Source organism: Pyxidicoccus sp. M15, assembly GCF_056858435.1.
The window spans coordinates 10,528,567-10,584,513 of the sequence record NZ_CM166495.1 but is presented as its reverse complement, the minus strand read 5'-3'; the positions used below and the strand labels follow the sequence as shown (position 1 = coordinate 10,584,513).

General features: G+C 70.8%; 53 protein-coding genes (2 of these 53 cut by a window edge). 15 read left to right on the top strand and 38 right to left on the bottom strand.

All coding sequences use genetic code 11. The features are described from left to right. On the top strand, positions 1-1,328 hold the 3' portion of the coding sequence (locus ACX9TP_RS39150) for a M4 family metallopeptidase (RefSeq protein WP_482975773.1). 904 nt of this gene lie to the left of the window's left edge; only the last 1,328 of its 2,232 coding nucleotides appear in the window; the start codon falls outside the window, past its left edge; its stop codon occupies positions 1,326-1,328. Between the two features lie 107 nt (positions 1,329-1,435). Here ACX9TP_RS39150 and ACX9TP_RS39145 read toward each other — a convergent pair whose 3' ends face one another. Next, a complete protein-coding gene (locus ACX9TP_RS39145; RefSeq protein ID WP_482975772.1) occupies positions 1,436-2,275 on the bottom strand; it encodes a metallophosphoesterase family protein in 840 nt (279 codons plus the stop codon). A 115-nt stretch (positions 2,276-2,390) separates the two neighbouring features. Between ACX9TP_RS39145 and ACX9TP_RS39140 the strand changes: the two genes are divergently transcribed. Then, complete coding sequence (locus ACX9TP_RS39140) at positions 2,391-3,074, top strand: hypothetical protein (protein ID WP_482975771.1); 684 nt, start codon at positions 2,391-2,393, stop codon at positions 3,072-3,074. 152 nt (positions 3,075-3,226) lie between these two features. Here the strand turns inward: ACX9TP_RS39140 and ACX9TP_RS39135 are convergent, their stop codons facing one another. Next, on the bottom strand, positions 3,227-3,589 hold the full coding sequence (locus tag ACX9TP_RS39135) for a response regulator (RefSeq protein WP_482975770.1): 363 nt from the start codon (positions 3,587-3,589) through the stop codon (positions 3,227-3,229). 140 nt (positions 3,590-3,729) lie between these two features. On the opposite strand from ACX9TP_RS39135, the gene ACX9TP_RS39130 reads away from it, so the two are divergent. After that, positions 3,730-4,098: a helix-turn-helix transcriptional regulator gene (locus tag ACX9TP_RS39130; RefSeq protein WP_482975769.1), complete on the top strand. Its 369-nt coding sequence runs from the start codon at positions 3,730-3,732 to the stop codon at positions 4,096-4,098. 5 nt (positions 4,099-4,103) lie between these two features. On the opposite strand, the gene ACX9TP_RS39125 is transcribed toward ACX9TP_RS39130, so the two are convergent. After that, positions 4,104-5,318, bottom strand: a complete 1,215-nt coding sequence (locus ACX9TP_RS39125; RefSeq protein WP_482975768.1) for a DUF790 family protein — start codon at positions 5,316-5,318, stop codon at positions 4,104-4,106. A gap of 114 nt (positions 5,319-5,432) precedes the next feature. Further along, on the bottom strand, positions 5,433-6,812 hold the full coding sequence (locus ACX9TP_RS39120) for a DEAD/DEAH box helicase (RefSeq protein WP_482975767.1): 1,380 nt from the start codon (positions 6,810-6,812) through the stop codon (positions 5,433-5,435). Between the two features lie 149 nt (positions 6,813-6,961). Between ACX9TP_RS39120 and ACX9TP_RS39115 the strand changes: the two genes are divergently transcribed. The 3 genes from ACX9TP_RS39115 (at position 6,962) to ACX9TP_RS39105 (ending at position 9,032) form a co-directional block, all read left to right on the top strand. After that, on the top strand, positions 6,962-7,420 hold the full coding sequence (locus tag ACX9TP_RS39115) for a DMT family transporter (RefSeq protein ID WP_482975766.1): 459 nt from the start codon (positions 6,962-6,964) through the stop codon (positions 7,418-7,420). A gap of 12 nt (positions 7,421-7,432) precedes the next feature. Next, positions 7,433-7,840 (top strand): response regulator, encoded by a 408-nt coding sequence (locus tag ACX9TP_RS39110; RefSeq protein ID WP_482975765.1) that lies wholly within the window; start codon positions 7,433-7,435, stop codon positions 7,838-7,840. Between the two features lie 199 nt (positions 7,841-8,039). Beyond that, on the top strand, positions 8,040-9,032 hold the full coding sequence (locus ACX9TP_RS39105; RefSeq protein WP_482975764.1) for a hypothetical protein: 993 nt from the start codon (positions 8,040-8,042) through the stop codon (positions 9,030-9,032). Positions 9,033-9,048: 16 nt separating this feature from the next. Here the strand turns inward: ACX9TP_RS39105 and ACX9TP_RS39100 are convergent, their stop codons facing one another. After that, on the bottom strand, positions 9,049-9,684 hold the full coding sequence (locus ACX9TP_RS39100) for an outer membrane protein (RefSeq protein WP_482975763.1): 636 nt from the start codon (positions 9,682-9,684) through the stop codon (positions 9,049-9,051). Continuing rightward, entirely contained in the window at positions 9,681-10,844 is a 1,164-nt protein-coding gene (locus ACX9TP_RS39095) for a hypothetical protein (protein WP_482975762.1), read from the bottom strand. The genes ACX9TP_RS39100 and ACX9TP_RS39095 overlap by 4 nt, the downstream gene beginning before the upstream one ends. A gap of 751 nt (positions 10,845-11,595) precedes the next feature. Here ACX9TP_RS39095 and ACX9TP_RS39090 point away from each other — a divergent pair. Next, a complete protein-coding gene (locus tag ACX9TP_RS39090; RefSeq protein ID WP_482975761.1) occupies positions 11,596-12,234 on the top strand; it encodes a hypothetical protein in 639 nt (212 codons plus the stop codon). Here the strand turns inward: ACX9TP_RS39090 and ACX9TP_RS39085 are convergent. The 5 genes from ACX9TP_RS39085 to ACX9TP_RS39065 form a co-directional block, all read right to left on the bottom strand. After that, positions 12,231-13,202, bottom strand: a complete 972-nt coding sequence (locus tag ACX9TP_RS39085; protein ID WP_482975760.1) for a hydrolase — start codon at positions 13,200-13,202, stop codon at positions 12,231-12,233. The two genes, ACX9TP_RS39090 and ACX9TP_RS39085, sit on opposite strands and share 4 nt — an antisense overlap. Before the next feature lie 32 nt (positions 13,203-13,234). Beyond that, complete coding sequence (locus ACX9TP_RS39080) at positions 13,235-13,573, bottom strand: YkgJ family cysteine cluster protein (protein WP_482975759.1); 339 nt, start codon at positions 13,571-13,573, stop codon at positions 13,235-13,237. 20 nt (positions 13,574-13,593) lie between these two features. Continuing rightward, a complete protein-coding gene (locus tag ACX9TP_RS39075) occupies positions 13,594-14,739 on the bottom strand; it encodes a hypothetical protein (protein ID WP_482975758.1) in 1,146 nt (381 codons plus the stop codon). Between the two features lie 22 nt (positions 14,740-14,761). Beyond that, positions 14,762-15,718, bottom strand: coding sequence for a GNAT family N-acetyltransferase (locus ACX9TP_RS39070; RefSeq protein WP_482975757.1), 957 nt, complete (start codon positions 15,716-15,718; stop codon positions 14,762-14,764). Positions 15,719-15,794: 76 nt separating this feature from the next. Then, positions 15,795-16,466 (bottom strand): hypothetical protein, encoded by a 672-nt coding sequence (locus ACX9TP_RS39065; RefSeq protein WP_482975756.1) that lies wholly within the window; start codon positions 16,464-16,466, stop codon positions 15,795-15,797. Positions 16,467-16,566: 100 nt separating this feature from the next. Between ACX9TP_RS39065 and ACX9TP_RS39060 the strand changes: the two genes are divergently transcribed. Continuing rightward, entirely contained in the window at positions 16,567-17,595 is a 1,029-nt protein-coding gene (locus tag ACX9TP_RS39060) for a DUF481 domain-containing protein (protein WP_482975755.1), read from the top strand. Between the two features lie 81 nt (positions 17,596-17,676). Here ACX9TP_RS39060 and ACX9TP_RS39055 read toward each other — a convergent pair whose 3' ends face one another. The 17 genes from ACX9TP_RS39055 to ACX9TP_RS38975 form a co-directional block, all read right to left on the bottom strand. Next, the gene (locus ACX9TP_RS39055) at positions 17,677-18,120 is read right to left on the bottom strand and encodes a cytochrome C oxidase subunit IV family protein (RefSeq protein WP_482975754.1); all 444 of its coding nucleotides are present in this window, start codon (positions 18,118-18,120) and stop codon (positions 17,677-17,679) included. Positions 18,121-18,134: 14 nt separating this feature from the next. Continuing rightward, on the bottom strand, positions 18,135-18,803 hold the full coding sequence (locus ACX9TP_RS39050; RefSeq protein WP_482975753.1) for a cytochrome c oxidase subunit 3 family protein: 669 nt from the start codon (positions 18,801-18,803) through the stop codon (positions 18,135-18,137). Further along, complete coding sequence (ctaD, locus tag ACX9TP_RS39045; RefSeq protein WP_482975752.1) at positions 18,793-20,463, bottom strand: cytochrome c oxidase subunit I; 1,671 nt, start codon at positions 20,461-20,463, stop codon at positions 18,793-18,795. The genes ACX9TP_RS39050 and ctaD overlap by 11 nt, the downstream gene beginning before the upstream one ends. Beyond that, positions 20,447-21,493 carry a cytochrome c oxidase subunit II gene (gene coxB, locus ACX9TP_RS39040; RefSeq protein ID WP_482975751.1) on the bottom strand — a complete coding sequence of 349 codons (1,047 nt, stop codon included), beginning with the start codon at positions 21,491-21,493 and terminating at the stop codon, positions 20,447-20,449. Before coxB ends, ctaD begins: the two co-directional genes overlap by 17 nt. Then, positions 21,490-22,368 carry an SCO family protein gene (locus ACX9TP_RS39035; RefSeq protein ID WP_482975750.1) on the bottom strand — a complete coding sequence of 293 codons (879 nt, stop codon included), beginning with the start codon at positions 22,366-22,368 and terminating at the stop codon, positions 21,490-21,492. The genes coxB and ACX9TP_RS39035 overlap by 4 nt, the downstream gene beginning before the upstream one ends. Positions 22,369-22,404: 36 nt before the next feature. Then, positions 22,405-22,884: a hypothetical protein gene (locus tag ACX9TP_RS39030; RefSeq protein WP_482975749.1), complete on the bottom strand. Its 480-nt coding sequence runs from the start codon at positions 22,882-22,884 to the stop codon at positions 22,405-22,407. Next, positions 22,881-24,113 (bottom strand): hypothetical protein, encoded by a 1,233-nt coding sequence (locus ACX9TP_RS39025; protein ID WP_482975748.1) that lies wholly within the window; start codon positions 24,111-24,113, stop codon positions 22,881-22,883. The genes ACX9TP_RS39030 and ACX9TP_RS39025 overlap by 4 nt, the downstream gene beginning before the upstream one ends. After that, positions 24,110-24,679: a c-type cytochrome gene (locus ACX9TP_RS39020; RefSeq protein WP_482975747.1), complete on the bottom strand. Its 570-nt coding sequence runs from the start codon at positions 24,677-24,679 to the stop codon at positions 24,110-24,112. Before ACX9TP_RS39020 ends, ACX9TP_RS39025 begins: the two co-directional genes overlap by 4 nt. Beyond that, the gene (locus ACX9TP_RS39015; protein ID WP_482975746.1) at positions 24,676-25,221 is read right to left on the bottom strand and encodes a DUF3341 domain-containing protein; all 546 of its coding nucleotides are present in this window, start codon (positions 25,219-25,221) and stop codon (positions 24,676-24,678) included. Before ACX9TP_RS39015 ends, ACX9TP_RS39020 begins: the two co-directional genes overlap by 4 nt. A 4-nt stretch (positions 25,222-25,225) precedes the next feature. Then, positions 25,226-26,638 (bottom strand): NrfD/PsrC family molybdoenzyme membrane anchor subunit, encoded by a 1,413-nt coding sequence (gene nrfD / locus ACX9TP_RS39010; RefSeq protein ID WP_482975745.1) that lies wholly within the window; start codon positions 26,636-26,638, stop codon positions 25,226-25,228. A 2-nt stretch (positions 26,639-26,640) separates the two neighbouring features. Then, a complete protein-coding gene (locus ACX9TP_RS39005; RefSeq protein WP_482982289.1) occupies positions 26,641-29,841 on the bottom strand; it encodes a TAT-variant-translocated molybdopterin oxidoreductase in 3,201 nt (1,066 codons plus the stop codon). Continuing rightward, positions 29,838-30,500, bottom strand: coding sequence for a cytochrome c3 family protein (locus ACX9TP_RS39000; protein ID WP_482975744.1), 663 nt, complete (start codon positions 30,498-30,500; stop codon positions 29,838-29,840). Before ACX9TP_RS39000 ends, ACX9TP_RS39005 begins: the two co-directional genes overlap by 4 nt. Positions 30,501-31,025: 525 nt before the next feature. Continuing rightward, positions 31,026-31,388, bottom strand: a complete 363-nt coding sequence (locus ACX9TP_RS38995; RefSeq protein ID WP_482975743.1) for an HNH endonuclease — start codon at positions 31,386-31,388, stop codon at positions 31,026-31,028. Between the two features lies 1 nt (position 31,389). Continuing rightward, entirely contained in the window at positions 31,390-32,043 is a 654-nt protein-coding gene (gene pdeM, locus ACX9TP_RS38990; RefSeq protein WP_482975742.1) for a ligase-associated DNA damage response endonuclease PdeM, read from the bottom strand. Beyond that, positions 32,013-34,625, bottom strand: a complete 2,613-nt coding sequence (locus tag ACX9TP_RS38985) for a ligase-associated DNA damage response DEXH box helicase (RefSeq protein ID WP_482975741.1) — start codon at positions 34,623-34,625, stop codon at positions 32,013-32,015. Before ACX9TP_RS38985 ends, pdeM begins: the two co-directional genes overlap by 31 nt. Beyond that, the gene (locus tag ACX9TP_RS38980) at positions 34,612-36,207 is read right to left on the bottom strand and encodes an ATP-dependent DNA ligase (protein ID WP_482975740.1); all 1,596 of its coding nucleotides are present in this window, start codon (positions 36,205-36,207) and stop codon (positions 34,612-34,614) included. The genes ACX9TP_RS38985 and ACX9TP_RS38980 overlap by 14 nt, the downstream gene beginning before the upstream one ends. Before the next feature lie 3 nt (positions 36,208-36,210). Beyond that, on the bottom strand, positions 36,211-37,236 hold the full coding sequence (locus ACX9TP_RS38975; protein ID WP_482975739.1) for a ligase-associated DNA damage response exonuclease: 1,026 nt from the start codon (positions 37,234-37,236) through the stop codon (positions 36,211-36,213). 204 nt (positions 37,237-37,440) lie between these two features. On the opposite strand from ACX9TP_RS38975, the gene ACX9TP_RS38970 reads away from it, so the two are divergent. The 3 genes from ACX9TP_RS38970 to ACX9TP_RS38960 are packed head-to-tail and all read left to right on the top strand — an operon-like array spanning position 37,441 to position 40,443. After that, the gene (locus ACX9TP_RS38970; protein WP_482975738.1) at positions 37,441-38,367 is read left to right on the top strand and encodes an SH3 domain-containing protein; all 927 of its coding nucleotides are present in this window, start codon (positions 37,441-37,443) and stop codon (positions 38,365-38,367) included. Positions 38,368-38,389: 22 nt separating this feature from the next. Further along, complete coding sequence (locus tag ACX9TP_RS38965; protein ID WP_482982288.1) at positions 38,390-39,883, top strand: anthranilate synthase component I family protein; 1,494 nt, start codon at positions 38,390-38,392, stop codon at positions 39,881-39,883. Then, positions 39,880-40,443: an anthranilate synthase component II gene (locus ACX9TP_RS38960; protein ID WP_482975737.1), complete on the top strand. Its 564-nt coding sequence runs from the start codon at positions 39,880-39,882 to the stop codon at positions 40,441-40,443. The genes ACX9TP_RS38965 and ACX9TP_RS38960 overlap by 4 nt, the downstream gene beginning before the upstream one ends. Positions 40,444-40,446: 3 nt before the next feature. Here ACX9TP_RS38960 and ACX9TP_RS38955 read toward each other — a convergent pair whose 3' ends face one another. From ACX9TP_RS38955 to aroF, 9 genes are all read right to left on the bottom strand, one after another. Next, positions 40,447-41,082 (bottom strand): histidine phosphatase family protein, encoded by a 636-nt coding sequence (locus tag ACX9TP_RS38955; RefSeq protein WP_482975736.1) that lies wholly within the window; start codon positions 41,080-41,082, stop codon positions 40,447-40,449. Between the two features lie 73 nt (positions 41,083-41,155). Next, complete coding sequence (locus ACX9TP_RS38950) at positions 41,156-41,299, bottom strand: hypothetical protein (protein ID WP_482975735.1); 144 nt, start codon at positions 41,297-41,299, stop codon at positions 41,156-41,158. A 397-nt stretch (positions 41,300-41,696) separates the two neighbouring features. Continuing rightward, positions 41,697-43,115 carry a serine/threonine protein kinase gene (locus ACX9TP_RS38945; RefSeq protein WP_482975734.1) on the bottom strand — a complete coding sequence of 473 codons (1,419 nt, stop codon included), beginning with the start codon at positions 43,113-43,115 and terminating at the stop codon, positions 41,697-41,699. 228 nt (positions 43,116-43,343) lie between these two features. Beyond that, positions 43,344-44,135 (bottom strand): tryptophan synthase subunit alpha, encoded by a 792-nt coding sequence (trpA, locus tag ACX9TP_RS38940; protein ID WP_482975733.1) that lies wholly within the window; start codon positions 44,133-44,135, stop codon positions 43,344-43,346. Beyond that, positions 44,132-45,337, bottom strand: coding sequence for a tryptophan synthase subunit beta (trpB, locus tag ACX9TP_RS38935; RefSeq protein ID WP_482975732.1), 1,206 nt, complete (start codon positions 45,335-45,337; stop codon positions 44,132-44,134). The genes trpA and trpB overlap by 4 nt, the downstream gene beginning before the upstream one ends. 3 nt (positions 45,338-45,340) lie before the next feature. Beyond that, on the bottom strand, positions 45,341-45,979 hold the full coding sequence (locus ACX9TP_RS38930; protein WP_482975731.1) for a phosphoribosylanthranilate isomerase: 639 nt from the start codon (positions 45,977-45,979) through the stop codon (positions 45,341-45,343). A gap of 136 nt (positions 45,980-46,115) precedes the next feature. Continuing rightward, positions 46,116-46,871 carry an indole-3-glycerol phosphate synthase TrpC gene (locus ACX9TP_RS38925; RefSeq protein ID WP_482982287.1) on the bottom strand — a complete coding sequence of 252 codons (756 nt, stop codon included), beginning with the start codon at positions 46,869-46,871 and terminating at the stop codon, positions 46,116-46,118. A gap of 50 nt (positions 46,872-46,921) precedes the next feature. Further along, positions 46,922-47,938 (bottom strand): anthranilate phosphoribosyltransferase, encoded by a 1,017-nt coding sequence (gene trpD / locus ACX9TP_RS38920; protein ID WP_482975730.1) that lies wholly within the window; start codon positions 47,936-47,938, stop codon positions 46,922-46,924. Positions 47,939-47,941: 3 nt separating this feature from the next. Continuing rightward, complete coding sequence (gene aroF, locus ACX9TP_RS38915) at positions 47,942-48,967, bottom strand: 3-deoxy-7-phosphoheptulonate synthase (RefSeq protein WP_267859900.1); 1,026 nt, start codon at positions 48,965-48,967, stop codon at positions 47,942-47,944. Between the two features lie 194 nt (positions 48,968-49,161). Between aroF and ACX9TP_RS38910 the strand changes: the two genes are divergently transcribed. Then, positions 49,162-50,409, top strand: a complete 1,248-nt coding sequence (locus ACX9TP_RS38910) for an NAD(P)/FAD-dependent oxidoreductase (RefSeq protein ID WP_482975729.1) — start codon at positions 49,162-49,164, stop codon at positions 50,407-50,409. 161 nt (positions 50,410-50,570) lie between these two features. Then, complete coding sequence (locus ACX9TP_RS38905) at positions 50,571-52,763, top strand: M4 family metallopeptidase (RefSeq protein ID WP_482975728.1); 2,193 nt, start codon at positions 50,571-50,573, stop codon at positions 52,761-52,763. Positions 52,764-52,820: 57 nt separating this feature from the next. Here the strand turns inward: ACX9TP_RS38905 and ACX9TP_RS38900 are convergent, their stop codons facing one another. Continuing rightward, positions 52,821-54,278, bottom strand: a complete 1,458-nt coding sequence (locus ACX9TP_RS38900) for a hypothetical protein (protein WP_482975727.1) — start codon at positions 54,276-54,278, stop codon at positions 52,821-52,823. Between the two features lie 170 nt (positions 54,279-54,448). Here ACX9TP_RS38900 and ACX9TP_RS38895 point away from each other — a divergent pair, with 170 nt between their 5' ends. Beyond that, a complete protein-coding gene (locus ACX9TP_RS38895) occupies positions 54,449-55,552 on the top strand; it encodes a hypothetical protein (RefSeq protein WP_482975726.1) in 1,104 nt (367 codons plus the stop codon). Positions 55,553-55,676: 124 nt separating this feature from the next. Then, positions 55,677-55,947, top strand: the 5' portion of a protein-coding gene (locus ACX9TP_RS38890) for an RNA polymerase sigma factor (protein WP_482975725.1). It continues 356 nt past the right edge of the window; the window shows 271 of its 627 coding nt (coding positions 1-271); its start codon is at positions 55,677-55,679; the stop codon falls past the right edge of the window.

The window sequence follows — 55,947 nt, the reverse complement described above, 5'->3', positions numbered from 1 at the left end:
GCTCGGTGCACTACAGCAACAACTACGTGAACGCCTTCTGGAACGGCACCCAGATGGTGTACGGCGATGGCGACGGCGTGAACGCGTCCAACCTGGCCAACTCGCTGGACGTGACGGCGCACGAGCTGACGCACGCCGTGACGGAGCACGAGTCGGACCTCACCTACTCGGGTGAGTCCGGTGGTCTGAACGAGTCCATGTCGGACATCTTCGGCGCGGTCTGCGAGTGGTACGGCGACGGCTCCGGTGATGTGTCTCCCCGCCACTGGCTGGTGGGCGACGACGTCTGGACGCCGAGCATCCCGAACGACGCGCTCCGCTACATGAACGACCCCGTGCTGGACGGGGACTCGCTGGACTACTACCCGGACTACTACTCCGGCGTGGACGTGCACTACAGCTCCGGCATCTCCAACCTGGCGTTCTACCTGCTGTCGCAGGGTGGCACGCACCCGCGTGGCAAGACGACGCAGGCCGTTGCCGGCATCGGCATCGAGAAGGCCGGCCAGATCTTCTACAGGGCCAACAGGGACCTGCTCCTGCCCTCCTCCAACTTCGAGGCCGCGAAGACGGCGACGGAGCAGGCGGCGGCGCAGCTGGGCTACGACGCGGCGACCATCGCCTCGGTGAGCAACGCGTGGAAGGCCGTCGGCGTCGGCGTGCCGGTTCCTCCTCCGCCGACCAACCCGCTCGAGAAGGACGTGCCGATCACGGGCATCTCCGGCTCCAGCGGCTCGCTGAAGTACTACTCGGTGACCATCCCCGAGGGTGCGTACGACCTGACCTTCACGCTGTCGGGTGGCACGGGTGACGCGGACCTGTACGTTCGCTACAACAACGCGCCGACGACCACCTCGTACGACTGCCGTCCGTACCGCTCGGGCAACGAGGAGACCTGCGCCTTCGCGGCTCCTGCGCACGGCACCTGGTACGTGATGCTGCGCGGCTTCAGCACCTACGCCAACACCTCGCTGAAGGTGACCTGGAAGGGTGGCTACATCCCCGTCGACAGCGGCGTGCCGTACAAGTACTTCAGCGGCGCGGCGGGCTCGTCCACGGTGTTCACCATCAACGTGCCGGAGCGTCGTCCGGGCAGCGGCAAGAACAGCCTGTACGTGTCGACGGGTGAGGGCTACGGCAACCCCGACGTGTACGTGAAGCTCGGCTCGGCCCCGACGAAGTCCGACTACGACTGCCGCAGCGTGAAGGAGCACATGTCCGAGACGTGCAACCTCCTGAACGTGCCGGCGGGCAAGTACTACATCGAGGTCTTCGGCGCGAAGGGCGGCTACGAGGACATCGCCTTCATCGCCTCGTTCCTCCAGTAGTCAGAAGTCCGAAGTGACGGCGCGGCGAAAGCCGCGCCGTTGAGGCCCCGGGTCGTCCGCTCAGGCGGGCACCCGGGGCTTCGACTTTTTGGCGGGAAGGGGTTGCTTCAGAGCGGCCGGACGGCCGGGCCGGGGAGGATTTCCCGCATGAAGCGCTCCAGGCTGCCGCCGCCCCGGTGCCTCCACTGCATGGGGTAGCCGAGCGAGACCTCCTCGAAGCGCACGCCGTCCCGCCACAGCGTGGCGGGCATGTGGAGGTGCCCGGAAACGACCACCTCTGCGCGGAAGCGCGTGTGCCAGTCCTCCGTGCGCTTGGTGCCGCACCAGATGGAGAAGCGGGGGATGCGTGGCAGCCGCACGTGCTCGTAGCGCAGCGGGTAGTGGTTGATGAGCACCGTGGAGCAGTCCGCGGGCAGCGCCTGCAGGCGCGCCAGGGTGGACTCCACGCGCGCGGCGCACCAGGCGGACCGGCTGAGGTAGGGCTCCGGGTGCAGGAGCACCTCGTCCGTGCACATCAGGTCCTCCTCCCACGCCCACTCCAGCGCCTTCTCCGCCGGCACGTGGTCCGGGCGGAAGGAGTAGTCGTAGCCCAGGAACATGGGCACCAGGACGCGGGGCGGCCCCTCGCCGGGCCAGCGCGGGTAGGGGTCCTCCGGCGTGAGCGCGCCGTAGCTGCGGCACAGCGCCACCAGCCGCTGGTAGCGCGCCTCGCCGCGCAGGGGCGGCTGCTCCGACGGCATCGTCCACAGCTCGTGGTTGCCCGGCACCCAGAGCACCTGCCGGAAGCGCTCGGTGAGGGTGCGCAGCATCAACTCCATCTCCGCCAGCGTCTCCCCCACGTCGCCGGCGACGATGAGCCAGTCCTCCGGATGCGCGGGGATGGACTGGAGGGCCTGCTTGTTGTCGGGGTGGCGCAGGTGCAAATCACTGATGGCGTAGAGCTTCATGGCGCGAGGGAGGGACCTTACCGCGTGCCCCGGGCGTCCGTCGTCCCCGGCGTGTCCTTCGGGTTGCCGCCGGATTGGGTCATCATCCCGCGAGCCCGGAAAGGGGAGCCGTGAAGTGAAGGACTACTACGTTCGTTTTCCCGCCCTGCCGCTGACGCGGTCCGACGTCATGGCGCGTCTGGCGCCCGTCTTCCAGTCGGAGGAAGTCCTGCCGTCCGACGAGGACTGCGAGGAGCTGGCGCTCGCGGCCCGGCTCCAGATGCACGTCTGGACGGGACGCACGGCGCCGTGCCACGGCGTGGAGGAGGCGCTTTCGCAGGCGGAGGACTGGCAGGGGGTGGCCATCCACTTCCGGTATGCCGTCGGGCCGCTCCACTGTTCCATGTCGCTCCTGCTCTGGAACTACCACCGGAGGGACTTGACGACCGTGGCCCTCTACGAGCCCACGGAGCTGTTCGACCTTCAGAAGGAGCACCCCGCGGCCTGGGCCCGCGCGAGACGGCTCTTCCTGTCCATGGGCCGCGCGCTGGAGGCGTCGTTCTGCCAGCTCGAGTGCGACCCGGACCTGGGCACGCCCACGCTCTACGAGGTGTCCGGCGTGCTGGAGCGAATCCTCACGGATGGTGCCGTGCCGTACTTCCTCGCGGCGCGTCCCGAGGTGCTGCCGGAGGCCCTCGATGCGGTGCGGGCCGGCCCCACCTGCCGCGTCCTCCGCGAGCAGGACTACGTGGTCATCGAGGATGCCCGGATGGGCACCCCGGGAGAAGAACAGGGCGGAGGAACCGGACGGACGGGGTGAGGTGGGCCACCTTGGAACCGCGCCGGATGGAGTGCTGCGCGCCTTTCGGCCGGCTCATTGAGTCGGGCTCCAGCGAGAGCTGAGAAGGACGCAGTCCCACTGTCTCGGTAGGCCGCCTGACGTGCAGGGTCCTCCGCGTTCCAGCGGACGTCTCACGCCGGACTGCCGGCCACCCCCGCCCCCAGCGCGCGCAGCAGGGCATGCACCTCTGACGGCGGCGCGGCGCGGTCCATCCAGGTGATGCCGAGCGTGCGCAGCGTCCGGGGCGGCAGCGCCGCGAGCAGCGCGCAGGCCGTGCGCGGGTAGCGCGCGCGCACCTGCTCCAGCAGGCCCAGCCCGTCACCATCCGGCAACAGCTCGCTGCTCACCACCACCGCGGGAGGCTCCTCCCGCACGAGCGCGAGCGCCTCCGCCACGCCGCGCGCGAAGCGCTTGCAGCCCGGCAAGTCCCTCACCAGACGCCGCAGTGCCGCGAGCGAGCGCGGGTCTTCGTCCACGAACAGGAAGGTCAACATGGTCTTCGCGTCCACTGCGCAGGACCCGTGAGGTGGGTGTGATGCACGGGGTCACCAGCCGACAAGACTACCCAGGAAGTTCTTGGATGCCAACCTCTCAAGTCATATCGACATAGGCGGACCCGGTAGGTTAACGACCCATGGAAAAGACCCTCGCATCCCGCCTTGGAGGAGCCGCGCGCCTCGCCAGGACCCGCCTCAACCTGACCCAGGCGGACGTCGCGGAGCGCATCGGCATCGCGAGCGAAGTCTATGGGCGACTGGAGCGCGGCCACATGCTGCCCAGCATCCAGACCTTCCGCCGGCTGTGCGTGGTGCTCTCCATCTCCGCGGACGAGGCGCTGGGCCTCAAGCCGTCGCAGGAGGTGAAGTGGGCCGCGGAGCCCCCGAACGACTACGGCGAATCCGCCGAGCTGCGCCGCCTCATGCGACGCGCCCGCCAGCTGGACCGCACCGCCATCCGCATCCTCAGCGTGCTCGCCGCGCAGTTCAAACCGAAGGGCAGCTGACCCGCTCATCGCCCGGACGCCTCCGCTCCCAACTTCGAGAGCCGCTCGCGCAGCTTCTTCACCGAGGGGAAGCCGTTGAAGAGCACCACCTGCGGGTGGGCCTCCAGCGCCTCGCGCTCCTCCGCCGCCTTCGCCAGCGCCCGGTCCACGCCCAGCAGCAGCCCGCCGTCCGGGCGTGAGCGCAGCTCCGCGAGCCTCCGCGCCAGCGGCCCCGCGTGCCAGGCGTGGAACAGCTCCAGCGCCACCTCGCGCCGGGACTCGCGGTGGCGGAAGGTCAAATCCGGCACGCACAGCCCCGAGGCGCCCATGTGCCGGGGCAGCGGCGTGAGGTCCAGCTCCCAGGCCTCGTCCTGGAAGCCCTCCGCCAGTGACGCCACCTCCGCGGGCACGTGGCCCAGCGCGGCCGGCAGCGGCGACACCAGCGGGTCCTTGTCACTGAGCGCCAGCGTGGCCTGCTTGCGCGCCGTCTCCACCGTGGCCGTCAGCTCCCAGCGCCCCAGCACCGGCACCACCGACAGGAAGGACGCCAGCTGCAGGCCGTACTTCTTCTGCAGGGCCAGCATCGCCCCGGGGCCCTCCACCTCCAGCGACCAGTCCTCGCCGACGTGCCGCACCTCGGCCACCAGCCGGCAGAACTTCAGCCACCGGAGTACCTTGCGCACCCGCAGCAGCTCCGGCGCGAGCGCCCGCAGCGTGAGGCGCCGCGCCGTCAGCAGCGGGCCCTGCGCCAGCGCCAGGTTGTAGCGGTCCACCAGGGCCTGCGCGGTGAGGGGCTCGCCGTCCCAGCCCACCAGCCGCCGGTTTCCCGGCAGGTCCGAATACAGCGCCTCGCGCACCTCGGGCAGTGGCGCGGGCAGCACCTGCGCGAGCCTCGCCTCGTAGGCCTCCACCGTCGCGTCCGGCGGCAGCGTGCGCAGCACCCCGGCCGCCGCCTTCAGCCGCTCCCAGCGCGCCTCGCCCACGCCCGGGGAGGGCTCGTCGAAGCACAGCCGGTCCACCAGCAGCTTCACCAGCCCGCGCGCCACCTTCGGCCGCGTGAAGGCGCCGGCCTTCAGCCCGAAGGACTCCTCCACGTCGTCCAGCCTCACGCCGCGCGAGGCCTCCACCTCGGCCAGCAGCTCCTGGGCGAAGGCCAGCAGCGCCTCGTCGTCGCGCTTCACGTAGGCGGGCCGCAGCACGCCCTGGCGGACGCGGTAGGTGAGCAGGTCGCGGGTCAGCACCTCGCGCCACCCTTCCGGGCAAGGTCGAGCCGCGTCGTGTCGTCGCGCCGCACGCGGGCCGGGCGGGGGGCGAGCTCGATGGCGCGGCGGATGGGCGGGCTCCGGGTCAGCACCTCACGCCTCCTCCTGGTACGCGTCGTGCTGGCGCCGCCGCTCGCTGATGCCGCTCTCCGCCGTCTGCGCCGAGCACACCTCGTACAGCATCGCCCGCTTCCCGGGGCGCTTGCGGAGGATGCGTCCCAGGCGCTGCACGTGCTCGCGCACGCTGCCACTGCCGCTGAGCACCACGCCCACGCGCGCTTCGGGCACGTCCACGCCCTCATTCAGCACGCGCGAGGTGAGCAGCACCGGCAGCTCGCCGCTCGCGAAGGCGGCCAGCAGCGCCTTGCGCTCCGGCACGGGCGTGTGGTGGGTGAGCGCGGGAAGCAGCAGCCGCCGCGCCAGCGTGTAGACAGTCTCGTTGTCGTCGGTGAAGACGATGACGCGGTCCTCGCGGTGCTCCAGGAGGATGCGCCACAGCACCTCCTGCTTGGCGCTGGACGTCAGGGCGATGCGGCGCTGCTCGCGGTAGGCCCGGTACGCGGCGCGGCCCTCGTCGCTGCGCTGGCTCTGCGCCAGGAAGCGCGCCCAGCCTTCCGGCGCGGAGAGCTGCATGCCCAGCCTGCGCACGAAGCCCACGTAGAGCGCCCGCGCCGCGTCGTAGCGCGCCTTCTCGTCCGGCGGCAGTGGCACCTCCACCCGCTTCACCTCGTAGGGGGCCAGGTACTCGCCCTGCAGCTCGCGGATGTCCGTGCGGTGCACGCGCGGGCCCAGCAACTCCTCGCACACGCGCTCGCCGCCGTCCGTGCGCTCCAGCGTCGCGGTGAGCCCCAGCCGGTACGGCGCCAGCGAGCCCTCCGCCACGAAGCGGTAGCTGGGCGCCGGCAGGTGGTGGCACTCGTCGCAGATGAGGAGGCCGAAGCGGTTGCCGTGGAACTCCGTCTGCAACGTGGCCGAGTCGTACGTCGTCACCGTCAGCGGCTGCCTGTCACTCACCCCGCCGCCCAGCAGTCCCACCGGCACGGAGAAGTGGCGGGCCAGCACCCCCTGCCACTGCGTCATCAAGTCCAACGTGGGCACCACCACCAGGGTGGGCCGCTTCACGTGGGCGATGGCCAGCACCGCCATCAGCGTCTTGCCCGCGCCCGTGGGCAGCTCCACCAGGCCCCGGCCTCCCGCCTTCGTCCATGCGTCCAGCGCCGCGCGCTGGTGGGGGAAGGGGGTGATGGGGGTGGTCAGCTCCAGCTCCAGCGGCTCGAAGCGCTTCGCCCGGTCCTCGTACGGCAGTCCCAGCTCGCGCAGCCGCAGCACCGCGTCGCGGTAGTGCCACGCGGGCGCGCGGTACACCCCCGTGCGCGAGTCCCGCTGGAACAGGGCAAGCAGGCGGGCGTCGTCCGGCAGCATCGGGGCCACCAGGGTGCCGCAATCGAAGTGGAGCTCGGTGGGGGTGGCCATGCGCCTGACGGGAAGTAGCTCGGCAACCCGCGTTTCGCCACCATCAAGAAAGACCTGGAGAGTAGGACCACCGCCTGAGCTCCCGGTTCCCCTCCGTCCGTCGTCCTGACTTGCGGAGGTGGGAGGGTTCACGGTACCCAGCGCGCGGCATGCGTCTCATCTCGCTCGTTCCCCTGCTGTGCGGCCTGGCCGTGGTGGCCCAGGCCGGTCTCAACCGTCGCTTCGCGGGCCAGTGGGGGCTGCTGAGCGCCGTCCTCATGAACATGGTGGTGGCGACGGTGGCCACCTTCGCCGTCTACATGGTGGCGCGCTCGGTGCCGGGCTTCTGGCCCGAGGCCGCCACTCCCGGTGGCTCCGGCCGCCTCTTCGACGGCTTCACCGTGTGGCACCTGCTGCCGGGCCTGTGCGGTGTGCTCATCGTCATCGGTATGCCGTGGGCCATTGGCCGGCTGGGCGCGGTGCAGTCCGCGCTGTTACTGATGGCCGCGCAGCTCCTCACCAGCCTCGTGTGGGATGCGATGGTGGAAGGGCGCCCGGCCACGCTCGCCCGGGTGGTGGGCTCGGCGCTCGCCTTCGCGGGGGCCGCCATCGCGGTGTGGAAGGGCTAGATTCAACGGGTGATGCGCCGCGTCCTCATCGTCAGCCCCCACTCGCCCTCGCGGGAGCTGCTGCGGCGCATGCTCGAGGAGCCGGGGCTGTCGGTGTCCGCGACGGGCGACACGGATGATGCGTTCGCCGCCATCGCCTCCGGGCCGCCGGTGCTCGTGGTGGTGGACCTGCGCAGGCCGGACGAGGACCACCCGCTGTTCCTCGGACTGCTGCGCAAGCGTCACCCCGCGCTGCCCGTCATCGCGTTGGTGCCCGGGCGGCTGCGCATCTTCGACGGCCGCCACGAGCGTGTGCGCGAGGCCCACGGAGAGACGACCGAGGCGCTCCAGCACCTGCTCGGTGCGCTGAAGCAGGCCATGCACGACGTGCTCGCGCAGGAATTGCTCCGCGTGCTGCGCACCCCGGTGGGACAGGCCTGACCCGCGCAGACAGGCGCACCCGGGAGGGGCATGGGCGCGGGGCCCTGCTCGCGGCTACGCTGGCGACATGCGTGATGTCCGCCTCGCGCCGCTCCTGCTGCTCCTCGTGCTCGCTCCCGGGGCCGCGAGGGCTCAGGCGACGGAGACTCTTTCGGATGAAGGGGAGTGGCGCGCGTATCCGGAGGGCACTCCGGCTCCCGTGCCTGACGCTTCAGCGCCGTTCGAGCCCGCCGACTTTCCGGGCCAGACGGCCGCGTCCGACACGGCCGGGGAGTTCCCGGCTCCTGGCGTCCAGGGCGCGTCACCCGAGCGGATGCAGGTGCGCGATGGCGCCACCTCTCCTTCCGTAGAGGATGCCGCCTCCTCGCTGGAGCTGCCTTCCGCGGGCCCAGGCGACTCTTCGCGCGTGGAGCCTTCCGCGCCGCTGGGCGACGCCACGTGGGAGGAGCCTTCCGCGCCGCCTGGCGACGCCTTTCGCGTGGAGCCTTCCACGCCGCTGGGCGATTCCACGCGGGAGAAGGATTCCGCGCCGCTGAGCGACTCCTCGCGGGAAGAACGTTCAGCGCCGCTGAGCGACTCCACGCGAGCGGCGCCTTCCGCGCCACGGGAGGACTTCTCGCGGGAGGCCCCCTCGCCGCTGAGCCTCATCCCCTCGCCGTCCGCTTCCGGCCCCTCGCCGCGCCTGACGCCAGAGCCGCTGGCGGTGCCACTGGTGCGCTCGCTCCTCGACCTGGCGGGGGCGAGCGCCCTGACGTTGAGCAGCGCCGTCGCGATGGACGCGCTTGTCGGCACGCGCTGCTTCCGCGACACCGAGCGGATGTGCATCCTCACGTCCTTCCTCGTCACCATGCTGAGCGTCTCGGCCACCGCGCCCGTGGGGGCGTGGGCCGTCGGCAGCCTCCTCGGAGGCGAGGGGCGCCTCTGGGCGGCCTATCTGGGCGCGGCGATGGGGATGGGCCTGGGCGTCATCGGCACCATGCCCACCATCGCCTTCGGGAGCGGCGTCATCCTCGCGGTCGCCGGCCCCATCGGTGCGGCGGTCGGCGCGGTCATCGGCTACGAGGTCTCCCACCGGCGCGTGGTGCGCGGCGCCTCGCGGTTCGCGCAGCGGCCCGCGAGCCTGAGGGTGTCGCCCCTGGTCGCCACCACCCAGGGCGGCGGCCTGCTGGGTGGGATGGCGGGGACCTTCTGAGCGGAAACGCCACGCCTCAGAGGCGCAGGCGGTAGCCCAGGCTCGCGAGGAAGCCGCCCATGTTGACGTCTCCCGTGATGACGAAGTCCACCGGGGCGAAGTGGTAGTGCGCCTCCACGAAGAGCCCGCCCGGACCGAGCGGCAACTCCAGCCCGGCCAGCGCCTGCAGGCCGAGGCCGCCGTCGCTCTCCGAGGACACGGCGCCGAAGATGTCCGCCGTCGCGCGGTGCAGGTAGAGGCCGGGGCCTCCGCCCACGTACGGCGTGAGCGTGCCGAGCGCGTGCTCGAAGCGGTACACGGCCGACAGCAGGAAGGCCACCTCGCGCACGGCGACCGAGTAGGTGCCATCCGGCGGCGGAGCGCCGAAGCCACCCAGCTGCGGGTCCGTCAGCGTGCCCGACAGCTTCGGCCGGTGGTAGTTCACCTCCAGGACCACCGCGAGGCGCCGCTGCAGCAGCGGCGTGATGTAGCCCACCTCCGCGGCCAGGTAGAGGTCGCCGCTCAGCGGCGTGGTGCTCTTGAAGAAGCCCACCTTCGGGGCGAGCAGGACGCTGCCCTCGCGAGGGGCGGTGTCCGCCTCGGCCGCGAGCGGCGTGGAGGGCTCCGCGGCGGCGAGCGTGGTGAGCGCGGCGAGCAGGGCAAGGGCGTTCATGGTGCAGGCGCTCCGCAGGGCTGGGAAGCCAGGGCACACTCCCCGAGGTCCGACGTCAGTCCCGCCCCGTCCGCGGTGACGGTGAAGCCCTGGACGGCCGGCACCTCGCCGATGGCCCCTCCCGGGTCCGCGACCTCGAGGGCGTAGGGCCCGCCGGGCACGATGCCGCTGGGACACCGTGGGTCGGTGATGGGCGGCGCGTCGAGGCCGGAGCAGGTGGGCACCACCGCCCTCACGGTGCCGGGCCCGTCGTAGGTGACGTCGCGCAGCGGGATGCGCACCACCTCCGCCGGATTCGTCTTCAGGGCCGCCACGAGGACGATGTCCGGAGGCCCCGAGAAGGGGCGCTGATCGCCCGCGGGCATGTTGGTGAGGGTGATGGCCTGGTCGCTCAGCTCGCTTCCGGAGCGCGGCGCCACGGTGAGCGTGCCCAGCCGCTCGTAGGTGATGTCCAGCGCACGAGGCACCGTGGTGTCACAGCCCTCCGGGTTGGTGAGCACCAGGTCGTAGACGCCCTCGGGCGTCCCGGGGGGAATCTCCGACTCGATGCGCGTGGGCGACACGACGTTGATGACGAACAGCGACTGGCGAGACCCGTCGGCGGCGACCAGGACGATGTACGGGAAGGTGTCGAGCCGGAAGCCCGTCCCCTCGATGACGATGGGGCTCGAGCCGGAGAACGAATAGCCATCCGGCGGAGGCAGCACCCGGGTGAGGGTCGGCGGCGGCACGACAATCAGGGCGTCCGCCAGCGAGGCGCTGCCGCCCACCGGGTTGCCCACCTCCAGCGTGTAGCTGCCCGCGGGCAGATCCACCGGCGGCGTCGAGTCCCGCGTGGGCACGTCCACCAGCAGCAGCTCCGGGCGGATGTAGAAGACGTGCTCCCGGGGCAGCGTGAGCGTGGTGGGACCGCGCAGCGTCACCTCCGGCAGCGCCGCCATGGGCGCATCCGCGAGCACGTCCCCGGGCACCGGGGCGAAGCCGTCCCCCGCCACCTCGAGCCGCCAGCCCTGCTCCCCTCCCTGGGCATTGCACACGCGCGGGGGCGTGACATTGCGGGTGAGCGGGTTGATGACCCCCTGGATGCGAGGCGTGGGGCCTTCCGTCGTTCGGGAGCAGGCGACGAGTGCGAGCAGGGCTGCGGCGACCGGCAGGCGCAAAGCGGTTCTCCTCCACCTCAACAGGCGCGCGGCACGTTAGGACGGCCACCCCCGAGGGCCGGAGTTTTTTCCGGTTTCCCTCTGGCACCGCGCCCATCCTGACAGGAAGAGCCTTCGTAACGCATTGAAATCACGCGGCTTCTTGGGGCTTCCGGCGGCTGGCACGGCTGATGCTAATGCTTCAGGCAGCTGGGAACGGCGCGGTACGGCGGACGGGGCAGTGGGGGGCGTGGGGGGACGCCGTGCGCGCCAGGTGGTCGGGGGGAAGGGGCGAAGTCGAGGCGGTGCCTGGAGTGGGGAGGCAGGCCTCGCGGGGGTGGGCCGGAGCAGCAGGCCGGCAAGGGGGAGTGGCGGCGGGAGCAGCGGCGCTTCGGAGCTCGGGAAGGACTGCGGGCTCGTGGCACGGGGATGGGTGGGGCGGGGAAGGGGACGGACTCCGTCGAGGTGGGGGCCTTGACGGAGTCCGGCTCACTTTGGATGGGCGGGCGGCGGGTGGGGGGCGGTCGACGTTCGCGGGTGAGGAGACACCTCCTCCCGGCGAGCGGTCCTGTCGGAGTGGGTCGGTGGGGCGGGACGGTCGGGCACTGCGGGGACATGGGGTGGGCGGCTCCGGTGGGGAGGCAACTCCCGCCGGAGCCTGTCCGTCCGGTCCGTGCGGTGGAGGCGGAGGCGGGTGGCAGCGAAGGCGCGAGCCACCAGGGTGCGGCAGGTCGGGACGGTGGCGGCGGCGGTGGGAAGTTGGAGGCGGTTCATGGGGGCGGTATCAGCGCTCACATTGCTGGGGTTGTTGTTGACGGCGCGGGTGGCGCTGGCGACGGGCATGCCGCCCTCGGCGCGGCTGAATCCGCCGGCGGAGGTGCAGGGGCGGGTGCAGGACCCGGAGCGGCTCGCGCCCTTCGGGCTGATGCTGGACGCGGGCGTCCCCGAGGGGGCGGGGCTCTCGGTGTCCTTCCGGCCCAGGCACGAGGTGCGGCTGCACCTGGGCGCCACGCACAACGGCATCCGAGCAGGCGCGCGGGCGGGAATCACACTGCTGCCCCTGCGCGGATGGCTGACGCCGGCGCTGACGCTCGAATTGGGCCATGCGCAGCCCGCGGACGCGCGTGGCCTGGAGCGGCGACTGGCGGATAGGACGCTTTTGCCCAGTCCTTCCTTCGAGCGGGTGGGCTACACGTACGCGAGCGCGCTGCTGGGCTTCGAGGTGCAGGCGCCCGGAGGCCTGACGTTCTTCGTCCGGGGCGGCTTCAGCGTCATGGAGCTGTATGGCCCCGGCATGGAGGACCTGGACGAGCCCTTCCGTGGCGCGCTGGCGCCCGAGGAGGCCCGGCCCTGGGGGGTGCGCAGCACGCGGCCCACGGCGAAGCTGGGACTCCTGCTGTCCTTCGGCTAGCGCACGCGCGCGGCGAAGAACTCCAGCACCTGGGCCTCGGCCCAGAAGCTGGGGCGGTGCGCGCGTCCCGCGACGAAGCCCACGTGGCCGCCGCGCCCGGTGAGCACCACGCTCAGGAGCGGATTGTCGCTGGCACTGGGAGGAATGACGGGCGACTCCAGCATCGGGTCGTCCGCGGCGCTCAGGAGCAGCGTGGGCCGGCGGATGGCGTGGAGCCGGGGACCGGAGGACGCCTCGGCGTAGTAGTGCGCCGCGTCCCGGAAGCCGTGCAGCGGAGCGGTGACGGCGTCGTCGAAGGCGCGGATGGAGCGCGCGGCCTCCATGGCCCGGCCGTCGAAGGCGCCGGGAAAGCGCCGCAGCTTCTGCCGGGCCTTCCCCTTCAGCGTGCGCAGGAAACGCTCCCGGTACAGCCGGTGGAAGGGGCCGGGGCCGTCGAGCTTCCGGCAGCAGGCGTCCAAATCGTACGGCGCGCTGATGGAGGCGGCGGCATCCACGGGCGCAGCCTCGCCCTGCTCCTCCAGCAGCCGGCACAACACGTTGGCGCCCAGCGAGAAGCCCACGGCGAACAGGGGGCCGGTGACGCGCGCGCGCACCTCGTTCAGCACCAGCAGCGCGTCGTGGATGTCGCCCGAGTGGTACGAGCGCGCCAGCCGGTTGGGCTCGCCGCTGCACGAGCGGAAGTTGAGCGCGGTGGCGCCCCAGCCGCGCTCGGCCGCGCCGCGGAGGATGGCGGTGATGTAGCCGGCGCGGGACGAGCCCTCCAGGCCATGCAGCGTCACCACGTGCGGCGCGCCGCGCGGGCCGTCGAAGGTGTCCAGGTCGACGAAGTCCCCGTCGGGCAGCTCGCGGCGCTCGCGGCGCGCCGTGGGCGCATGGGTGGGGCGCACGAGCGAGGCGTAGATGGTCTGCGCATGCTCGTTCGCCAGTCCGGGCGCGGGGACGAAGGGCTGGGTGGGCTGGAATCGCACGGCCGGGGATTAACGAACACCTCGCGGCGTGTCTACCCGTCGCGGCGTCCGGGTGGCGTCCCGCCGGAGGAGCGACCGGCGGCCAGGCGGCGGGCGCTGCGCATGGTGGGGCAGCCCTGCTCGCGCACCTCGCGGGCCTCGTCCGCGAGGCCGAAGAGGTCCAGGTACTTCTTCACGCGCTCATCCAGCGTGGGCGCTTCGATGAGACGGCACACCTCGTCCGCCGCGTAGGCGCGGCACACGGCCGGCCGCTGCTCGTACACGCGACAGAGGTTGTCCTCCGCCAGGTGCGGGCAGCGCATGCCCAGCGGCTTGTCCAGCGCGGCGATGTCCGGCGCCACGCAGCAGGCGCCACAGCAGGTGCACTCCATGGGCGGTTGACCTCGGTGACTCAACGCGGGACGACCTGCTCCACCTTCCCCAGGTTCGTCACCGTGAGGCGGGCGTCCTGGCCCTTCTTCCACGACAGGAACTCCTGCTCGCTCTTCGGCTCGAGCACGTGCTCCTTCGTCCCGTCGTCCTCGTACCGGAGGCGGACGGAGTAGTGCTCCTCACGGCGCAGCCGGTCCACGCCGCTCACGGACAGCTCGGGCCAGCGCGGCCGGTCATCCGTGCCGGACGTCTCGCGGCGGTCCACCTGCTTCCACTCGTAGGTGTCGTAGGTGCACTGCTGCGCGTAGACGGGCTCGGTGCGGTAGCGCGTCTCGTTCTGGCAGTCCTCGTAGCTCTCGTTGCAGTACTTCGTCACGTCCTCGCACACCTCTTCGACGAAGCCGTTGCCCTTGTCGCGGCGGCGGCACTTCTCCTCGGTGCCGCAGGCCACGCGGCGCGACTTCGTCCGGCACACGCGCTCCGTGCCGTCCGCCACCCGGCGCGTGCCACGCTGGCGGGACACGCAGCCGCGGACGTTGGCCACGCCCGCCACCTCGCCCGCGCCGTTGACGGGCATGCGCGGGGAGGTGGTGCGCAATTCGTCGCGCCAGCCCGTCTTCGCCACCGGGGTGAAGCGCTCCTGCACCACCGCGCGCTTCCACTCCGTCCCCGTCACCTCCCCGGGGTACTCGTGCGTGCGGCTGCCCCAGAAGCCGAACACGCCCGAGCCGAAGCAGCAGGAGAACAGCACGCCCAGCACGAGCCAGCCCGTCTTCCCCATGCGCTTCTTCGGCTGCGCCACGGGCTGGGGCGGGGGCTGGGGGGCGTCCAGGTCCCTGCTCGTGGCCGCCTTCGCGTCGTCGGTGCGCTCCGCGCTGCACTGCTTGCAGCGGGGGGCGTCGCCCCGGTTGGCGGCGCCGCAGTACGCGCAGAACCAGTCCTCGCCGGCGGCGGCCACCTCCAGCGTCTCGGCGTCCGTGACGCCCTCGCGCAGGGATTTGCCGCTCTTCGCGTCCACCCCGCCGAAGTCGAACTCCGACTCCTTCCCCGTCAGCTCGCGCGGGTTGTTGCAGGTGGGGCAGAGCTTGTGGCGCGCGGGGATGCCCTTCGTGTCACAGGACGTGCAGTTCCAGGTCCCCTCGATGATGCGGGTGCGCTTGGCCATGGGGCTCCATCCTACCCGGCACTCACACCCAGAGCGCGCGAGGGAAGGGGATGGCCGCCGGGGGCGGCAGGCCCGGCCGCAGGGGGCGCACCATGGGCAGTGAGCCGTTCCTCGCCACGCGGCTGGCCCCGGGGACACGCGCCACGAGCTGCGGCGTGCCGGGCTCCTCCCACAGCACCACCTTCGCCAGCGCCGCGCGGTGCGCCACGGCGCGCGCCATCTCCAGCAGCGCGGCGGCGTCCTCCTCGGAGCGCGCGTCCAGCATCAGCACCACCAGCTCGTCGTAGCGGGCCATCATCGCCCACAGGACGGTGGAGTCGCCCACCACCGCGCCGCACGCCTCGGGCTGGGGGCGGCGCAGCAGCTCCGCGTAGATGCGCTCGCGCTCCAGGTGCCAGTCCACCTGCGCCGGGCTCGGCCACAGGTAGAAGGGCGCGTCCGGCCGCCGCATCCGCTCCAGCGCGGCCGCCACGTCCGCATCCGAGAGCAGCGCGTCCACACGGCGGGAGGCAGGCTCCTCGCGGGCCGGCAGGTTCCAGTCCCAGGCGGGGACCTCCTCGTAGCCGGAGCGGCGGTAGAGGGGGGCGCCCACGTCCGAGAAGAGGACGGCGGCGTGCCCCTGGGAGGAGGCGTGCTCCAGCTCCGCGGCCAGGAGGCTCATCATCCGCGTGGCGTGGCCCTGGCCGCGCAGGTGCTCCTCGGTGAAGACGCTGGCGATGGAGAAGCTGTCGCCGCGCGCGAGCTGTCCGTCCGCGCCGCGCAGCCAGCTGTCGTTGTGGAACGTCTCGCACGAGGCGAGCACCCGGCCATCGTCCCCGCACAGAAGCCACGTGTTCATGCCCTCGGCGCACCAGGGGCGGGCGCGCAGCCGCAGCTCCCGCTGGTGGAACTGCGCCACCGTCAGCGGCGAGCCCCAGGCGGAGTGGGTGACGCGGTCTCTCTCGGCCTTCTGCGCTTCGGTGGCAAGGACCAGGTGCATGGCGGCGCAGGCTAGCCGCGCCCGTCTCCGCGCGCAGCAGGCGGCGCGTGCGCCCGGCGCTCATCCGGCCTCCGGCTCACAGCCGGGTGGTGTACGGGAAGCGGAAGTGGAGCTGCAGGTAGGCCTGGCCGACGTGGAAGATGCCGTCGCGCAGGCGGTCCGGCAGCCCGAGCCCGCCCAGCTCCTGCGGCACGTAGAGGGCGGACTCCCAGCCCACGCTGACGAGGAAGCGCTTGGAGAACTGCAGCTCCAGGTCCACGCCCAGCTCCGCGCCGGGCCGCAGGAAGTGCGTGTCCGCCAGCGTGTCCGAGTGCAGGTACGCGTACGTCAGCAGCAGCCCGGCCCCCACCGACAGGCGCACCGGGCTGCTGGACAGCGGCACCCCCAGCGACAGCGGCTTCCAGGTGGCGCCGTACATGCCGGTGTCGCGCACCTTCGGAGAGATGATGAGGGTGTCCGGGATGAGGATGGACGGGGAGATGCGAATCTCGTCCATGCGCTGCGCCTGCTTGCGGTAGCGCTTGGGGATGAGGCGCTGGTTCTTCTTCAGCCACTCGCGGTCCAGCACCGCGTCCACCGAGATTTTCAGTCCGGTGTGGAGGGGCTGGTCGTCGAAGACGGGGCCGAAGAAGAGGAACGCGGCGGGCCCCACGCCCACGTCCACCGGGACGGTGACGCGCTGGGCGGCGGCCAGCGTGGGCAGCAGGAGGGTGGCCAGCAGCAGGAGTCGGGCGGGGTTCAGGGACACGGGCCTCCTCGGGGCTCCAGGGAGGCCAGAATTAAGCACGTGGGGATTGAACCCCGGCCCTTCTTTGGAGCAGGAAGGGGCCCCAGAACTGGAGACCTCAATGCTTTCCGCCGCGCTGTTGATTGCCACCTCCCTGCAGGCCCAGGCGCCTGTCCCCACCACTCCCGCACCCACCGCTCCCCGCGCCGCCCCGGCTTCCGAGCCCCAGCCCGCCCCGGCGAGCGCGGAGGAGCGCGCGGCCGCCGCCGCCGAGCGCGCCGCCGCCGCCGCCGAGCGCGCCGCCGAGGCCAGCGCCCGCGCCGCGGAGGCCGCCGAGCGCGCGGCCACCGCCGCCGCCGGCCAGCCGCCCGCCGCGCCTGTCGCCGCCGCGCCCGCCGCCGCCGCGCCCGCCGCCGCCGCGCCCGCCCCGAAGCCGGACGTGTGGGACGTCACCCTGGGCGCGGGGCTCATCTCCATCACCGGCAACGCCTCCACCTTCACCTTCAGCGGCCTGGCCAGCGCGCAGCGCAAGACGGAGAACTGGATCTACGCCTTCAGGGCGTACAGCTCCTACGGCCGCAGCCGCCCGCCCGAGCTGGAGGGCGACGAGTCGCTCTCCCAGGTGGTGGCGCTCAACGCGGGCGCGGAGTTGCGCGGCGACCGGCGCTTCACCCAGGTCGTCAGCGGCTACGCGCTGATTGGCGCGGAGACGGACCACGTGAAGAGCGTGGAGTCGCGCAGCTTCGGCGAGGGCGGTCTCGGCATCCTCTGGTGGGACGAGAAGTCGAAGGAGGGCAAGGAGTCCTACCTGCGCACCGACGCCGCCTTCCGGTACGCCTACGAGACGCGCTTCCAGTACTACCCCGAGCGGCTGGACCTGGAGGACGTGGACCTGGGCGGCCCCCGCTTCGGCGCGGCGTTCCGTTACAGCCTCAACGAGCGGGTCCTCTTCAAGGAGGACGTGGAGGTGCTCATCAGCGTCATCGGCGATTCGCGCGTGCTGGCGAGCAGCCAGACGCAGCTGTCGGTGGGCCTGACGGACGCGCTGTCGCTGGGCGCCAGCTTCCTCGTGAAGACGGACAGCGAGCCGCCCGCCGGCAAGGTGTCCACCGACACGGCGCTGGCCCTCAACCTCGAGGTGAAGCTGTAGCCCGCAAAAGCAACGCGGCGCCGGGGAAGTCCTCGGCGCCGCGCGGGGTGGGGCGGTGGGCCCCGAAGTCCTGAAGGCCGCTCAGTGGCCCTCGGACTGCTCCTTCGTGCCGTGGCTCCGCACGCCGCCGCCGAAGCGGCCTTCCTTCACGTTGGCGCCGATGTCCGGCGGCTGCAAGTCGCTGTACTGCGAGCCCGGGGGGTTGGAGCCCCGGAAGCGCGTGCCCAGGTCCAGCAGCGGCACTGCCAGCATCAGCAGCACGAAGAGGATGGACACGCTGAACACCAGGCGGTTGGCGCCTTTGTGGTCGATGAGGTGCATGAAGTACAGCGTCACCAGCGTGCCCTTCACCGTGGCGATGACGAGCGCCAGCAACAGGCCGAAGCTGGGCAGGTGCATGCGGCCGGTGATGACGGTGACGAGCGTCAGCACCAGGAGCGCGCCCCAGATGACCCAGTAGCGGCCCGCGCCGTGGTGCTCCTCCATGTTGTGGGCTTCGTCGCGCGATTCGTTGGCGATGGCCATGGTCTATGAGCCCTTCAGACGAGGTACAGCATCGGGAACAGGAAGATCCACACCAGGTCGACGAGGTGCCAGTACATGCTGCCCAGCTCGACCATGGTGTAGTTGTTGGGGCCGAAGTCCGCCCGCCGCAGCGCGCGCACCATGGAGAAGGCCAGCACCACCATGCCGATGATGACGTGGAGGCCGTGCAGCGCCGTCGCGCAGAAGTACACGGTGAAGTACATCGGCACGCCCGGCAGCTGGATGCCCTCGTAGAAGTAGTACCGGCCCGGCAGCGTCCCGATGTGGAACTTGTGCGAGTACTCGAAGTACTTGATGACGAGGAAGCCCACGGCCATCAGCAGCGTGAGGAAGATCTGGATGGCCACCATCTTGTTCTTCCCCTCCTTCGCGTAGTGCACCGCGAGCGCCGCGGTGAGCGAGGAGGTGATGAGGACCACGGTGTTCACCGTGCCCATCGTCAGGTCCAGGCTGCGGCTGGCCGCCGCCCAGGCCTCGGGGAAGAGGAAGCGGTAGCAGCCGTAGCAGATGAAGAGACCGGCGAAGAGCAGGATTTCCGTCGCCAGGAACAGCCACATGCCCAGGCGGGCCGCGTGGTTCTGCACCTCGAGCGACGCGAAGTGCATGGCGAGCCGGGGGACGGGGGCCACCGTCCCATCGGCGGTGGTAGCGCTAGACTGCATCGGGCACCTCGGCCTTCTTCGGATCCACGTAGAAGTGCGGCTCCTCGGGGTAGGTCGGCTGCGGACCCACGAAGTTGTGGGTCGGCGGCGGGGACTCGGTCAGCCACTCGTAGCCCTTGCTGCGCCACGGGTTCTTTCCGGCCACCCGCCCGTAGAGCAGGGCGTACGTCAGGTACATGGCGATGATGACGAAGCCGAACGCCAGCAGGGACGCGCCCGCCGTGGAGGCCACGTTGAGCGCCTGGAAGCGCTCCGGGTACTCGTAGTAGCGGCGCGGCATGCCGTTGTTGCCCAGGAGGAACTGGGGGATGAACGTGGCGTTGAACCCGAGGATGATGAGCGCCGCGGACACCAGGCCCCAGCCCTCGTGGTACGTGCGCCCGAACATCTTCGGGAACCAGTAGTGCAGGGCGGCCAGGAAGGCCATGATGGTCGCTCCCACCATGATGAAGTGGAAGTGCGCCACCACGAAGTAGGTGTCGTGCCAGGGGACGTCCAGCGACACCGTGCCCAGGGCGATGCCCGTCATGCCACCGAACACGGTGAAGAACAGGAAGCCGCAGAAGTAGGCGAAGGGCGTCTTGAAGTCGACGGCGCCCTTGTAGACGGTGCCCACCCAGTTGAAGACCTTGATGGCGGTGAACACGCCCACCAGCATCGTCAGCACGCCGAACAGACCCCCGACGAAGGTGGACTGGCCGGACACGAACATGTGGTGGCCCCAGGCGAAGAAGCCCACGAAGGCGATGCCGAGGCTGGAGTACGCCACCGCGCGGTAGCCGAAGATGTTCTTCCGGCTGAAGGAGGCGACGACTTCACTCATCACGCCGAAGGCCGGCAGCACCATGATGTACACGGCCGGGTGGCTGTAGAACCAGAACAGGTGCTGGAAGAGCACCGGGTCGCCGCCGCGGGCCGGGTCGAACATGCCGAACCCGAACAGGTTCTCCACCGTCACCAGCACCAGCAAGAGGCCGATGACGGGCGTGGCGAGCACCTGGATGCAGCTGGTGGCGTAGATGGCCCAGACGAACAGGGGCATCTTGAACCAGGTGATGCCCGGCGCCCGCATGGTGTGCACGGTGACGATGAAGTTGATGCCCGTGACGATGGAGCTGAACCCGATGATGAAGGCGCCGAAGAGCACGGGCGCCACCGTCGTCGTCGTGTGCGTGCTGTAGGGCGCGTAGAACGTCCACCCGGTGTCCAGGCCGCCGTTGAGCATGCCCCACAGCGCCAGCATGGCGCCGCCCAGGTAGATGTAGAGCGACAGCAGGTTCAGCCGGGGGAAGGCCACGTCCTTGGCGCCCAGCATCAGCGGCAGCATGAAGTTGCCGAAGACGGCCGGAATCGCCGGAATCATGAAGAGGAAGATCATGACCAGGCCATGGAGCGTGAACGTACGGTTGTACGTCATCGCGTCCATGATGGTCGGTCCGGGCGTGAGCAGCTCCACCCGGATGAGCAGCGCGAAGATGCCGCCCACCAGGAAGAAGAGCAGGACCCAGAACAGGAACATGAGCCCGATGCGCTTGTGGTCCACCGTCAGCAGCCACGACTTGATGGTGGTGCCGTCGACCAGGTAGCTCGGGTGGTGGTCGTGGTGCTCGTCGTGCGCGGGAGCCGCGCCCGGGGAGGCGATGCTACTGGATGGCGTCATAGGCGGGTCCCTCGGAAGCGCCCTCGCGAACGTTCGGAGTGCGCAGCGACTTGATGTACTCGACGATGGCGGCCGTCTCCGGGCCCTGCAGCTTGCCCTGGTAGGTCGGCATCACGTTCTGGTAGCCCGCCACCAGGTGGGCGCCCGGGTCCATCATCGACTGGGTGATGTAGGCCTCGTCCACGCGGATGTCCTGCCCGTCGTCGAGCTTCTCCACGCGGTCATACATGCCGAGGAAGGTGGGGCCGATGTGCTTCGAGCCGTCCACCGAGTGGCACTTGAGGCAGCCCTCGCTGCCCGCGAGCACCTGACCCTGCTCCACCATGCGGGCCACCGGCGGCACCAGCGAGGTGTCCGCCAGCGCGTCCTGGCGGTCCTGCAGGCGGCCGCGGCGCTGGTCCTTCATCCAGACGTCGAACTCCTCCTGGGGGAGGACCACGACTTCGGCCAGCATCTTCGAGTGCGACAGGCCGCAGTACTCGGTGCACAGCACCTGGTACGTGCCCGGCTTGGTCGCCTCGAACCAGATCTGCGTGTAGCGCCCCGGCAGCGCGTCCTGCTTGATGCGGAACGACGGCACGTAGAAGGAGTGCAGCACGTCCCGGGATGTAATCAGCAGGCGCACCGGACGGTTGGCCGGGACGTGAAGGACATTCACGCCGTTGGGGCCCTCCGGGTACGCGAACTTCCACATCCACTGCTTGCCCATGACGTAGACGTCCATCGCGTCCTTGGGCGGCGTGGTGACCCAGGTGAAGTCCCGGAAGCCGATGCCGAACCAGGCCAGGAAGAACACCAGCGGCACGGAGACGAAGAGGAACTCCGTCTTCAGCGTGGGGACGACGTACTCCGTCGCCTGGGCCGGGAGGCGGCGGCGGTACCGGAAGAACATGAACAGGGCCGCCAGGCCGACGCCCGCCGACATCACCATCGTCGTACCGACGACGAAGTGATGCAGCATGTCGACCCGCTCCGCGAACGTGGATGCGGCCTCCGGGAGGAACAGGATGTTGTTGAGAAGCTCGCTCATGCCGCCGCGCCTTTCTTCAGCTCGCGCCTCCAGAAATAGATCAGCATCGTCGCCAGGGCGCAGAACACCAGCGTGCCGCCCAGGCGGATGAACCCGAAGATGTAGAATCCGTACCGCTTGCTGGCGGTGTCATACTTGAAGCAGGACATGACGACGCGGTCGAAGCTGGTGCCCACGCGGCCCCCGGCCGCCTCCAGCAACGCGAGCTTCATGTCCTTGGGAGGGAAGGTCACCCCGTAGAGGTACCGGGAGATGCTTCCCTCGGGGGTGATGACCTGCACCACCGCGGGGTGGCCGTACTGCTTCGTGCTCGTGTCGTACGTGTACTTGAAGCCCACCGCGTCCGCGAGCCGGCGCACTTCCGCGTCCGTCCCGATGAGGAAGTGCCAGGGCGCGCGCTCCGGCTTGCCCATGGACTGCAGGTGACGCCGGCGGCGGTTGAGGCTCTCCGCCGGGGTGTCCTCCGGGTCGATGCTGACCGTCACCGCCTCGTAGTCCTCGCCCAGCTCCAGCCCCAGCTCCTGCATGGCCTTCACCTGGCCGTTGAGGACCAGGTTACAGAGCATGGGGCAGTTGTAATACACGAGCGTCAGCAGGGTGGGCTTCGTCTTGGACAGCACCTCACCCAGCTTCACCTCGCGCCCGTCCTCGTTCGTGAAGCGCGCGTCCAGGGGGAGCGGCTCCCCCAGGTGCTCCTCCACGTCCACGCCCTTCACCGGAGGCGGCAGGTCCTGCTGGGCCTCGATGATGGCGCGAGGCGTCTTGCCGGCACCGGGCATGGCGGACGCGGACAGCGCGGTGCCGAGCACCAGCGCCGCCGTGAGCAGTCCCAGGCTGGCGGCGCGTGGGTGGAAGTGGGAGAGAGCGGGCTTCATGGCAGGACGGCTCTTACGCCAGGGGGAAGGCGGATGCTACTGCCTCGGTGACGCAGGGGTCCCCGGGGCGGGGGGCGTCGTCGGGGGCGTCTGCGGAGCAGGCGACGGAGGGGCGGGAGGCGGGTTGCGCGCCTCCTGGATGACCCGGTTCATGGCCTCGTCGAGGGTGGGGTGGGCCTTCACGCCGGGCTGGTCGCCCCAGCCGGCGCCGAGCGCCTGCTGCTGGCCGCCAATCTTGTCCACCGCGTGCCAGTCCTGTTCGAACAGGCGCTGGTTGACGATGCCAATCTCGTACTGCCCCATGGCGGCGGGACGCGGCGGCGGGCCGTCCGGCTGGATTTCCTCCATCGTCCGGACCTGGATGCGCCAGGCCCAGAGGATGCCGACGAGGAAGATGACGAGCGAGCCCACGCCGATGCCCACCACCTTGCCCATGACGAGGTGGTCTTCCTCGGCCGCCACACCGTGCGCGCCGACGATGACGCGCGACTCGAGCTCCGACTGGGTCTTCTTCATGGCTGCACGTACCTCAGGGACTCGGCGATGTAGGGGTCCTTCACCGGGAGCGTGAAGCGGTTGCGAGCCTGCATGAGCGCGAAGCCCACCGCGATGCCGCCCACCCCGAGGAACGCCGTCACCAGCGTCCAGTGGAAGGTGGGGCCCGTGGTGCCCGTCAGCGCGGGCCAGATGAGCCAGTACAGGTCCACCAGGTGGATGGCCAGGATGTAGACGGCCACCGCCGCCAGCTTGCGCGGCTGCAGCTTCAGGTTGCGCGACAGCAGCGTGAAGAAGGGCAGCACGAAGTGCAGGAAGAACAGGGCGATGGACATCGGGCGCCACGGGCCGAAGATGCGCAGGCCGTACCAGGGCGCCTCTTCAGGGATGTTGGCAATCCACACCAGCAGGAACTGGGAGAACGCGATGTAGGCCCAGAACGCCGTGAAGGCGAGCATCAGCTTGCCCAGGTTGTGGAAGTGGTCGAGCTTCACGACGCTGCCGTAGAGGTTGGCACCCGTGGCGTTGGCCGTGACGATGGTCAGGACGCAGAAGGCCGCCAGGAAGCTTCCGGCGAAGTAATAGACGCCGAAGATGGTGGACTGCCAGAGCGGCGTGAGGCTCATCATCCAGTCGAAAGAAGCGAAGGTGATGGTGAGCGCAAGGAAGGGCAGTGCACCCGGAGAGAACCGGCGCTGCTTCACCGTGAGGTCCAGCCCGCCCTCTTCATCCTGCTTGAGGCTCCACGAGCGCAGGCGCCAGGACACGAAGGCCCACACGCCGAAGTAGATGACCTGGCGGAAGTAGAAGAACGTGGGGTTCAGGTAGCCGTGCTGCTTGTGCGCCAGGTGCTCCACTTCGATGCCGTGGATGTTGTTGGCCAGGGGCGAGCCGGGCCACCACGGGTACAGGTCCTTCACCATGGCCAGCAGCGGCAGGAACAGCACGATGAAGATGGGCACCGAGGCGGCGGCCGTCTCCATGGTGCGGCGCAGGACGATGAGCCACTTCGCCTTGGCCGTGTGGAAGATGGCCACCATGATGAGGAAGGCGACGCTGATGCCCAGCCAGTACACGAAGGCGATGAGGTAGCTGTGCGCGGCCTCACCCTTGGCGCTGGTGGCGAAGTAGCCGGCGAGGGTGGCCAGCAGGCCGAGGACGCCCACGCCGAACGCGGGCACCATCAGCTTGGGGGTGGCGGTGTAGCGCGCGAGGTCCGAGGCGCGCGCGGTGGTGACGGGGGGGCTCATCGGTTCTCCTGCGGAACGGGCTGCTGCCCGTCCGAGCGCATGTTGCGGGCCGCCTGGAGGGCGCGCACGTAGGCGACCACGGCCCAGCGCTCGCGCACGTCGAGCTCACCCGAGAAGGACGGCATCACGCCGTAGCCCTCGTTGATGGCGGCATAGAAATGCCCTGCCGGCTTGCCCTGCAGCTCCAGCAGCGAGGGCGGCAGGCGCAGCGCCATGTTCTCCGCGACGATGCTGTTGCCGTCGCCGAGCACGCCGTGGCACTGCGAGCAGACGATGTTGTACTTCTTCTGACCCAGGGTCAGCAGCGTCTTGTCCACTTCGACGGGGATGTTGCCCACGAGCGCGCCGTTGGCGCGGCCGGTGCTGATGCCGGGGTTGCCCACCGGGCGCTCACGCGGCACGGTGCCCGCGGGGGGCGTGCGCATGGCGCGGCCGTCCGCCCAGAAGTCGGACGCCTCGTAGTACTCGTATTTCGCCTGGTCCTCCATGCGCTGGAGGAACTCGGAGGGGACGTCGCAGCCCGAGAGCGCGACGAGTCCGGCGGCGGCGGGGATGAGCCACCTCATTCCTTCTCTCCCGTGACGAGGGTCACCTGGGTGGCGCCCAGGGCCTTGAGCTGATCCATGACGGCGGTGGCGTCCTGTCCCGTCGCCTGCGGCACGCTCAGCCAGTAGCCGTGCGTGGACGCGCTGCGGAAGGCGTCGGACTCGAAGACGGGGTGGTAGGGCTGCGGCAGGCGGCTGAGCGCGAGCAGGCCGAAGAAGATGCCGAACGCGGCGAACAGCACGCTCAGCTCGAAGGTAATCGGCACCCACGCGGGCAGCGACAGCAGCGGGCGGCCGCCGATGTTGAGCGGGTAGTCGTACGTGTTCATCCACGTCTGCATCGCGAGCGCGGTGCACAGGCCGGTGAGGCCGCCGCCCAGCGCGATGAAGGGCACGCGCGAGGGGGGCAGGCCCAGGGCCTCCGAGCCGCCATGCAGCGGGTACGGGGAGTAGGTGTCCATCCCCTGGAAGCCCTTCTCGCGCATCTGGCGGGTGGCATCCACGAGGGCGTCTGGCGTGGCGAACTCGGCCAGGACCCAGGAATCGAGGACTGTGGCTTCCATGGCTCTAGTGCGCTCCGTGGGTGTCGTGAGCGTTGAGGTGGGCGGCGTGCTTGAGCTCCAGCTGCAGCTCCTTCACCTCGCTCACCGCGACCGCGGGCACGAACTTCAGGAAGAGGAGGAACAGCGTCCCGAACAGGCCCAGGGTGCCGATGTAGATGCTCCAGTCCACCCAGGTGGGGGTGTAGATGCCCCACGACGAGGGGAGGAAGTCCTGGCTGAGCGAGGTGACGATGATGATGAACCGCTCGCACCACATGCCGATGTTCACCATGATGGAGGCCACCCACATGATGGGGATGCTGGTGCGGCACTTCTTGAACCAGAAGATGTTCGGGGTGATGACGTTGCAGGCAATCATCAGCCAGTACACGCCGGCGTAGGGGCCCGTGGCGCGGTTCACGTAGAAGGTCCAGAACTCGTACTGGTTCTGCGAGTACCAGGCGATGAAGTGCTCCATCAGGTACCCGTAGGACACGATGAGGCCCGTCGCCAGGATGACCTTGTTCATGTTCTCCAGGTGGCGGTCCGTAATCACGTCACGCAGGCCCAGGTACTTGCGGGCCGGAACCATGAGCGTGATGACCATCGCGAAGCCGCTGAACACGGCGCCGGCCACGAAGTAGGGCGGGAAGATGGTGGCGTGCCAGCCGGGCAGCAGCGACACGGCGAAGTCGAACGACACGATGGTGTGCACCGAGACCACCAGCGGCGTGGAGAGGCCGGCCAGCAGCAGGTACGCAATCTTGTAGTTGTGCCAGTGACGCCCGGAGCCGCGCCAGCCGAGAGCGAAGAGGCCGTAGATGACCCGCTGCGCCTTCGTCTTGGACGAGTCACGCAGGGCGGCCAGGTCCGGGATGAGGCCCACGAACCAGAACAGCGCGGACACCGTGAGGTACGTGGAGATGGCGAACACGTCCCACACCAGCGGGGAGCGGAACTGCGGCCACGCGCCCAGGGTGGAGGGGTAGGGGAACAGCCAGAAGGCGAACCAGGGACGGCCGGTGTGCAGCAGCGGGAACAGACCCGCGCACATGACGGCGAACAGCGTCATGGCCTCCGCGAAGCGGTTGATGCTCGTGCGCCACTTCTGCTGGAAGAGCAGGAGGATGGCGGAGATGAGCGTACCGGCGTGGCCGATACCGACCCACCAGACGAAGTTGATGATGTCGAAGGCCCAGCCGACGGGCTGGTTGTTTCCCCACACGCCGATACCGCGGGCCAGCGTGTAGGTGACGCCGATGACGAGCAGGCCGAGGGCGCTGAGCGTCATGCCGAAGAGCAGGAACCAGCCCTTGCCCGGCTTGGCCCAGACGTGGGCCAGGAGCGTCTCGTTGAGCGACGCATCGTCGTGGTGCGGCGCGACGAGGTGCCGCGGCTCGAGCGGGTCGAGCGGAGCGGTGATAGCAGTCTCTGCCATGACTAGTGGCTCCCTTCGGTGGCCGCCGGCGTCTTGGCGGGCTCGAGGGCGGGGTTGGGGTTACGGACGCGGATGAGGTGCGCGGTGCGCGGGCGGGTGCCCAGCTCGTGCAGCAGCTTGTAGGCGCGCTCGTCCTCGTGCAGCTGCGTGACGCGCTGCTGCTTGTCGTTGAGGGAGCCGAAGGTGATGGCCTGCGTGGGGCAGGTCTGCTGGCAGGCCGTCATCAGCTCCTTCTCCTGGATGAGGCGCTTCTCCACCCGGGCGCTGATGCGCGTGCGCTCGATGCGCTGGACGCAGTACGTGCACTTCTCCATCACGCCGCGGTTGCGCACCGTGACGTCCGGGTTCATCGCCATCTTCTCGGTGGACGTCTTGCCGGAGGTGTAGTGCAGGTAGTTGAAGCGGCGGACCTTGTACGGGCAGTTGTTGGAGCAGTACCGCGTGCCGACGCAGCGGTTGTACACCATGTCGTTGAGGCCCTCGTCCGAGTGCACGGTGGCGTTCACCGGGCACACGTACTCGCAGGGGGCCTTCTCGCAGTGCACGCACATGACCGGCTGCATGACCATCTTCGGGTCGCTCTCGGGCCCCTCGAAGTAGCGGTCGATGCGCAGCCACTGCATCTCACGGCTGCGGGCCACCTGCTCCTTGCCCACGACGGGGATGTTGTTCTCCGCCTGGCAGGCCACCACGCACGCGCTGCAGCCCGTGCAGCGGGACAGGTCGATGGCCATGCCCCACTTGTAGCCGTTGCTGTAGTCGAAGTCGGGCAGGTTGTCGTGGATGCCCGGCTTCAGCTCACCCTGGACGCGCTGGAGGACGTGCTGCGTCTCCTTCGAGGGCTGCGCCAGCTCGGACACCGGCATGTCCAGCGCGAGGGGGCGGCCCTCCATGCGCCAGTGCGTCTGGGTGAGGCTGAACTTGTAGCTGCCGCGCGCCTTGGTGAGCGTGGCGCCGCCGTCGAACCAGGGGGCCGCGGCGCGGCGCAGGACGTTGGCGTTGAAGCCGACGCCCTTGGCCACCACCTCGTGCAGGCCGTTGCGGCCGTAGCCCAGCGCCACCGTCACGGTGCCGTCGGCGAGGCCCGGCGTGGTCCACACCGGCACGGACAGCTTCTGGCCGCCGTAGCTCAGCTCGGCCATGGCGCCGGGCGCCAGGTCCAGGTCCTTGGCCGTCTGCGGGCTGATGAGCGCGGCGTTGTCCCAGACCATCTTGGTGATGAGGTCGGGCAGCTCCTGCAGCCACGCGATGTTGCCGAAGCGTCCGTCGAAGACCTTGTAGTCGTGGACGAAGTTCAGCTCGAGCTCATTGGCCGCCGGGGTCGCGGGCGGGTTGTAGCCCGACACCAGGGCGGTGGCGGCGCCGAAGTCCGGCGCGCCCGGGGCGGGGGCAGCGGCGGTGCCGGCGATGATGCCCTCGGACACCCACGTCTCCCAGCGGGACTCGAAGTCCGCCTGGCCCGTGGCCTGGCCCTGCCAGTACTCGCGCAGCATCTGGTACGCGGGGCGGAAGGGCTCGTCGAGGAACAGCGCCAGCAGCTCGGACTCCGGCATGCCGTTGAAGAGCGGCTGGATGAGCGGCTGGGCGATGGAGACGGTGCCGTCCACCGCGCGGCCGTCGCTCCAGGTCTCCAGCGGGTGCGCCGCGGGGACGAACCAGTCCGCGTACTGGCTGGTCTCGTCCTCGTAGAGGCCCGTGTAGAGCACGGACAGCTTGGCGCGCTCCGGGTTGGTGGCGGGGTTGAGCAGCTCCGCCAGGCCCGCGTCGGACGGCAGGGCGTAGAGCGGGTTCCACGCGGTGATGACCAGCGTGTCCACGCGGCCGGCCTTGATGTCCTCCACCAGGGCGCGCACCTGGGCGAGGCCGAAGGGCTCCGCCACGGGGGCCTGCACGTACTGCACGGTGGTGCCGGTGTTGCCGAGGGCCGCGTTGATGGCGTGGGCCAGGACGTGGACCGCGGCGGGCTGACGCTCGCCGGCGATGACCAGCGTGCGGCCGGGCTTCGCGGCGCGCAGGTCGGCGACCACGGCCTGGATCCAGGCGGTGGACTTCTGGACTTCCTCGGGGGTGCCCCGCAGCTGCGCCTTGCCGGCGGCGGCCGAGGCCGCCGAGGCGGCGGGACCACCGATGGCCTGCGCCACGGCGGCGGCGACGGCGAGCACTTCCGCCGACTTCACGCGCAGGCGGTGGTCCGCCATGCCGCCGGTGATGGAGAAGCGGGCCTCCGCCGCGTAGAGGCGGTTGAGGGGGCCGTTCTTCGGGTCGCGGCGGTCCGCGAACTGGCGGGCGTAGGTGAGGTTGGCCGGACGGCTCTCCAGGAAGTCCGCGTCCAGCGACAGGATGACGTCCGCCTGGGCGAAGTCATAGCGGGCGGAGACGGGCTGGTTGCCGAAGAGGGCGCGGGTGGCCTCGGTCTCCGCGTCCTGCGTCATCGCCGTGTAGCTGTAGAAGCGCGCGTTGGGCAGCTTCTTCAGGATGCGGTTGCGCAGGTCGCCCATCATCGGCGAGTTGCCGGGCTCGGTGAGGAAGCGCACGCGGGCGCCACCGTCGGCGGGGGCGGCCTTGTTCACCAGGGTGGCCACGTCCTCGGCCAGCACGCGCAGGGCGCGGGGGCTCTTGCCCTGCCGCAGCACGCGGGCGCGGTTCGGGTCATAGAGCGAGAGGAGGTACGCCTGCTCCCAGACGCCGGCGGCGCCCTGGTTGACGGGGTGCTGCGGGTTGCCCTCGATCTTGATGGGGCGACCCTCGCGGGCGGTGATGAGCAGGCCGGAGGTGTGGCCGGCCAGCGTCATGCCGGACGCGTAGTGCAGCGGGTTGCCCGGGGCCACCTCGGGCGGCGTCTTGGTGTACGGCAGGATGCGCTCGTCCTGGGGACGGGTGCTGCAGGCGGTGGCGCCGGCCAGGGCCAGCGACGCGCCCAGCAGCTGCATGAACTCGCGGCGCACGAAGCCGGTGGGGGCCAGGTCCGCGCCGACGGGGAACTCGGGGCGGGTCTCCTCGAGGTACTCGGGCGTGCCGAGCTTCTCCTCGAGGCTGCGCCAGTAGGTCCGGCCGTAGCCGGTCTCGGTGGCGGAGGCGTTGGCGGCGGCGTGCTCGAGGGCCTCACCGACGGCGTCAGCCGCGGGGGCGGGCCGGTCCGAGACGACCGGGAGCGCGAAGGAGGCAGTTTCCTGCGACGGGGCGCCGTCGCGCTTCGTGTTCATCGGTGGCATGTGGAGCAGCTCGTGCGCGAGTGGACGTCGTACTCTTCCTTCAGCTTCTGACCGAGCGCGGCGGCCTCTGCCTTGTCCGCGGGCGGCGTCCAGGTCATCGAGGTGATGAACTCGGCCGGGCGCAGGTTGGGCTCGGGGTTGCGGTGGCAGTCCAGGCACCAGGCCATGGTCAGCGGCGCGTGCTGCTCGACGGCGCCCATCTGGTCGATGCGGCCGTGGCAGGTGGCGCAGCCCACGCCCTTGTTCACGTGGATGGCGTGGTTGAAGTAGACGAAGTCCGGCAGGTTGTGGACGCGGACCCAGGGGATGGGCTGGTCGGAGAAGAAGGCCTTGCGCACCTCGGTGAGGTACGGGCTCTTGTTCCACACCTGGGCGTGGCAGGACATGCACACGGTGGTGGAGGGGATGCCCGCGGAGGGCGACTTCTCCACCGTCCAGTGGCAGTACCGGCAGTCGATCTGCTCGTCACCCGCGTGATGGCGGTGGTCGAACTCGATGGGCTGCTCGATGGGCATCTGCTGGTTGGTGACGTACGGCGAGCGTACGTAGGCCATGAGGCCGCCGAGGCCGATGGCGGGCACGGCGAGGAGCGCCGCGGCGGACAGCCGCGACACCGTGTTCGTCCAGCGTGGGAAGAGAGGGCCGCTCATACCAGGACCATGGGCAAGGGGGCTTCAGCGACAGCGGTGACAGGAGGGCTAAAGGAGGCGCGAGCGTTGCGGGGCGCTGAGGGCGGAGGGGCGATCCCGGCCCCGATGGGGCGGGCGGGCGGAGGCTCCTGGCGCACGGAATCCGAAGCAGTCACGTCCAACGAAACCTCTATGAGAATGCCGTGAGCTGGGCCCTCCTCCTTATCCCAGCCCTGACGCGGCGCGGGACCATCGGGCATCGCTTCGGCAGTGTCAACCATTCTGATGTTGCGACTCTGATGTTGAGACAGCCGGATACCACTTCCGCTCGCGGAGGCGGAAAGTCGCGGGTGCGAGGCGATGAATCTCTCTTCTACGGGGAGGAAGGGGCGTTTGAGCGGCACGCGCGCGGGCGATCACTTCCGCCCGGTTTCTCCCTCGGAGCGCACCCGCTGAAGCGCTGGGTGCACGCAGCGTGTGGCGTTGAACGGGGCGCTACAGGTTGCGACAGAGGAAGTCATCCGCGCCATGAGCGGCGTGGTGCCCTCACTCCGCGTCTTCGCCGTCCGGCTCGCGCCAGCGCTCGCGGCGGCGGGCCAGCAGCCGCTCCACCAGCTCACGGGCGCGCGCGTCACGGTGGTACCTCACGTCGTGCCGGCTCTTGCCCTGGTTGCAGCGGGCGCAGGCCAGGCCGAGGTTGGTCAGCACATCGGTGCCGCCAGCGGTCTGCGGGAGGATGTGCTCGATGGTGGCGCGGCTGATGGGCTCGCCATCCGCGCCCACCCAGAGGTGGGTATTGCAGTGCAGGCACTTGCCCACCCAGGCCTCGCGGCCGCGGTGCTCGGAGCGCTCGAAGGTGCGGTCGGTGGCGATGATGCCGAGGATGCGGCGGCGCTTGGCGGTGCTCATCCTACACCTCGACCACTGCGGGTTCGGCGATGGCGAAGACGCGCTCGCCGGGGCGGCGGGAGACATTGAGCCCGCCGGTGAAGGCGCTGAAGGCGGGCAGCACGCCCACGTCGCGGCCCACATGGAAGCAGGGCAGACGCAGCCTGTCCCCTCCGCCGGACAGGCGCACCATGGGATGGAGGTGGCCCGCCCACACGTAGCGGCCGGGCGCGGGCTCCGGGTGGTGGGCGAAGCGGAAGGGGCCCTCGTCGGCGTGGGACTCCAGGACCTCGAGGCGCCACTGGGGGGGGAGCGTCTTCACGTGGCGGTCGTGGTTGCCGCGCACCAGCACCAGCTCCACGCTGGCATGGGACTCGCGCCAGGCGGCGAGCCGCTGGACGAGGGCCGGCGTGAGACCCTGCCGGGAGTGGATGAGGTCTCCCAGGAGGAGCAGGCGGCGGGCGCGGGTGGCGGACAGGGCGGCGGACAGGCGCGCGAGGTCATCCTCCAGCACGCCGCCGGGCAGGGGGATGCCGTGCTGCTGGAAGCTCTCCGTCTTGCCCCAGTGCAGGTCCGCGACGGCCAGCATGCCGGCCTCGGGCCAGTGCAGGGCTCGCTCGGGGAGCAGCTCCAGGAGGGTGCCGCCTACGCGGACCTGGCATCGTCTCGCGTCCATCGCTCCTTCAGGCGCTCCACGCGCTCCAGCAGGGACTCGTTGGAGACGCTGGCGCTGATGCGCTCGACGACGAGCGGAAAGCCCAGCGGCGTGGGCCTGCGCACGTGGACGAGCTCCACGGGGCTCCTCTCCAGCCGCTCCAGCGTGCGGCCCAGGCGGCCCTGCTCGAATTGCTGCTCCAGCACCTCGCGGCGGGCCTGGACGAGGAGCAGGTTGTCCGGGTCGTACTTGAGGAACACGTCATAGAGGAGGGATGAGCTGGCCTGCACCTGCCGCGTCGACTTGCGCGCCCCGGGCAGCCCCGGCAGCACCAGCCCCGCCACGCGGGCGATGTCGCGGAACTGCCGCTTCGCCAGCTCGCTCACGTTGACGCTCTCCAGCACGTCCTCCACCAGGCGCTCCCGGGTGAAGAGGGCGGGGCGCAGCGCCTCCTCGAAGGGGAAGGGCGTTGGCGTGAGCAGCTCCAGGCCGTAGTCATTCACCGACAGGCTGAAGGTGGCCTTCTGGAGACGGGTGAGGCGCAGGGCGAGCAGCGCCGCCAGCCCTTCGTGCACCAGCCGCCCCTCGAAGGGGTAGAGGAAGAGGTGATGGCCGTCGCGCGTCTCGCACGTCTCCGCGAGCAGCGAGCCCGCGGCGGGGATGCGCGACAGCCGCTCCTGGGCCTCTAGCACGGGCCAGGCGGCCGCCAGCTCGTCCGTGGTGACGTCCCCATGGCGCGCGGAGTCCAGGGTGCGGCGGACGGCATTGGCCAGGGAGCTGGACAGGGGCAGGCGGCTGCCATTCCAGCGCGGCGTCTGCGTGGCCTTCGCCTTCGCCGGCTTCACATAGGCCGTCATGTCCTTGAAGCGGCTGAACTCCAGACGCTTGCCCGCGAAGAGGAAGGTGTCCCCGGGGCGCAGCCGGCTGATGTACGCCTCCTCGATGTTGCCCAGCCTGCCGCCGCTCCAGTAGCGCAGCTGCACCACCGCGTTGGACGTAATCGTGCCGATGTTGAGCCGGTGCAGGCGGCCGATGCGTGCGTCCGCGATGACGAAGCGGCCCTCGCGCTCCACCACGCGACGGAACTCCGGGTAGGCGCGCAGCGTGGGGCCGCCCTCGCGCACCAGGGCGAGCGTCCACTCGAACTCCTCGTCGGTGAGGCCGGCGTAGGCGGCGGCGGTGCGCACCTCGTCGCGCAGGGCCTCTCGCGTGAAGCCGCCGCCCATGGCGCACGTCACCAGGTGCTGCGCGAGCACGTCCAGCGGCTTGCCCGGCGGCGTGCGCGGCTCCACCTCGCGGCGGAGGATGGCGTCCCTGGCGGCGGCCATCTCCACCAACTCCAGCGCGTGTGTGGGGACGAAGAGGATGTGGCACGTGGCGCCGGGTCGGTGGGCGCTGCGGCCGGCGCGCTGCATCGTCCGGCCGATGCCCTTGGGGCTGCCCACCTGCACCACCCGCTCCACGGGGCCGAAGTCCACGCCCAGGTCCAGCGAGGACGTGCACACGACGATGCGCAGCCCGCCGTCCTTGAGGCCCGCCTCCACGCGCTCGCGCTCCTCGCGGTCGATGGAGCCGTGGTGCAGGGCGATGAGGTGCTCCCACTCCGGACGGGCGAAGCGCAGGCCCTCGAACCAGCGCTCCGCCTGCGAGCGCGTGTTGGTGAAGACGAGCGTGGACTGCTCCGGGTCCAGCCACGCGGCCACGCGCGCCAGCATGGTGAAGCCCAGGTGGCCGGACCAGGGGAAGCTGTCCACCGAGTCCGGCAGCAGCGTGTCCACCGCCACCGGGCGCTCCAGGTCCGCGCTCACCAGCGTGGGCACGCGGCCGGTGCCCACGACGTGGCGCGCGGCCTCGTCCAGGTTGGCCAGCGTGGCGGACAGCGCCCAGGTGCGCACCTCCGGGGCGAAGCGGCGCAGGCGGGCCAGGGCCAGCTCCATCTGCGTGCCCCGCTTGGAGCCGAGCAGCTCGTGCCACTCGTCCACGATGACCGAGCGCAGCGACGCGAACATCTCCGCGGCGCGCTCGTTGGACAGGAGGACGGAGAGGGACTCCGGCGTGGTGATGAGCACCTCGGGCAGGCGCTCGCGCTGACGCTGGCGCACGGAGGACGACGTGTCCCCCGTGCGGCTCTCCACGTCGAGGTCCGCGTCCAGCACGCACAGCGGCTCCAGCAGGGCCTTCTCCACGTCGCGCGACACCGCGCGCAGCGGCGTCACATAGAGGACCTGGAGCCCCTTCTGGCCGCGCTCCGCCACGTCCGCGAGCGGGCCGATATAGGCCGCGTACGTCTTCCCGGCGCCCGTGGGCACGTGGATGAGGCCGCTGTCTCCGCGCGCGTACGCGGCCCAGGCCTCTTCCTGGAAGGCGTAGGGCGTCCACCCCTTCGACGCGAACCAGCCGCGCAGCCGCTCCATGGGCGTACCCGTCACCGGTGCCGTGGCTCCGGTGCCCTCGGCGGCACGGCGACGCTTCACCGTGCGGCGCCGCTTCTTCGCGGGCGGGCCCTGCATGGCGGGGGCTCCGCCTCCTTCATTGCCGGAGCGCAGCGCCTTGCGGCGGGCGGCAATCTGCGCCCTCAGGCTGCGCGACCTACCCGCGGGCATCGAGCAGCTCCTTCAATGTGGCCAGCGTGTCCGCGTCCTGGGGCTTCTTGTCCGTGCGCCAGCGGGCGATGCGCGGGAAGCGCAGCGCCACGCCCGACTTGTGGCGCGGCGAGGCCTGGATGCCCTCGAAGTGCAGCTCGAAGACCTGCTCCGGCTCCACCGAGCGCACCGGCCCGTACTTCTCCTTCGTGTGCGCGCGAATCCACCTGTCGAGCCGGCCAATCTCCTCGTCCGTGAGGCCGGAGTACGCCTTCGTCACCGGCTGCAGCTCCGTGCCGTTCCACACCGCGAAGGTGTAGTCGGTGTACAGCGACGAGCGCCGGCCATGCCCCGGGTGCGCGTAGAGGAGCACCGCGTCCACGGTGAACGGGTCTATCTTCCACTTCCACCAGTCGCCCCGCTTGCGCCCGGTGAGGTACGCGGAGTCGAGCCGCTTGATCATGAAGCCCTCGACGTTGCGCTCGCGCGCCTCGTCGCGCAGCTTCGCCAGCTCCTCCCACGACGCCGCTCGGACCGACGGGGAGATGGGGAAGCGCGGCCGGTCCTTCAGCAGCACCTCCAGCTTCGCGCGCCGCTCGCGCAGCGGCAGCTCGCGCACGTCCTTGCCGTCCAGCTCCAGCAGGTCATAGACGATGAAGGCCGCGGGAGCTTCCGCGAGCACCTTGGGCGTCAGCTTCTGCCGGCCGATGCGCCGCTGGAGCAGCGCGAAGGGCAGGGGCCGGCCGTCCTCGTACGCCAGCACCTCTCCGTCCAGCACGGTGCCCTCGGGCAGCGCGGCGGCGGCCTCGCTGATTTCAGGGAAGCGCTCGGTGATGAGCTCCTCGCCACGGCTCCACAGGTACACGCCGCCCTGGCGGCGGATGAGCTGGCCGCGGATGCCGTCCCACTTCCACTCCACCTGCCAGTCCTCGAGGTCCCCCAGCGACTCCGGCGGCTGCTCCAGCGGCGAGGCCAGGTAGAAGGGGTAGGGCCGCGAGCTGTGCCCGTCCGAGACATCCGGCGACACGAGCTGCGTGAAGAAGGCCGGCGTGGGCGTCCACGTCCCCATCAGCCGGTGCGCCACGCTCGGCGGCGGCAGGCCCGCCACCTGCGCCACCGCGCGAATCACCAGCGTCGCGGAGACGCCCACGCGCAGCTCCCCCGTGAGCATCTTGTTGAGCAGGAACAGCTCCCGCCGGGGCATGGCCTTCCACCAGGACACCACGCGCTCGCGCTGCTCGGCGGCGTCCAGGTTGCGCAGCGGCAGCAGTCGCTCCTCCAGCCACACGGAGAGGGGCAGCTCCTCGGGCTCGGGCGGGCGCTCGAGCGAGTCAAGCAGCAGGGCGATGACTTCCGCGAGGTCTCCGACGGAGGCGTAGACCTCCTCGAAGAGCCAGCCGGGAATGCCCGTCAGCTCCTGCGTCCACCCCACCAGCAGCTTCGTGGTGAGCAGCCGCTTCAGCTTCTGGCCCGTGAGGAAGTACAGCGCCCAGGCCGCGTCCTCGGGGGGCGCTTGCTGGAAGTAGCGCACGAGCGCGTCCACCTTCGCGTTGGTGGACGTCGTCTGGTCCAGCGCTTCGTAGAGGTCCGCCAGTCGCCTCACGCGTCAGTCCTCCGCCTCGCCCTCGAAGGGCGTGGCCAGGGGGGCGGCGTCCACGCCGGCGTCGCGCAGGTAGTGCGCCAGCGGGTCCGTGTAGCCGTGCGTCACCAGCACCCGCTCCGCCCGCGTGTCCGCCACCGTGCGCAACAGGTCCGGCCAGTCCGCATGGTCCGACAGCACGAAGCCCCGGTCGAAGCCGCGCCGGCGCCGGTTTCCGCGCACCCGCATCCACCCGGACGCGAAGCCCGTCTCGTGCTCACCGAAGCGGCGCATCCACGTGGAGCCCCCCGCGCTCGGCGGCGCCAGCACCAGCGCGCCCGCGAAGGACGTGCCCTTCTCCACCTCCGACACCAGCTGCGTGGGAATCATGTGCACGCCCGCCTCGCGGTACACCGCCACGAGGCTGTTGAGGGCCCCGTGCACATAGGCCGGCCGGTCCGTCAGCCGCGCCAGCTCCGCGAGGATTCGCTGCGCCTTGCCCAGCGCGTAGCAGAACAGCACCGCGGAGCGCCCCACCACGCGGTTGGCGTCCCACCACTTCAGGATGTCCTCCGCGATGAGGCGCGTGTCGTCCCAACGATAGATGGGCAGCCCGAAGGTCGCCTCGGTGATGAAGGTGTTGCAGCGCACCACCTCGAAGGGCGCGCACGTCGGGTCCGGCGCGCGCTTGTAGTCGCCGGAGACCACCCACACCTCGCCCTTGTGTTCGATTCGAATCTGCGCGCTGCCCAGCACGTGGCCCGCGGGGTGGAAGCTCACCGTGACGTCGTTGATGGTGAGCCGCTCGCCGTACTCCAGCGTGTCGATGACGGAGTCCGCGCCCAACCGGCGATGCAGCAGTCCCTCGCCTGCTCGGGCGCCGAGGTAGCGCTGGCTGCCGCCCCGTGCGTGGTCACCGTGGGCGTGAGTAATGAGCGCTCGCTCCACCGGACGCCAGGGGTCGATATGGAAATGGCCCGGGGCGCAGTAGAGCCCCTGCGGCGTCACCGTGATGAGCGGCGGTCTGTCCTGAAAGGGATAGGAGGCGCTCAAAGCTTCATTCAGATAGCGAGGCACCCTGATGGTGGCCACCCGAGGTGTGTGTCCTCCCTACGGGCCATTGCTCCCTGGCATGCCCCTCTGGCACTCACCTGTCACCGCGGGCCCGGCCAGTTGCCGCGGGAATATTCCGTCCCCTTGGATGGCGTTGCCGGACAGGGGATAACAGCGGCACCTTCCGGACTGGATGCCCTTCGCATGACACCTGCCCTCCTGCTGTCGCTGGTCCTCTCCCAGTCGCCAGAGCTCGAGTTGCACTACACCGCGACGTCGCTGGAAGAGGGGGCGGACGCGTCGAAGCGCGCCCTGGACACCTACGACTTCACCCAGTTCGAGCCGTCCGCGAACAAGGCGGACCTCTATGTGGGCGTGGACGAGGCCAACCTCCGCCAGACGCCCGGGGCGGACGCGGCCGTCGTCACCACGCTGCCGCTGGGCGCCCCCGTGCGCGTGCTGGAGCGCGGCAAGGAGCGCCTCAAGGTGGGGGAGTACGTCAACCACTGGTACCAGGTGGAGTACGTCGACGGGAAGGGCGCTCCCTTCAAGGGCTGGCTCTTCGGCAACACACTCACGCCGTTCCGCTTCGAGGGTGACTTCGACAACGACGGTGAGCAGGAAGTGGCCACCGTGGTGATGAGCTCGGACTTCAAGATTCGCGTCCGCGTCCTGGAGCCGGGCGTGAAGCCGCCCCGCCGCGTCAGCAGTGTGGACATCACCCCCGCCGGACAGGGCTATATGAGCGTGGACGGCGGGTCTGCGAAGGTGACGCTCGTCGCGGCGAAGACGGCGGGGCTGGCGCTGGTGCAGGTGGACTCCGCGCCCGAGGCGTGCAGCGACTTCAGCACCACGTACGTGAGCTACACGGTGCCGGGGAAGAAGAAGGGCGTGCTCGGCAAGGCGAAGCTGGCCATGGAGGTGGCCGGGCTGGCGGACCCGCCCAACAGCTCCTCGTACAAGGTCTCCTTTCAGCCGAAGCAGCAGGGCCTCACGGTAGTGCGGACGAACGTCGAGGAGGACGAGTCCGGCAGGGAAGTGAAGACGACGGAGCGCACGAAGTACAAGCTCGCCGACGGTGTCTTCTCCGAGGTGAAGGCCTCGGACGCCACGGCGGAAACGAAGCCCTAGAAGGGCAGAGCCAGTCATGAAGATGGATGCACAGGAGCGGAAGTCGGCCTATCGCCAGCTCGCGGAGAAGGGCGAGGCGGTGCCGGTGTCGGTGGAGCTGCCGGCGGACCTGGATACGCCGCTGTCGGCGTACCTGAAGCTGGGCGGAGGCTCGCGCGGCTTCATCCTCGAGTCCTGCTACGGCGGCGAGCGCTTCGGGCGCTACAGCCACGTGGGAGCCCAGCCGGCCGGGCGCGTGCGCCTGGACGCCACCGGAGCCACGTTGTGGCGTGGCTCACGCGAGGAGCGCCGCGAAGGCAAGCCCCTGGACGTCCTGCGCACGTTGTGGCGCGAGCTGGCTGTCGCGCGCCTTCCCGGCGAGGCCCCGTTCCTGGGCGGGCTCGTCGGCTACATGGGCTACCACTGCTTCTCGTGGCTGGAGCCCACGGTGCCGGACCGGCACCCGCGCGACACCTCGTTCCCGGACTCGGAATGGCTGGTGTGCGAGGACTTCGCCACCCATGACTCGCGCACCGGGACGCTCAAGGCCACCGCCATTGCCCGGCCGTCGCTGCACGGCAGCGTGGCCGCCGCGCTGAAGGACGCCGAGGAGCGCGCGCAGGCGCTGGCGGACAAGCTGCTCAAGCCGCTGCCTCCAGAGGCGTACGCGCCCGGCCCTCGCATGCGCGGCGACACGGCCCCTGTCGCCTGCTGGGACCGCGCCGGCTACGAGGCCGCGGTGGAGCGCGCCAAGGAATACATCCGCGCCGGAGACATCTTCCAGGTGGTGCTCGCGCGGCGCTTCGAGGCGCTCGGTGCGCCGCCGCCGCTGTCGCTCTACCGGGCGCTGCGGCGGGTGAACCCGTCGCCGTACCTCTTCCTGGTGGAGCTGGGCGAGGCGCGCGCGCTGGTGGGCGCTTCCCCGGAGCTGCTCGTGCAGGTGCGCGACGGGGACGTGGTGGTGCGGCCGCTGGCGGGCACCCGCCGCCGGGGCGCCACCGAGGCCGAGGACCTGGCGCTGGAGAAGGAGCTGCTCGCGGACGAGAAGGAATTGGCCGAGCACGTCATGCTGGTGGACCTGGGCCGCAACGACGTGGGCCGCGTGGCGGCGCCGGGCTCGGTGCGCGTCGAGGACATGAAGGTCATCGAGCGCTACAGCCACGTGATGCACATCGTGTCGCAGGTGCGCGGGAAGCTGGACGCGAAGTACGACGCGCTGGACGCGTTGGCCAGCACGTTCCCCGCGGGCACCGTTTCGGGCGCTCCGAAGATTCGCGCGATGCAGATCATCGACGAGCTGGAGCCGCAGCGGCGCGGGCCCTATGCGGGCGCGGTGGGCTACCTGTCCTTCTGCGGCACGCTGGACGTGGCCATCGCGCTGCGGACCTTCTTCGTGGACGGAGACAGGACGATGTGGACCTCGGGCGCGGGCCTGGTGGCGGACTCGGTGCCGTCGAAGGAGGCGGACGAGACGGAGGCCAAGGCGGGCGCCATGGCCGCCGCGCTGCGGATGGCGCGCGAGGGAGGTGGCCGGTGATTCTCGTCATCGACAACTACGACTCGTTCACCTTCAACCTCGTGCAATTGCTGTACACGCTGGGCGCCGAGGTGAAGGTGGTGCGCAATGACGACCTGGACGCCGCGGGCGTCGCGGCGACGGGGGCTTCGCACCTGGTGATTTCGCCGGGCCCGTGCACGCCGCACGAGGCGGGCGTCAGTGTGGCGGCCATTGCCCGCTCCCGCGTGCCCGTGCTGGGCGTGTGCCTGGGGCACCAGTCCATTGGCGCGGCGTTCGGCGGCAAGGTGGTTCGCGCGCCGACGCCGGTGCACGGGAAGGCGGCCCAGATTCAGCACGGGAACACGGGCGTCTTCACCGGGGTGAGCCAGGGCTTCACGGCGGCGCGCTACCACTCGCTCATCGTGGATGCGCCCTCGCTGCCCGCGGAGCTGGAGGCCACCGCGTGGAGCCAGGATGGCCTCATCATGGCGCTGCGTCACCGCACGAAGCCCGTGGTGGGCTTCCAGTTCCACCCCGAGAGCGTCCTCACGCCCGAGGGGCCGAAGCTGGTGAAGAACTTCCTCGACGGGCGGCTGTAGGCGTCAGGCGCCGGGGGCTCCCGCGTGGGAGCCCTCGGTGCGCAGGTGCGTCATGTCATTCCACGTGACGATGACAGGCTGGGTGCCGTCGCCGTCGAGGCTGACCACGCTGATGGACGCGGTGCCCAGCATGAAGAGCCGCCCGTCTTCCGGCGGCAGCCCCAGCCACCGTGCGGCCAGCACCCGCAGCAGGTGGCCGTGGGCGAAGAGGAGCACGTCGCCATTCACCGCGCGGGCGTCCGCGATGACGCGGTCCACGCGGGCGCCCACCTGCGCGGCCGTCTCTCCGTTCGGCACGCCGTCCTTCCACAGCGCCCAGCCTGGACGCTCCGCGCGGATGTCGTCGCCGGTGCGGCCCTCGTAGTCGCCGTAGTCCCACTCCATGAGCTCCGGCCGCTGCTTCGCCACGTCGCCGAAGCCGGCGAGCGCGCATGTCTCGGCCGCGCGGCTCAGCGGGCTCGTCCACACCTCGGCGAAGCGCCACGCCTTCAGCGGCTCCGCGAGCAGTCCGCCCATCTTCCGCCCGTCCTCGAGCAGCGGCATGTCCGTGCGGCCCGTGTGCTGGCCACTCCGGCTCCACGCCGTCTCGCCGTGCCGGACGAGCACCACCTGGGGACCTCGGGTCTTCATGGCGTGCATGGTGCCAGACGGCGCATGGGAGGCGTCGCGCCTTCCACCCACGAGCGCCCGAGGTTGGACAGTCCGCGCGGTGTTACACGTGGAAGGTTTGCTGGCCGCCCTCGGGTTGCTCGGTGGGGCCCGAGGTGGCGGGGCGCGGGGGCGGAAACACCGGGGTGTAGCAGGCGCCCTTGTAGACATAGGACTCTTCATCACACTCGTTTGCGGAGACCTTCAACGCCCTCCAGCAGCCACCGTTGATGACAACCTGCCCTCTGGTACGACAGTGGCCGTTGGCATCCGGCCGGGTCTGCCCTGGAAGGGAGCTGGGGGGCAGCTCCACGGCGATGGTCGACCATGCGAACGGTGCTCGGAACGGAGTCACCGGAACCGTCGGCGCCGAGTCTCCGATGGCCACGGTGGTGTCTGCTCTCGCATCCACTTCTCGCATGGCTTGTGCCTTTGTCGTCTCCCTTCGTGGCGATGCACCAAGTCTCCACCCGGTTCCCAGTATCAACGCTCCTGCCAAGCTGGCCACCGCGAGCCAGGTCCGTGTGGATGAGTGACAAATGGCCGTATCGAGGTTGTCAGGATCCATCAGGTGCCTCGTTTGGGTGCGCACTAACCGATGAGTGCTATCCGCCGTCGGTTTGCTCGGCGGGGCCCGAGGTGGCGGGGCGCGGGGGAGGGAACACCGGGAGGTAGCAGGCGCCCTTGTATACATAGGACTCTTCGTCGCAGTCCTTTATGTCGGAGACGTGGAGCCTTCTCCAACAGGCGCCGTTGATGACGACCTGCCCTCGGGTGAGACAACGGCCATTGTCATCTGGCCGGGCCTGTCCTGGCAGGGGCCTCGGTGGCATGTCCACGGCGATGGCTGACCATGCGAACGGTGCTCGGGACGGAGCCACCGGCGCCGTCAGCGCCGAATCCCCGACGGCCACGGAGCCTCCGTCCTTCGCCTGCTCCGCCAATGGCTCCTCCGTAGGCTCATCGACGCGGCTCGTATTGCTGCTCTGCACGACGGCCAATGCCAGGGATGCACCCAGACTGGCCGCTGCGAACCACGGCCACCTCACCACACGCGGCAGTTCGGTCACGACCGGCCGGGAAGCTGGGATTCCGTCATGGACCCGGGGCTCCCTCCTCGTGAAGAGGGGCACGTCCAATTCGGGCTTCTTCTTCCGTGCGGCGCGCTCCAACGCTTCTGCCAGCTCGCTTGCGCTCCCTCTTGCCTCAGGGCGAGGCGTGAGCATCCGGACCACCAGCGCATCCAACTCCGGAGCGCAGCGGACGTTGTGCGCCCTCGGAGAGCGGGTGCTGGCGTCCTCCAGGCGCCCAGACAGTGGCTCCTCGGCTGAGAGGGGATACCGGGCGGTGAGCAGCCGATAGGCGGTGACGCCCAGTGCGAAGACATCGTCCGCGGGCCCGGGGGCGTAGGCCTCTGCCGGTGCCGCCCTCCCGAGGCGCACGGAGCGCCAGGCCTCCGGTGAGCGATAGGCCGGTGTGCCCGGTGGGAAGACCTGCCAGGTCAGCGTCGCGGCGACCACATGGTGTCCCGAGCCGAAGTCCATCAGGAAGGGCTGGTCGTCCGAGTGGCGGACCAGGATGTTGTCTCCCTTCACGTCGCGGTGGACGCCCGCCGCCGCATGTGTGGCCGCCAGGGCCCCCGCCAGACGCGCAAGCAGTTGGAGCACCTGCCGGGAGGTGGGGCGCCGCACCCGCGCCCAGTCATAGAGCGAGAGGCCCTCCACGAACTCCATGGCGACATACGGGTAGCGGCGGCTGCCCTCGGGGTTCTGCCATTCCCCATGGTCTTCGAGGCGAGGGACGGCCGGGTGACGGATGCGGGTGAGCAGCTCGGCCTCCCGCGCGAAGCGCTCATCCCAGGGGTGCAGGGCGAGCTTGAGGGCCACGGTGACCTGCGCGTCCTCGGCGCTCACGGCGAGGTAGACGGCGCCATAGGTGCCGTGGCCTCGCGGCTCCACCACGCGCCAGGGGCCGACTCGCGTTCCCGGCGGAAGAAAGGCCGGATTGAGGGTGCCAGTCTCCATGAGGTGCCTCGCGAGGAGCGGCGCGGACCACTCCGCGCCCCCGGAGACTACTTGCGGAGTAGGTATACGTCAGCGCAATCTGGCAGGTGGAGGAGGACTCCTCCAAGACGCACGTTGCCCGCCCCAGGCTTGAGGCGCGCATTCGCACGCGTGACGCGTCCAGAGAGAGGCGTGGCCAGGGCAAGCAGGTGACGGGAGGGCAGGGGAGCCCCGCCCTCCGTCCACCGCTCAGCGCTTGAGGCCGCGCTTGATGTCCGCGCAGAGCGCCTTCGCCGCGCCCGGCCCGTCCGAGTGCGCCGCGCGCACCAGCGCACTGCCCACCACCACGCCGTCCGCGTGCGCCGACAGCGTGCGCGCCTGCTTCGCCGTGGAGATGCCGAAGCCCGCCACCACCGGCACCGGAGACGCCTTGCGCACCACGTCCAGCCGCTGCGACAGGTCCGCCGGCAATTCCGCCCGCATGCCCGTCACGCCCGACACGGACACGCAGTAGACGAAGCCCCGCCCGTCACGGGCAATCGCCTCCGCCCGGGCCTTCGGGGTGGTGGGCGCGCACAGTGGAATCAGGTCCACGCCCGCCGCGTCGAACGTGGCCCTCAAGCCCGCGCTCTCCTCGGGCGGCAGGTCCGGGAGAATCGCGCCCGACACGCCCTTCTCGCGCGCCAGCTTCGCGAAGCGCTCCTCGCCCATGGCCATGATGACGTTGACGTACGTCATGATGACCAGCGGCGTCCCCGGGCAGCGCCTGCGGACTTCCGGCACCACCTCGTCCAGCACGCGCTTGAGCGTGGAGCCGGCCTTCAGCGCCCGCTCGGACGCGCCCTGGATGACGGGGCCGTCGGCAATCGGGTCGCTGAACGCCACGCCGATTTCGATGATGTCCGCGCCACCCTCCACCAGCGCGGCGAACACATCCACCGAGCGCGGCAGGTCCGGGTCTCCCGCCATGGCGTACGCCACCAGGACGCCCTCACCGCGCGCCTTCGCCTTCGCGAACGCCTGCGCAATCTCTCCGCTCACGACTTCACCCCCACCGGCGGCGGCACGCCCCGCGCGGAAATGGTCGCCACGTCCTTGTCACCGCGGCCCGAGCAGTTGATGACCAGGTGCTTGCCCTTGCCCAGCTCGCGCGCCAGCTCCTTGCCGCGCGCGAAGGCGTGTGACGTCTCCAGCGCGGGGAGGATGCCCTCCGTGCGCGCCACCTCGTAGAAGGCCGCCAATGCCTCGTCGTCCGTGGCGGTGCGCACCTCCATCCGCCCCGTCTTCGCCAGGTGCGCCAGCTCCGGCCCCACGCCCGGGTAGTCCAGGCCGGCGGAGATGCTGTGCGCCTCCTGAATCTGTCCGTGCTCATCCTGGAGCACCAGCGAGCGCGAGCCGTGCAGCACGCCCTCCGTCCCCAGCGTCAGCGACGCGCCGTGCTGCCCGGACTGCAAGCCGTGGCCTCCGGCCTCCACGCCCACCAGCCGCACGTCCTTGTCACCGATGAACGGGTGCAGCACGCCAATCGCATTCGAGCCGCCGCCCACGCACGCGATGATGGCATCCGGCAGCTTCCCGAAGGCCGCCTGCGCCTGCGTGCGCAATTCCTTGCCGATGACCGACTGGAAGTCGCGCACCACCGTGGGGTAGGGGTGCGGCCCCGCCGCGCTGCCGATGACGTAGTGCGTGTCCGCCACCTGCGACACCCACGTGCGCATGGCCTCGTTCATCGCGTCCTTCAGCGTGCGCGAGCCCGACTCCACCGGCTTCACCACCGCGCCCAGCGCGCGCATGCGGAAGACGTTGAGCGACTGGCGCTCCACGTCCAGCGCGCCCATGTACACCTCGCAGGGCAGGCCGAAGAGCGCGCACGCGGTGGCCGTGGCCACGCCGTGCTGGCCCGCGCCCGTCTCCGCGATGATGCGCTTCTTCCCCATCCTCTTGGCCAGCAGCACCTGGCCCACGGTGTTGTTGATTTTGTGCGCGCCCGTGTGCGCCAGGTCCTCGCGCTTGAGCCACACGTGCGCGCCGCCCCACGCCTCGGTGAGCCGCCGCGCGGGCGTCAGCACCGTGGGCCGGCCGACGAACTCCTTCAGCACCCGCGCGACTTCCTCGCCAAAAGACGGATCCGCGCTCGCCTTGGCGTAGGCCTCTTCCAGCTCCAGCAGCGCCGGCACCAGCGTCTCCGGCACGTAGCGCCCGCCATAGCGCCCGAAGCGTCCGACGGTAGTCTCCGTGGTCATCTCTCACTCCCAGAGGTTGATGGACTTCGCGAGCCGCACGAAGGCGCGCACCGCGTCCAGGTCCTTGATGCCAGGGGCCGACTCCACCCCACTGGCCACATCCACACCGTACGGCCGCGTCGCCCGCACCGCCTCGGCCACGTTGGACGGCTTCAGGCCTCCCGCCACCAGCACGGGCACGCCACAGCCGGACAGCGAGGCCACCAGCGACCAGTCGAAGCCGACGCCCCCGCCGCCATACCCCGGAGCCGCCCCGTCCAGCAGCAACCCCGCCACGTCCCCCACGCCCACGTACCGCCGAGCATTCGCCACGTCTTCCGGGCCGCGCACGCGCAGCGCCTTGATGACCGGCACGCCGTAGCCCAGGCAGGCCTCCGGTGGCTCGTCCCCGTGGAGCTGCACCGCCGTGAGGCCGCACTCGCGCACCTTCGCGCGGACCTCGTCGGCGGGCGCGTTGACGAACACGCCCACCACCGCGCCCAGCGGAGGCCGGGTGGCCGCCAGCCGCGTCGCCGTGCCCAGGTCCACGCAGCGGGGTGACTTCGCGTAGAAGTTGAGGCCGAGCGCGTCCACGCCCGCATCCCACGCGGCCCGCGCGTCCTCCAGCCGGGTGACGCCGCAGACCTTCACGCGGACGCTCATACGGAGCCCTCCGCGCAGGGCCGCGGCTTCAGGAGCCTTCCGCGCTCCGCCCCTTCCACCCGGATACCCATGCGAGGCGCTTGGCGCCGATGAGCCGCGTTCGTGCCCGCCCGGACTCCGTTGCCCACCCGGACGCTCATACGGAGCCCTCCGTGCCGAGCAACCGCCTCAGCGCCCGTCCGGGGTCCGCCTCGCGCAGCAGCGACTCGCCCACCAGCACCGAGTCCGCGCCCGCCTCGCGCGCCGCCAGCAGGTCCGCGAGCGACTTGAGCCCGCTCTCCGCCACCAGCGCCCGGGAGCGCGAGCGCAGCCGCGGCATCACCCGCAGCGCCGTGCCCGTGTCCGTCTTCAGCGTCGCGAGGTTGCGGTTGTTGATGCCCACCAGCTCCGCGCCCGCGGCCAGCGCGCGCTCGGCGTGCGCCTCCGTGTGCGCCTCCACCAGCGCGGCCACCCGCACCTCGCGCGCGGCGGCCAGCATCTCCCGCAGCTCGCCGTCCTCCAGTGCGTCCGCGATGAGCAGCACCGCGTCCGCGCCCCACGCCGCGCTGTCCACCACGTCGCGCGCGGCCACCAGGAAGTCCTTGCGCAGCACTGGGACGGACACCGCCGCCCGTACCGCCACCAGGTCCTCCAGGCTCCCGCCGAAGTCCGGCCCGTCCGTCAGCACGCTGATGGCGCTGGCGCCCGCCGCCTCGTAGGCCCGGGCCACCGCCACCACGTCCGCGTGCGGAAACGCACCGCCCGAGGGACTCTTGCGCTTCACCTCCGCGATGACGCTCACCGGCCGCCCCGGCACCTTCGCCACCAGGGCCCCGGCGAAGTCGCGCGGCGCCGGACGCACGGGCGGCGCCATCGGCGGACGCTCGGCCAGCTCCCGGCGCTTGCGCGCCATGATGACGTCCAGCGTCCCGGAGGACGCCGGCCCTTCCCGCTGTGCGCCGCTCACGACGCGGCCCCGTGGATGAGCGCGTTCAGCTTGCGCAGCGCCGCACCCGAGTCGATGGCGTGCTCCGCCTTCCGCACGCCCTCGAGCAGGTCCGTCACCAGGCCCACCACCACCAGCGCCGCCGCCGCGTTGAGCAGCACCGCCGTGCGCAGCCCGGAGCGCTCTCCGTCCAGCAGCGAGCGCAGCCGCTGCGCGTTCTCCTCCGCGTCGCCGCCGGCGATGGCCTCGCGGGACACGACCTCCAGCCCCGCGTCCTGAGGTGTCACCGTGAAGGTCCGCACGGTGCCGTCCTCACGCAGCTCCGCCACCTGCGTGGGCGAACAGGGCGAGATTTCATCCAGCCCGTCGTCGCCGTGCACCACCCACGCGCGGCGGCTGCCCAGGCGCCCCAGCACGCGCGCAGTCTGCTCCACGCGCCTGCCGTCGAAGGTGCCCAAAAGCTGGTAGCGCGCGCCGGCCGGGTTGGTCAGCGGGCCCAGCAGGTTGAACACGCTGTGGAAGCCCAAGTCCCTGCGTGCCTGCGCCACGTGCTTGAGCGCACTGTGGTGCGAGGGCGCGAAGAGGAAGCCCACCCCGTGCTCGTCGATGTCCCGCGCCACGCGCTCGTGCGGGCGCTCCATGGAGACGCCCAGCGCCGCCAGCACGTCCGCGCTGCCGCAGCGGCTGGAGACGGCGCGGTTGCCGTGCTTGGCCACCGTCACCCCCGCCCCGGCGGCCACGAAGGCCACCGCGGTGGAGATGTTGAAGGTGTGCGCCCCGTCACCGCCCGTACCGCACGTGTCGAGCACCACCTCCGCCTTCGGAGCGAGCTTCGCCGCGCAGGCCCGCATGGCCTCCGCCGCGCCGAGGATTTCATCCTCCGTCTCGCCCTTCATCTTGAGCGCCGTCGCGAGCGCGCCCACCTGGGCAGGCGACGCCTCTCCCGCGAGCATCAGGCCCATGATGCGGGCCATCTCCTCGCGGGTGAGGTCGCGCCGGCCTACCACCTTGCCCAGCGCATCCTTGAGCGTCATGGCCTATCCCAGTCTCACGACTTCGCGGCCCATCGCCTGGGCGATGGCGCGGACCTCGTTCATGGACTTCTCGAACTCGGAGAAGTCCAGCGACTGGGCGCCGTCCGACTTGGCGCGCGGCGGATCCGGGTGGACCTCGACGATGATGCCGTCCGCGCCCACCGCCGTCGCCGCGCGCATCATCGCCGGCACCGCCTTGCGCACGCCGATGCCGTGCGAGGGGTCCACGAAGACGGGCAGGTGCGAGAGCGCCTTGAGCATGGGCACCGCGTTGAGGTCCAGCGTGTTGCGCGTCATCGTCTCGAAGGTGCGGATGCCGCGCTCGCAGAGGATGACCTGCGTGTTGCCGCGGGCGACGATGTACTCGGCCGCCATCAGCAGCTCCTTGATGGTGGCGCTCATGCCGCGCTTGAGCAGCACCGGCTTGCGGCGCTCGCCCACCGCCTCCAGGAGGCTGAAGTTCTGCATGTTGCGCGCGCCAATCTGGAGGATGTCCGTGTGCTCGGCCACCGCGTCCAGCGTGGCGGTGTCCTTCACCTCGGTGGTGACGAGCAGGCCCGTCTCCTTGCGCGCCTCGGCGAGCAGCGCGAGGCCGTCACCCTTGAGGCCCTGGAACTCGTAGGGGCTGGTGCGGGGCTTGAACGCGCCGCCGCGCAGCATGGTGGCGCCCGCCTTCTTCACCGCGTGCGCGGTGGAGAGAATCTGCTCGCGCGACTCCACCGAGCAGGGGCCGGCGATGACGTGGAACGCCGCGCCGCCGATGGTGAGCCCGCCGATGTCCAGCTGCGTGTTGTCCGGCTTCACCTCGCGGCTGACGAGCTTGAACGGCTGGGAGATGGCCACGGCATCCGCGACGCCAGGGAGGACACGGAAGGGCTCCGGCTCGACGGCGCCCGGGTTGCCGGTGATGCCGATGGCAGTGCGGGTGCCCCCTGGAATCGCGTGCGGTTGCCAACCACGACGGCGGATCTCGTCGTTCACACGCTCGATGTCCTGGGCCGTCGCGTCGGGTCGCATCACGATCAACATGGGGGTTCCTGCTCTCTCTCCGAGTGAAGGTGCCGGCGAAGCGCCAGCACCGGCTGTCCAGGCTAACGGGCAGCCTGACGATGTTCAGCCACAAGTGTCCGTTGCCCGCAACCGGCCAGGAGTCTCACTTGTGCCCGACGGGGTTATCAAGCCAGGGTGAAAGGTTTGTGGCGTGGATGTGGGAGGGCGCGCGCGTGTCGAACCTGGACGTCATCGTGGTGGGAGCGGGACTGGCCGGGCTGGCATGCACCCGGGCGCTCGTCTCCGCCCGGCTGAAGGTGTTGCTGCTGGACGCTGGGGACGCACCCGGAGGCAGGGTCCGCACGGATACCCACGAGGGCTTCCTGCTGGACCGGGGCTTCCAGGTGTATCTCACCGCCTATCCGGAGGGACGGCAGGTGCTGGAGCACCGGGCGCTCGCGCTGCGGCGGTTCATCCCAGGTGCAAAGGTGTGGCGAGGCGGCAGGCTGCACACCGTGACGGACCCGTTGCGGCGGCCGGTGGAGGCGCTGTCGCACCTGTTCGGCGGGCCCGGCACCTTCGGGGACAAGCTGCGCGTGCTGGAGCTGCGGCAGGCGGTGGTGTCCGGTGAGCTGCAGGACTTGTGGCAGCGGCCCCAGCGCTCCTCGCTGAAGTACCTGGAGGAGCTGGGCTTCACGGAGGACATGCGGGAGGGCTTCCTGCGGCCGTTCTTCGCCGGCATCTTCCTGGAGCGCGAGCTGACCACGTCGAGCCGCTTCCTGGAGTTCGTCTTCCGCATGTTCTCCACCGGCGACACGGTGGTGCCGGAGCGGGGCATGGGCGCCATCCCCGAGCAGCTCGCCGCGCGGCTGCCCGCGGGCGTGCTGCGGCTGCGCGCGCCGGTGGCGGACGCGTGGGGCCACCGCGTGCGGCTGGCGGATGGCGAGACGATTCCGGCCAAGGCGGTGGTGGTGGCGGCGGACGCGGCGGGCGCGCTGGCGCTGCTGCCCGGCCTGCCTCCGCACCCGACGAACCGCGTGACGTGTCTGTATTTCGCCGCGCCGGAGCCGCCGGTGCAGGGGCCGTGGCTGGTGCTCAACGGCGAGGGGCGCGGCGTGGTGAACAACGTGGCGGTGATGAGCGAGGTGTCACCGGCCTATGCGCCCGCGGGCCAGGCGCTCGTGTCCGTGTCGGTGCTGGACGGGAAGCTGGACGCGGAGGCCCTGCAGGCGCGCGCACGGGAGGAGCTGACGGGCTGGTTCGGCAATGCCGTGTCCGAATGGCGGCACCTGCGCACGTATGTCATTCCCAACGCGCTGCCCGCGCAGCCTCCGGCCGCGCTGGAGCCGCCGCGCCGCACGGTGCGACTGTCGCCGGGCCTCTATGTCTGCGGGGACCACCGGGACAACAGCTCCATCGACGGAGCGCTGGGCTCCGGCCGGCGCGCGGCGGAGGCGGTGCTGGAGGACCTGGGGCGTTGAAGGACCTCATCGACTGAGGTGGGCTTGCGCCGCGTCGTGTCAATCCAAACAGGTTGATATGTAGATTGAAACCCGCATGTCGTTGCAACCGGGATGTCCTTGCAATTCAGACATCTCCGGCGCCAGCATCAACCCCTTCACGCCTGTCCGAAGGGGGATGCATGGTTGAGAAGCGATTGCGCGGTGTCCTGGGCATTTCGTTGCTGTCTTTGATGGCGGGTGCCTGCACGGAGGCCACACCCTCGGGAAGACCCCCGGAAGCGGCGGCGAAGCAGTCCGCCACCGCCCGCCTGGACGGGCTCCAGGTGGTGGGGTTCGAGCCGGACGGCGTTCCCACCTTCATCAACGGCCCGCTGGGCGCCGCGCCCACCGAGGCGGGCGCGGTCCACTCCGTCCAGGCCGCCCAGCTGCTCCCCGTGGTGGAGCGCGTGGCGCCGCTGTTCCGGCTCAGCCCGGGTGACCTCTATCTCAAGAAGGCCTACGTCGGCTTCGACGGGGACGCGCACTTCCGCTACGGCGTGCGGCGCCACGGCATCGACGTGCTGGGCGCGGAGCTGCGCCTGCACGCGCGCGACGGCGCGGTCTTCGCGGTGAACACCAACGCCCGCGGCGACCTGGCCGCGACGGAGCGGCCCACCATCTCCGCCGAGGCGGCCGTCACCGCGGCGAGGGTGGACCGGTCCTCTCCGCCCGACGCCACCGCCACGGGCACGCCCCGGCTCGTCTACTGGCGCGACGGCGACCAGCTCGTGCTGGCGTACGAGGTTCGCATCCGGGGCACGGACGCGGATGGCGGCCCCCTGGACGACTCGGTCCTCGTCAACGCGCGCAATGGCGACGTGTTCGAGCGCCTCTCGCATGTCCAGACCGCGCTGAATCGCCGCGTCTACGACGGCAATGGCGGTCCGAGCCGCAACGAGGGCGAGCCGCCCGTCGCCAACCCCCTGGTCAACATCGCTTATGACCACCTGGGCACCGTCTACCGTTGCTACAACGAGCTCTTCGGCCGCGACTCGTATGACAACGCGGGCGCGATGCTCATCAGCACCGTGTACCAGCGCACCCACTACGTGAACATCTTCTGGGACGGCACCCAGCTGGTGATGGGCGATGGCGGCGGGGTGACGCCCGCCCTGCTGGCCCGCGCCGTGGACGTGATGGCGCACGAGGTGACCCACGGCGTGACGGCCACCGAGTCGGACCTCATCTACTCCGGAGAGTCCGGAGGCCTGAACGAGTCCATCTCCGACATCTTCGGCGCCGTGTGCGAGTGGCACAGCAAGGGCAAGGTCGTGGATGCCAACACGTGGCTGTTCGGCGAGGACATCTACACGCCCGACATCCCCGGGGACGCCATCCGCTACATGCACAACCCCAAGCTGGATGGCGTCTCGCTGGACGTCTACAGCGACTACACCTCGGGCACGGACGTGCACTTCAGCTCGGGCATCCCCAACCTGGCCTTCTACCTGCTGTCGCAGGGCGGCGTGCACCCGCGCGTCCCCAACCAGCTGCCCGTGACGGGCATCGGCATCGAGAAGGCCGCGCGCATCTTCTACAAGGCGAACGTGGACCTCCTGCTGCCGTCCTCCAACTTCGAGGCCGCGAAGGTCGCCACGGAGCAGGCCGCGTTCCAGCTCGGCTACGACTCGGAGACCCTCACCTCGGTCAGCCGGTCCTGGATGGCCGTGAAGGTGGGCGTCCCCCACATCCCGCCGGACAGTGAGCTGGAGAAGGACCTCCCCGTCCAGCTCTCCGGTACGCAGGGAAGGAAGTTCTATTTCTTCACGACGGTCCCCGAGGGCGTGAGGAACCTGAAGTACACCCTCACCGGCGGCACGGGTGACGCGGACCTGTACGTGCGGTTCAACAACGCCCCGACGACCACCAGCTATGACTGCCGCCCCTACAGGTCGGGCAACGAGGAGGAGTGCCTCTTCCCGGCGCCTGCCCAGGGCTCCTGGTGGGCGATGGTCAACGGCTTCAGCGCGTACTCCAACGTGACGCTGAAGGTGACGTGGGAGGGCGGCTACGTGGTGCTCCAGCCCGGTGTGGAAGTCACGGGCCTGGCCGGCGCCGCGGGCTCGTCAAAGGTCTTCACCGTCCAGATTCCGGAGCGCGGGGACGGCGGCACCCGCAACGTCCACGCCCGGCTCACGGGCTCGGGGAACGCGGACCTCTACGTGCAGCGCGCCGCGGCGCCGACTCCGAGCGCCTATGACTGCCGCGGCATGAAGGAGCACAGCACGGAGAACTGCGACCTGAATGGCGCCGAGCCGGGCAGGTTCTACGTCGAGGTCTTCGGCGCCAGGGGCGGCTACTCGGACGGCTCGCTCATCGTCACGTACGACTGAGCGGCCCTGCCGTGGGGCCCGCCCCTGACGTGAAGCGGGGCGGGCTCACGGGCTGCTTCAGGGAACCGGGGTGGCGACATGCCCCGGCGGGGGCGGCGCGCCGGGAGGCGGCATGGGCTCCACGCGCGCCATGCCCTGCATGGTGCCCGGCGCACGGCCCTCACCGGTAGACGTCGCCAGCTTCAGCGCGAGGACCGAGCGGCCCTTGAGCGAGTGGTTGCGCTGCGCGACCAGCTCCCGCACCGGCACGTCCACCGCGCCCACCAGCTCGGTGCCGCGGAAGTCGTCGATGTACACCTGGAAGGTGACGGGCGCCTCGTCGAAGGCGTTGCCCAGGATGACGAACTCGGCGTCGTAGCCCATGTAGATGCCGTGCTGCGGGGGCGTCGTCAGGCGCAGGCCGTCCGGGAGCACCGCCTCGACGCGCAGCCGCGGCTGGTTCTCCGGGGGAATGGTCATCGCCAGCTCCATCACCACGTCCGACATGCCCCGGCGCTCCGCCAGCGACACCAGCTTCTGGGCGACGCGCGCGAAGAGGGGGCTGGCCGCGCCCACCCAGGCATTGCCGTCCGGACGCGCGGGCACCACCAGCAGCGAGCGCAGCGCGACGCGGTAGGGCCTGGGCTCCGCGAGCTCCAGCTGACGCGCGGCATAGCCGTCATCCTGCCCGGTGCGCACCGCGCCGCGGTAGGCATCCGCGGCCCGGAACCAGTCGCGGTTGGCGAGCTGCCGCTCACCCTCGCCGACGTGGCGCACGTACTCCTCCAGCGGCGCCGCCCGGCCACCCTGCCGCAGGCTCAGCGCCGCGCGATAGCGCTCCTGCGCGGCCACCCAGTCATGGTGCATCCGCGCGTCGTCACCCTCGCGCGCCAGCCGCTCGTACTCGAAGGTGACCCACTGCTCGTACTCGGCGGCGATGCCCTGCGCCCAGCCGGCCAGCGAGCCGTCCAGCCCGGCCACGAGCTGCGCCAGCTCGTTCGCCGCGATGAGGTTGCGCTCCTGCCGGTAGCCCTCCGCCCGGGCGCGCCCGCCGGAGACGATGAGGCGCCGCACCTCGTCGGAGCGACCCTTCACCTCCGGGGTCTGCGACAGCTGCGTGGCCCGCTGCAGGTCGTTGGCGGCCTCGGGGAAGTGGCCGCTGCGCGCGTGCTCGGCCGCCCCGTCCAGCATTCCCATCGCCACGCGGTTCGCCGCGCGCATGCGGAAGGAGGCGAGGTCCGCGTTGCCGCCGTCGATGGAGAGCGCGAAGTCGGACTCGGCCAGGGCGCAGTTCCAGTCCTCCACCTGCGCGCACGTCTGCGCGCGCTTCTGGGCGTCCTGGAGCGCCTGCTCGCGGGCCTGCTCGTACTTCGCCTTCAGCTCCGCGCTGTCCGGCTCGTTCGCCAGCGCCTGGCGGTACGCCGAGTACGCGCTCTTCCAGTCACCCACGGCGGCCGCGCGGTCTCCCGCCTTCTCGGCACTCGCGCATGCGGCCAGCATGAGGGCCGCCACCACTCCAAGCACTGCTCGCTTCATTCTGAGAACCCCTCGTCCAAGTGGACCCGAGGATAGCCGAAGGCCGCGTACATGGGCTGACAGGACCCCGAGTCCATCGATACCCAGGAGGCTGGCGTGGGGCGGCACCGGCTCCCGCGGCGGGGCGGGTCCGCCCGCCTGCCCGGAGTACACTCCACCGTCCGAGCACGATGAAGCCGTCCATTCCGCTGCCTCCTCCGCACTTCGCGCTCGCGGCGTACGTGAGGGACCTCATCTACGAGGACCGCGGCCGCGAGGTGCGTGGCACGCGCTACTTCGCGCCGGGCTCGCTCGTGTACGTGGGACGGCCGTACTCGGGAGATGGCTGGGAGCGCACGTTCCTCACCGGCCCGGTGCGAGGCAGCGGGCAGTACGTCTCCGTGCTGGGGCCGCGCAGCCGGCTCGTGCACCACCACCGGCGCCAGGTCTCGGACGCCGTCGTGCTCGAGGCCCTCTCGCGGAGCCGGAGCGGGTGGTGGGGGGCGGGCGGCTCGATTCCGGAGGACCTGGCCCGCTTCTCCGAGGACCCGCTCGCGGACACGCGCGAGGCCGGGTGGGCGGACGGGGAGTGGGAGGCGCTCACCTCGCGGCTGCTGGTGCCCGAGCGCCCCCGGCTGGTGGAGTGTGTTGCCCGGGGGCTCGATGTTCCGCCCGCGCGGGCGGAGGCGCTGCTGGCGGAGGGCACCGCGGGGCGCGCGCTGCGCAACCTCTTCAAGGGGCGCCCGGGCCCCCACGGAGCCGCTGCGCCGCGGAGCGCCCGCTCGGCGTGGAGCGCGCTCGCGCCCGCTGCGTGGCTGGCGGACGGGTCCGGGCGGCGCTTCCTCTCCACGAGGGGAGAGGAGCTGGACGCGCCGGAGACGCCGCTCGACGTGGCGTGTCTGTGCTCCGACGAGGCCGGCCTGGTGGAGGCGGAAGAGGTTGCGCGGGAGCTGGCCGCGCTGTGTGGCGTGACGGGACGGGTGCGCATCGTCTGGCGGCCCGTGTCTCGCACGGAGGTGTACCGGCACGCGGGGCCCTACCCCCATGGGCCCCCGCTGCGGGAGGGCCCGGACCGGCTGGAGGTGCTCTCGCGGGTGCTGGCCTGGGCCGTGCGGGCCATCGTCGGCGCCAACGTGCGCTGGCGCTCGGACGCGGCCGACGTCGTCGCCCGGCACGGGGCGCCTCCGGCGGAGACCTTCCGCCTGCTCTGCGCGCTGCTCGGGAAGGGCTACGCGTTCGAGCGAGTCGAGCCGGAGCGGGTGGTGCTGCTGTGCCCGGTGCTGCCCTCGCCATGAGGCGGGCCTTTCCGGCACACGCAGGCCCGCCCGCTCCCGCTGCCTTCCTTCCTCCCGGGACTGGCGCAGACGGCCTCGCCAGCCGCTGACGGCGTCGCCAGATTCGAAGTGGGGGAGGGGCGCCATGCAGGCCGACGCGCGCGACGCGCTGGAGCAGCGAATCCACCAGTTCTGCGAGGAGGGGAACGTGGGGCGTGCCGTGGAGGAGGCCCTGTCCGGCTACGGCGCGGAGCTCATGCGACTGCTGGCCTCCCTCCTCAATGACAAGGAGCGGGCGCGCGAGGCCTACGCCATCTTCAGCGAGACGCTGCTGATGGACCTGCCGTCGTTCCGCTGGGAGAGCTCCTTCCGGACGTGGGCCCACCGCGTCGCACGCAATGTCGCCTACCGGCTGG

Bases quoted from the DNA above. Each gene is read 5' to 3' on its own strand.
- ACX9TP_RS38895 (WP_482975726.1), top strand. From the start codon at position 54,449: ATGAAGCCGTCCATTCCGCTGCCTCCTCCGCACTTCGCGCTCGCGGCG.
- ACX9TP_RS39050 (WP_482975753.1), bottom strand. From the start codon at position 18,803: ATGCAGTCTAGCGCTACCACCGCCGATGGGACGGTGGCCCCCGTCCCC.
- ACX9TP_RS39000 (WP_482975744.1), bottom strand. From the start codon at position 30,500: ATGAGCGGCCCTCTCTTCCCACGCTGGACGAACACGGTGTCGCGGCTG.
- ACX9TP_RS39110 (WP_482975765.1), top strand. From the start codon at position 7,433: ATGCGCCGCGTCCTCATCGTCAGCCCCCACTCGCCCTCGCGGGAGCTG.
- ACX9TP_RS39005 (WP_482982289.1), bottom strand. From the start codon at position 29,841: ATGAACACGAAGCGCGACGGCGCCCCGTCGCAGGAAACTGCCTCCTTC.
- ACX9TP_RS39130 (WP_482975769.1), top strand. From the start codon at position 3,730: ATGGAAAAGACCCTCGCATCCCGCCTTGGAGGAGCCGCGCGCCTCGCC.
- ACX9TP_RS39120 (WP_482975767.1), bottom strand. From the start codon at position 6,812: ATGGCCACCCCCACCGAGCTCCACTTCGATTGCGGCACCCTGGTGGCC.
- ACX9TP_RS39035 (WP_482975750.1), bottom strand. From the start codon at position 22,368: ATGAAGCCCGCTCTCTCCCACTTCCACCCACGCGCCGCCAGCCTGGGA.
- nrfD (WP_482975745.1), bottom strand. From the start codon at position 26,638: ATGGCAGAGACTGCTATCACCGCTCCGCTCGACCCGCTCGAGCCGCGG.
- ACX9TP_RS39055 (WP_482975754.1), bottom strand. From the start codon at position 18,120: ATGGCCATCGCCAACGAATCGCGCGACGAAGCCCACAACATGGAGGAG.
- ACX9TP_RS38930 (WP_482975731.1), bottom strand. From the start codon at position 45,979: ATGAGCGTCCGCGTGAAGGTCTGCGGCGTCACCCGGCTGGAGGACGCG.
- ACX9TP_RS39090 (WP_482975761.1), top strand. From the start codon at position 11,596: ATGGGGGCGGTATCAGCGCTCACATTGCTGGGGTTGTTGTTGACGGCG.
- ACX9TP_RS38965 (WP_482982288.1), top strand. From the start codon at position 38,390: ATGGATGCACAGGAGCGGAAGTCGGCCTATCGCCAGCTCGCGGAGAAG.
- ACX9TP_RS38985 (WP_482975741.1), bottom strand. From the start codon at position 34,625: ATGCCCGCGGGTAGGTCGCGCAGCCTGAGGGCGCAGATTGCCGCCCGC.
- ACX9TP_RS39070 (WP_482975757.1), bottom strand. From the start codon at position 15,718: ATGCACCTGGTCCTTGCCACCGAAGCGCAGAAGGCCGAGAGAGACCGC.
- ACX9TP_RS38995 (WP_482975743.1), bottom strand. From the start codon at position 31,388: ATGAGCACCGCCAAGCGCCGCCGCATCCTCGGCATCATCGCCACCGAC.
- ACX9TP_RS38955 (WP_482975736.1), bottom strand. From the start codon at position 41,082: ATGCACGCCATGAAGACCCGAGGTCCCCAGGTGGTGCTCGTCCGGCAC.
- ACX9TP_RS39025 (WP_482975748.1), bottom strand. From the start codon at position 24,113: ATGAGCCCCCCCGTCACCACCGCGCGCGCCTCGGACCTCGCGCGCTAC.
- ACX9TP_RS38970 (WP_482975738.1), top strand. From the start codon at position 37,441: ATGACACCTGCCCTCCTGCTGTCGCTGGTCCTCTCCCAGTCGCCAGAG.
- ACX9TP_RS38900 (WP_482975727.1), bottom strand. From the start codon at position 54,278: ATGAAGCGAGCAGTGCTTGGAGTGGTGGCGGCCCTCATGCTGGCCGCA.
- trpB (WP_482975732.1), bottom strand. From the start codon at position 45,337: ATGACCACGGAGACTACCGTCGGACGCTTCGGGCGCTATGGCGGGCGC.
- ACX9TP_RS38905 (WP_482975728.1), top strand. From the start codon at position 50,571: ATGGTTGAGAAGCGATTGCGCGGTGTCCTGGGCATTTCGTTGCTGTCT.
- aroF (WP_267859900.1), bottom strand. From the start codon at position 48,967: ATGTTGATCGTGATGCGACCCGACGCGACGGCCCAGGACATCGAGCGT.
- pdeM (WP_482975742.1), bottom strand. From the start codon at position 32,043: ATGGACGCGAGACGATGCCAGGTCCGCGTAGGCGGCACCCTCCTGGAG.
- ACX9TP_RS39075 (WP_482975758.1), bottom strand. From the start codon at position 14,739: ATGGCCAAGCGCACCCGCATCATCGAGGGGACCTGGAACTGCACGTCC.
- ACX9TP_RS39135 (WP_482975770.1), bottom strand. From the start codon at position 3,589: ATGTTGACCTTCCTGTTCGTGGACGAAGACCCGCGCTCGCTCGCGGCA.
- ACX9TP_RS39115 (WP_482975766.1), top strand. From the start codon at position 6,962: ATGCGTCTCATCTCGCTCGTTCCCCTGCTGTGCGGCCTGGCCGTGGTG.
- trpD (WP_482975730.1), bottom strand. From the start codon at position 47,938: ATGACGCTCAAGGATGCGCTGGGCAAGGTGGTAGGCCGGCGCGACCTC.
- ACX9TP_RS39020 (WP_482975747.1), bottom strand. From the start codon at position 24,679: ATGAGGTGGCTCATCCCCGCCGCCGCCGGACTCGTCGCGCTCTCGGGC.
- ACX9TP_RS39145 (WP_482975772.1), bottom strand. From the start codon at position 2,275: ATGAAGCTCTACGCCATCAGTGATTTGCACCTGCGCCACCCCGACAAC.
- ACX9TP_RS39015 (WP_482975746.1), bottom strand. From the start codon at position 25,221: ATGGAAGCCACAGTCCTCGATTCCTGGGTCCTGGCCGAGTTCGCCACG.
- ACX9TP_RS39080 (WP_482975759.1), bottom strand. From the start codon at position 13,573: ATGGAGTGCACCTGCTGTGGCGCCTGCTGCGTGGCGCCGGACATCGCC.
- coxB (WP_482975751.1), bottom strand. From the start codon at position 21,493: ATGAGCGAGCTTCTCAACAACATCCTGTTCCTCCCGGAGGCCGCATCC.
- ctaD (WP_482975752.1), bottom strand. From the start codon at position 20,463: ATGACGCCATCCAGTAGCATCGCCTCCCCGGGCGCGGCTCCCGCGCAC.
- ACX9TP_RS39030 (WP_482975749.1), bottom strand. From the start codon at position 22,884: ATGAAGAAGACCCAGTCGGAGCTCGAGTCGCGCGTCATCGTCGGCGCG.
- ACX9TP_RS39100 (WP_482975763.1), bottom strand. From the start codon at position 9,684: ATGAACGCCCTTGCCCTGCTCGCCGCGCTCACCACGCTCGCCGCCGCG.
- ACX9TP_RS38925 (WP_482982287.1), bottom strand. From the start codon at position 46,871: ATGGCGCGCAAGCGCCGGGAGCTGGCCGAGCGTCCGCCGATGGCGCCG.
- ACX9TP_RS38945 (WP_482975734.1), bottom strand. From the start codon at position 43,115: ATGGAGACTGGCACCCTCAATCCGGCCTTTCTTCCGCCGGGAACGCGA.
- ACX9TP_RS39060 (WP_482975755.1), top strand. From the start codon at position 16,567: ATGCTTTCCGCCGCGCTGTTGATTGCCACCTCCCTGCAGGCCCAGGCG.